This window comes from Rothia sp. ZJ932, from assembly GCF_016924835.1.
Classification (GTDB): Bacteria; Actinomycetota; Actinomycetes; order Actinomycetales; family Micrococcaceae; genus Rothia.
Map to the genome: position 1 here is coordinate 1,960,432 of NZ_CP070480.1, position 57,490 is coordinate 2,017,921.

Annotated in this window: 54 protein-coding genes, 2 tRNA genes, 1 other RNA gene and 4 pseudogenes (2 of these 61 running past the window's edge); 31 read left to right on the forward strand and 30 right to left on the reverse strand. The window is 54.6% G+C overall.

The features are described 5' to 3' along the window. On the forward strand, positions 1–722 hold the 3' portion of the coding sequence (locus JR346_RS08940) for a DNA polymerase III subunit delta' (RefSeq protein ID WP_204878220.1). Its footprint begins 427 nt before the window's first position; only the last 722 of its 1,149 coding nucleotides appear in the window; the start codon falls outside the window, past its left edge; its stop codon occupies positions 720–722. Between the two features lie 90 nt (positions 723–812). Here the strand turns inward: JR346_RS08940 and manA are convergent, their stop codons facing one another. Then, the gene (gene manA, locus JR346_RS08945; RefSeq protein ID WP_205482287.1) at positions 813–1,988 is read right to left on the reverse strand and encodes a mannose-6-phosphate isomerase, class I; all 1,176 of its coding nucleotides are present in this window, start codon (positions 1,986–1,988) and stop codon (positions 813–815) included. A gap of 123 nt (positions 1,989–2,111) precedes the next feature. Here manA and JR346_RS08950 point away from each other — a divergent pair, with 123 nt between their 5' ends. Next, complete coding sequence (locus JR346_RS08950; protein WP_205482288.1) at positions 2,112–3,518, forward strand: phosphomannomutase/phosphoglucomutase; 1,407 nt, start codon at positions 2,112–2,114, stop codon at positions 3,516–3,518. Between the two features lie 91 nt (positions 3,519–3,609). After that, on the forward strand, positions 3,610–3,837 hold the full coding sequence (locus JR346_RS08955) for a hypothetical protein (RefSeq protein ID WP_205483973.1): 228 nt from the start codon (positions 3,610–3,612) through the stop codon (positions 3,835–3,837). Positions 3,838–3,943: 106 nt separating this feature from the next. On the opposite strand, the gene JR346_RS08960 is transcribed toward JR346_RS08955, so the two are convergent. Then, positions 3,944–5,128 carry a globin domain-containing protein gene (locus JR346_RS08960; protein WP_204878217.1) on the reverse strand — a complete coding sequence of 395 codons (1,185 nt, stop codon included), beginning with the start codon at positions 5,126–5,128 and terminating at the stop codon, positions 3,944–3,946. 135 nt (positions 5,129–5,263) lie between these two features. Next, entirely contained in the window at positions 5,264–5,746 is a 483-nt protein-coding gene (locus tag JR346_RS08965; RefSeq protein WP_205482289.1) for an Rrf2 family transcriptional regulator, read from the reverse strand. Between the two features lie 310 nt (positions 5,747–6,056). On the opposite strand from JR346_RS08965, the gene JR346_RS08970 reads away from it, so the two are divergent. Continuing rightward, positions 6,057–6,425, forward strand: a complete 369-nt coding sequence (locus JR346_RS08970) for a hypothetical protein (protein WP_204878215.1) — start codon at positions 6,057–6,059, stop codon at positions 6,423–6,425. Between the two features lie 271 nt (positions 6,426–6,696). Here JR346_RS08970 and JR346_RS08975 read toward each other — a convergent pair whose 3' ends face one another. Further along, positions 6,697–8,172, reverse strand: coding sequence for a sugar ABC transporter ATP-binding protein (locus tag JR346_RS08975; protein ID WP_205482290.1), 1,476 nt, complete (start codon positions 8,170–8,172; stop codon positions 6,697–6,699). 302 nt (positions 8,173–8,474) lie between these two features. Continuing rightward, positions 8,475–10,334, reverse strand: coding sequence for a phosphoenolpyruvate carboxykinase (GTP) (locus tag JR346_RS08980; protein ID WP_205482291.1), 1,860 nt, complete (start codon positions 10,332–10,334; stop codon positions 8,475–8,477). 417 nt (positions 10,335–10,751) lie between these two features. Between JR346_RS08980 and JR346_RS08985 the strand changes: the two genes are divergently transcribed. The 4 genes from JR346_RS08985 to JR346_RS09005 all read left to right on the forward strand — a co-directional run bounded on the left by JR346_RS08985 (position 10,752) and on the right by JR346_RS09005 (position 18,005). Beyond that, a tRNA-Arg gene (locus JR346_RS08985) sits at positions 10,752–10,824 on the forward strand. A 260-nt stretch (positions 10,825–11,084) separates the two neighbouring features. Beyond that, entirely contained in the window at positions 11,085–11,408 is a 324-nt protein-coding gene (locus JR346_RS08990; RefSeq protein ID WP_205482292.1) for a 2Fe-2S iron-sulfur cluster-binding protein, read from the forward strand. Positions 11,409–11,411: 3 nt separating this feature from the next. Continuing rightward, positions 11,412–12,248 (forward strand): DUF4232 domain-containing protein, encoded by an 837-nt coding sequence (locus JR346_RS08995; protein WP_205482293.1) that lies wholly within the window; start codon positions 11,412–11,414, stop codon positions 12,246–12,248. 141 nt (positions 12,249–12,389) lie between these two features. Then, a complete protein-coding gene (locus JR346_RS09005; protein ID WP_240333934.1) occupies positions 12,390–18,005 on the forward strand; it encodes a DEAD/DEAH box helicase in 5,616 nt (1,871 codons plus the stop codon). A gap of 127 nt (positions 18,006–18,132) precedes the next feature. On the opposite strand, the gene JR346_RS09010 is transcribed toward JR346_RS09005, so the two are convergent. Continuing rightward, positions 18,133–18,276, reverse strand: a complete 144-nt coding sequence (locus JR346_RS09010) for a hypothetical protein (RefSeq protein ID WP_204878189.1) — start codon at positions 18,274–18,276, stop codon at positions 18,133–18,135. 194 nt (positions 18,277–18,470) lie between these two features. On the opposite strand from JR346_RS09010, the gene JR346_RS09015 reads away from it, so the two are divergent. Further along, the gene (locus JR346_RS09015; protein ID WP_205482294.1) at positions 18,471–19,364 is read left to right on the forward strand and encodes a DNA-formamidopyrimidine glycosylase family protein; all 894 of its coding nucleotides are present in this window, start codon (positions 18,471–18,473) and stop codon (positions 19,362–19,364) included. A gap of 170 nt (positions 19,365–19,534) precedes the next feature. Here the strand turns inward: JR346_RS09015 and JR346_RS09020 are convergent, their stop codons facing one another. Further along, positions 19,535–20,656 (reverse strand): ATP-binding protein, encoded by a 1,122-nt coding sequence (locus tag JR346_RS09020; RefSeq protein ID WP_204878187.1) that lies wholly within the window; start codon positions 20,654–20,656, stop codon positions 19,535–19,537. A 297-nt stretch (positions 20,657–20,953) separates the two neighbouring features. On the opposite strand from JR346_RS09020, the gene JR346_RS09025 reads away from it, so the two are divergent. The 4 genes from JR346_RS09025 to JR346_RS09040 all read left to right on the forward strand — a co-directional run bounded on the left by JR346_RS09025 (position 20,954) and on the right by JR346_RS09040 (position 25,664). Next, the gene (locus tag JR346_RS09025; RefSeq protein ID WP_205482295.1) at positions 20,954–22,054 is read left to right on the forward strand and encodes a pseudouridine synthase; all 1,101 of its coding nucleotides are present in this window, start codon (positions 20,954–20,956) and stop codon (positions 22,052–22,054) included. 37 nt (positions 22,055–22,091) lie between these two features. Next, complete coding sequence (locus JR346_RS09030; protein WP_205482296.1) at positions 22,092–23,312, forward strand: glycoside hydrolase family 76 protein; 1,221 nt, start codon at positions 22,092–22,094, stop codon at positions 23,310–23,312. 43 nt (positions 23,313–23,355) lie between these two features. After that, entirely contained in the window at positions 23,356–24,849 is a 1,494-nt protein-coding gene (locus tag JR346_RS09035) for a SulP family inorganic anion transporter (RefSeq protein ID WP_205482297.1), read from the forward strand. 377 nt (positions 24,850–25,226) lie between these two features. After that, the gene (locus JR346_RS09040; protein ID WP_205482298.1) at positions 25,227–25,664 is read left to right on the forward strand and encodes a hypothetical protein; all 438 of its coding nucleotides are present in this window, start codon (positions 25,227–25,229) and stop codon (positions 25,662–25,664) included. A 396-nt stretch (positions 25,665–26,060) separates the two neighbouring features. Here the strand turns inward: JR346_RS09040 and JR346_RS09045 are convergent, their stop codons facing one another. Both JR346_RS09045 and JR346_RS09050 read right to left on the reverse strand, forming a co-directional pair. Next, complete coding sequence (locus JR346_RS09045; protein ID WP_205482299.1) at positions 26,061–26,972, reverse strand: hypothetical protein; 912 nt, start codon at positions 26,970–26,972, stop codon at positions 26,061–26,063. Positions 26,973–27,151: 179 nt separating this feature from the next. Continuing rightward, on the reverse strand, positions 27,152–28,183 hold the full coding sequence (locus JR346_RS09050) for a Rho termination factor N-terminal domain-containing protein (protein WP_205482300.1): 1,032 nt from the start codon (positions 28,181–28,183) through the stop codon (positions 27,152–27,154). Positions 28,184–28,262: 79 nt separating this feature from the next. Here JR346_RS09050 and JR346_RS09055 point away from each other — a divergent pair, with 79 nt between their 5' ends. Continuing rightward, positions 28,263–28,751 (forward strand): N-acetyltransferase, encoded by a 489-nt coding sequence (locus JR346_RS09055; protein WP_204878180.1) that lies wholly within the window; start codon positions 28,263–28,265, stop codon positions 28,749–28,751. Between the two features lie 71 nt (positions 28,752–28,822). Here JR346_RS09055 and JR346_RS10420 read toward each other — a convergent pair. The 3 genes and pseudogenes from JR346_RS10420 to JR346_RS10655 all read right to left on the reverse strand — a co-directional run. Further along, a pseudogene (locus JR346_RS10420) lies at positions 28,823–28,990 on the reverse strand (organic hydroperoxide resistance protein); the annotation flags it as partial. A gap of 298 nt (positions 28,991–29,288) precedes the next feature. Beyond that, positions 29,289–29,576: pseudogene (locus JR346_RS10650) on the reverse strand (transposase family protein); the annotation flags it as partial. Between the two features lie 21 nt (positions 29,577–29,597). Continuing rightward, positions 29,598–29,990 (reverse strand): transposase family protein, encoded by a 393-nt coding sequence (locus tag JR346_RS10655; RefSeq protein ID WP_205482301.1) that lies wholly within the window; start codon positions 29,988–29,990, stop codon positions 29,598–29,600. 175 nt (positions 29,991–30,165) lie between these two features. Here JR346_RS10655 and tgt point away from each other — a divergent pair, with 175 nt between their 5' ends. After that, the gene (tgt, locus tag JR346_RS09070) at positions 30,166–31,656 is read left to right on the forward strand and encodes a tRNA guanosine(34) transglycosylase Tgt (RefSeq protein ID WP_370592579.1); all 1,491 of its coding nucleotides are present in this window, start codon (positions 30,166–30,168) and stop codon (positions 31,654–31,656) included. 29 nt (positions 31,657–31,685) lie between these two features. Then, positions 31,686–32,186 carry an SRPBCC domain-containing protein gene (locus JR346_RS09075; RefSeq protein ID WP_204878177.1) on the forward strand — a complete coding sequence of 167 codons (501 nt, stop codon included), beginning with the start codon at positions 31,686–31,688 and terminating at the stop codon, positions 32,184–32,186. Between the two features lie 12 nt (positions 32,187–32,198). Here the strand turns inward: JR346_RS09075 and JR346_RS09080 are convergent, their stop codons facing one another. The 3 genes from JR346_RS09080 to JR346_RS09090 all read right to left on the reverse strand — a co-directional run bounded on the left by JR346_RS09080 (position 32,199) and on the right by JR346_RS09090 (position 33,566). Next, complete coding sequence (locus tag JR346_RS09080) at positions 32,199–32,657, reverse strand: thioesterase family protein (RefSeq protein ID WP_205482302.1); 459 nt, start codon at positions 32,655–32,657, stop codon at positions 32,199–32,201. 95 nt (positions 32,658–32,752) lie between these two features. Further along, positions 32,753–32,875 carry a type B 50S ribosomal protein L36 gene (gene ykgO, locus JR346_RS09085; protein WP_204878175.1) on the reverse strand — a complete coding sequence of 41 codons (123 nt, stop codon included), beginning with the start codon at positions 32,873–32,875 and terminating at the stop codon, positions 32,753–32,755. Beyond that, entirely contained in the window at positions 32,865–33,566 is a 702-nt protein-coding gene (locus JR346_RS09090) for a GTP-binding protein (protein ID WP_205482303.1), read from the reverse strand. Before JR346_RS09090 ends, ykgO begins: the two co-directional genes overlap by 11 nt. A 253-nt stretch (positions 33,567–33,819) precedes the next feature. On the opposite strand from JR346_RS09090, the gene JR346_RS10520 reads away from it, so the two are divergent. From JR346_RS10520 to JR346_RS09100, 3 genes are read left to right on the forward strand one after another with little or no spacing between them, the layout of a single operon-like run. Beyond that, positions 33,820–33,942: a hypothetical protein gene (locus tag JR346_RS10520; protein ID WP_255521887.1), complete on the forward strand. Its 123-nt coding sequence runs from the start codon at positions 33,820–33,822 to the stop codon at positions 33,940–33,942. 14 nt (positions 33,943–33,956) lie between these two features. Further along, entirely contained in the window at positions 33,957–34,187 is a 231-nt protein-coding gene (locus JR346_RS09095) for a hypothetical protein (RefSeq protein ID WP_205482304.1), read from the forward strand. A gap of 15 nt (positions 34,188–34,202) precedes the next feature. Then, positions 34,203–34,835, forward strand: coding sequence for a hypothetical protein (locus JR346_RS09100; RefSeq protein WP_205482305.1), 633 nt, complete (start codon positions 34,203–34,205; stop codon positions 34,833–34,835). A 12-nt stretch (positions 34,836–34,847) separates the two neighbouring features. Here JR346_RS09100 and JR346_RS09105 read toward each other — a convergent pair whose 3' ends face one another. The 5 genes and pseudogenes from JR346_RS09105 to JR346_RS10425 all read right to left on the reverse strand — a co-directional run bounded on the left by JR346_RS09105 (position 34,848) and on the right by JR346_RS10425 (position 37,114). Beyond that, positions 34,848–35,339: an HNH endonuclease gene (locus JR346_RS09105; protein WP_205482306.1), complete on the reverse strand. Its 492-nt coding sequence runs from the start codon at positions 35,337–35,339 to the stop codon at positions 34,848–34,850. Then, entirely contained in the window at positions 35,336–35,620 is a 285-nt protein-coding gene (locus JR346_RS09110) for a hypothetical protein (RefSeq protein WP_205482307.1), read from the reverse strand. The genes JR346_RS09105 and JR346_RS09110 overlap by 4 nt, the downstream gene beginning before the upstream one ends. 5 nt (positions 35,621–35,625) lie before the next feature. Further along, complete coding sequence (locus JR346_RS09115; protein ID WP_205482308.1) at positions 35,626–35,850, reverse strand: hypothetical protein; 225 nt, start codon at positions 35,848–35,850, stop codon at positions 35,626–35,628. A gap of 79 nt (positions 35,851–35,929) precedes the next feature. After that, complete coding sequence (locus tag JR346_RS09120; protein ID WP_205482309.1) at positions 35,930–36,274, reverse strand: hypothetical protein; 345 nt, start codon at positions 36,272–36,274, stop codon at positions 35,930–35,932. 429 nt (positions 36,275–36,703) lie between these two features. Next, positions 36,704–37,114: pseudogene (locus tag JR346_RS10425) on the reverse strand (LexA family protein). Positions 37,115–37,167: 53 nt separating this feature from the next. On the opposite strand from JR346_RS10425, the gene JR346_RS09130 reads away from it, so the two are divergent. Beyond that, a complete protein-coding gene (locus JR346_RS09130) occupies positions 37,168–40,017 on the forward strand; it encodes an antirestriction protein ArdA (RefSeq protein ID WP_240333936.1) in 2,850 nt (949 codons plus the stop codon). A gap of 269 nt (positions 40,018–40,286) precedes the next feature. Here JR346_RS09130 and JR346_RS09135 read toward each other — a convergent pair. The 7 genes from JR346_RS09135 to JR346_RS09170 form a co-directional block, all read right to left on the reverse strand. After that, a protein-coding gene (locus tag JR346_RS09135) for an IS3 family transposase (RefSeq protein WP_370592580.1) occupies positions 40,287–41,521 on the reverse strand; the annotation gives its coding sequence in 2 pieces (ribosomal slippage) (positions 40,287–41,230 and positions 41,230–41,521; 1,236 coding nt in all). Positions 41,522–41,568: 47 nt separating this feature from the next. Continuing rightward, positions 41,569–41,754, reverse strand: coding sequence for a hypothetical protein (locus JR346_RS09145; RefSeq protein ID WP_205482313.1), 186 nt, complete (start codon positions 41,752–41,754; stop codon positions 41,569–41,571). Between the two features lie 41 nt (positions 41,755–41,795). Then, positions 41,796–42,197: a hypothetical protein gene (locus JR346_RS09150; protein ID WP_205482314.1), complete on the reverse strand. Its 402-nt coding sequence runs from the start codon at positions 42,195–42,197 to the stop codon at positions 41,796–41,798. Between the two features lie 4 nt (positions 42,198–42,201). After that, the gene (locus tag JR346_RS09155) at positions 42,202–42,561 is read right to left on the reverse strand and encodes a hypothetical protein (RefSeq protein ID WP_205482315.1); all 360 of its coding nucleotides are present in this window, start codon (positions 42,559–42,561) and stop codon (positions 42,202–42,204) included. Between the two features lie 449 nt (positions 42,562–43,010). Beyond that, a complete protein-coding gene (locus JR346_RS09160) occupies positions 43,011–44,441 on the reverse strand; it encodes an amino acid permease (RefSeq protein WP_240333937.1) in 1,431 nt (476 codons plus the stop codon). 70 nt (positions 44,442–44,511) lie between these two features. Further along, a complete protein-coding gene (locus JR346_RS09165; RefSeq protein ID WP_205482316.1) occupies positions 44,512–45,933 on the reverse strand; it encodes an amino acid permease in 1,422 nt (473 codons plus the stop codon). A 116-nt stretch (positions 45,934–46,049) separates the two neighbouring features. Continuing rightward, positions 46,050–46,733 carry a queuosine precursor transporter gene (locus tag JR346_RS09170; protein ID WP_205482317.1) on the reverse strand — a complete coding sequence of 228 codons (684 nt, stop codon included), beginning with the start codon at positions 46,731–46,733 and terminating at the stop codon, positions 46,050–46,052. Positions 46,734–46,945: 212 nt separating this feature from the next. Between JR346_RS09170 and JR346_RS09175 the strand changes: the two genes are divergently transcribed. Beyond that, positions 46,946–47,608 carry a TetR/AcrR family transcriptional regulator gene (locus tag JR346_RS09175; protein WP_205482318.1) on the forward strand — a complete coding sequence of 221 codons (663 nt, stop codon included), beginning with the start codon at positions 46,946–46,948 and terminating at the stop codon, positions 47,606–47,608. 39 nt (positions 47,609–47,647) lie between these two features. Here the strand turns inward: JR346_RS09175 and JR346_RS09180 are convergent, their stop codons facing one another. Then, positions 47,648–47,941 (reverse strand): AzlD domain-containing protein, encoded by a 294-nt coding sequence (locus JR346_RS09180; RefSeq protein ID WP_204878238.1) that lies wholly within the window; start codon positions 47,939–47,941, stop codon positions 47,648–47,650. 38 nt (positions 47,942–47,979) lie between these two features. Between JR346_RS09180 and JR346_RS09185 the strand changes: the two genes are divergently transcribed. The 4 genes and pseudogenes from JR346_RS09185 (at position 47,980) to pnuC (JR346_RS10530) (ending at position 48,745) form a co-directional block, all read left to right on the forward strand. Continuing rightward, positions 47,980–48,126: a hypothetical protein gene (locus JR346_RS09185; RefSeq protein ID WP_205482319.1), complete on the forward strand. Its 147-nt coding sequence runs from the start codon at positions 47,980–47,982 to the stop codon at positions 48,124–48,126. A gap of 14 nt (positions 48,127–48,140) precedes the next feature. Continuing rightward, the gene (gene pnuC / locus JR346_RS10660) at positions 48,141–48,329 is read left to right on the forward strand and encodes a nicotinamide riboside transporter PnuC (RefSeq protein ID WP_370592606.1); all 189 of its coding nucleotides are present in this window, start codon (positions 48,141–48,143) and stop codon (positions 48,327–48,329) included. After that, positions 48,328–48,513 (forward strand): annotated as a pseudogene (locus JR346_RS10525) (nicotinamide mononucleotide transporter); the annotation flags it as partial. The gene pnuC (JR346_RS10660) and the pseudogene JR346_RS10525, both read left to right, overlap by 2 nt. After that, complete coding sequence (gene pnuC / locus JR346_RS10530; protein ID WP_205482322.1) at positions 48,494–48,745, forward strand: nicotinamide riboside transporter PnuC; 252 nt, start codon at positions 48,494–48,496, stop codon at positions 48,743–48,745. The pseudogene JR346_RS10525 and the gene pnuC (JR346_RS10530), both read left to right, overlap by 20 nt. Before the next feature lie 146 nt (positions 48,746–48,891). Here pnuC (JR346_RS10530) and JR346_RS09205 read toward each other — a convergent pair. Next, a tRNA-Ser gene (locus JR346_RS09205) sits at positions 48,892–48,979 on the reverse strand. 188 nt (positions 48,980–49,167) lie between these two features. On the opposite strand from JR346_RS09205, the gene ffs reads away from it, so the two are divergent. From ffs to JR346_RS09225, 4 genes are all read left to right on the forward strand, one after another. Continuing rightward, an RNA gene (gene ffs, locus JR346_RS09210) (signal recognition particle sRNA small type) lies at positions 49,168–49,264 on the forward strand. Positions 49,265–49,444: 180 nt separating this feature from the next. Next, a complete protein-coding gene (locus tag JR346_RS09215; RefSeq protein WP_205482323.1) occupies positions 49,445–52,591 on the forward strand; it encodes a DNA polymerase III subunit gamma and tau in 3,147 nt (1,048 codons plus the stop codon). A gap of 81 nt (positions 52,592–52,672) precedes the next feature. Then, positions 52,673–53,752 (forward strand): recombination mediator RecR, encoded by a 1,080-nt coding sequence (recR, locus tag JR346_RS09220; RefSeq protein ID WP_204878166.1) that lies wholly within the window; start codon positions 52,673–52,675, stop codon positions 53,750–53,752. A gap of 57 nt (positions 53,753–53,809) precedes the next feature. Next, positions 53,810–53,968: a hypothetical protein gene (locus JR346_RS09225; RefSeq protein ID WP_205482324.1), complete on the forward strand. Its 159-nt coding sequence runs from the start codon at positions 53,810–53,812 to the stop codon at positions 53,966–53,968. A gap of 109 nt (positions 53,969–54,077) precedes the next feature. Here the strand turns inward: JR346_RS09225 and JR346_RS09230 are convergent, their stop codons facing one another. Then, on the reverse strand, positions 54,078–54,569 hold the full coding sequence (locus JR346_RS09230; protein ID WP_240333938.1) for a DUF2087 domain-containing protein: 492 nt from the start codon (positions 54,567–54,569) through the stop codon (positions 54,078–54,080). Between the two features lie 399 nt (positions 54,570–54,968). Between JR346_RS09230 and JR346_RS09235 the strand changes: the two genes are divergently transcribed. Together JR346_RS09235 and JR346_RS09240 are read left to right on the forward strand one after the other, a co-directional pair. After that, positions 54,969–56,267 (forward strand): aspartate kinase, encoded by a 1,299-nt coding sequence (locus JR346_RS09235; protein WP_204878163.1) that lies wholly within the window; start codon positions 54,969–54,971, stop codon positions 56,265–56,267. A 573-nt stretch (positions 56,268–56,840) separates the two neighbouring features. Beyond that, positions 56,841–57,490 carry the 5' portion of a 3-methyladenine DNA glycosylase gene (locus tag JR346_RS09240; RefSeq protein ID WP_205482326.1) on the forward strand. It continues 313 nt past the right edge of the window, so only the first 650 of its 963 coding nucleotides appear in the window; its start codon is at positions 56,841–56,843; its stop codon lies off the right edge, out of view.

The following is a 57,490-nucleotide window of genomic DNA, read 5'->3' on the forward strand; positions in this document are numbered from 1 at the left end:
TCACCGCCCCCAGTCCCTCCGATGTTCTGGTTACTATTCGCTCCCGCTGCCGCCCGGTGACCCTGCGTATTCCACCGGTAACAGCTATCGCAGATTTGCTCACGAATTCCTACGGCGTGAACAGCGCTGAAGCCGAGGACGTCGCCCGCATCTCCCAGGGAAACATTGATACCGCCCTGCGCCTCTCTGTTAGTCACGACGCTGCGGACGCACGTGCCCGCCGGGACTTCGTTGTGCAAATTCCTCTGCGCCTACGCACTATCTCAACGGCAATGGACGCCGCCGACAAGCTGATGGAGCACGCTACCAACGAAGCAGAGGCGGACGCATCCGCCCGCAATGACGCCGAACTTTCAGCCCTGCGACAGGCACTGGGTATCGCTGAAGGCGAGCGCGTCACCCCTGCGATGCGCTCGCAGGTGCGGCAGCTGGAAGAGGACCACAAACGTCGTGCCAAGCGTATTCAAACGGATACGCTCGATCGTTTTCTGGTGGATCTGCAGACCTTCTACCGCGATGTGCTGACCCTGCAACTGGCAACCGGTTCGCAACTCGTTAACGCCCGTTTTGTCCCGCAGTTACAGCAATACGCTCAGCAGGTAGCTCCTGAACGGACCATGGCGCACCTTGAACTCGTCAGCAAAACTAGGCGGCGCATCACCACCAATGCTAGTGCCAAGCTTATGCTCGAGGCGCTCATGACAGGTCTCATGAACGTCTAGGAGCGTCTGCACCAACGGCAGAAAACAAAAACCTGTTGTCCCTTAACTCTGATACGAGCAGGGGCAACAGGTTTTGTATGTTCTTAGGGTTTACCGATGGGCGGCAATGTAAAGGTCGCCGGTGCCGGTAATCGTGGCGGTAACGGGGGCGCCCACATGCATGACCGATTCAGTACCGGTAATCTCAAAGCTCTGCCCCGCACCGGTAATAGTCACCTGACCGCCGGTGCTAATGAGGGTTGAGGTCCCCTCAAAAGTAAACTCAATCGGCGCGTCCTCACGCACCTGCACACGAGTCACGCTCAACCGCTGATCCCACATAGCGTAGGTAGCAACCCCCGGCGTAATGCGCTCAGGAGTCTGAATCTCGGGGGAACCCTGCTCCACCGCGAGAATCTTAATAAGTTCATCGGTATCAATATGTTTGGGGGTCAGACCCGCGCGCATCACATTGTCTGAAGGGTTCATCAGTTCAATCGCGGTGCCATCAAGGTAGGCGTGTACCTGACCGTCAGGGGTGAACGCTGACTCACCGGGAGCAAGCTCAATATAGTTCATTACCAAAGCCACTAGCAGACCGCGATCACCGGGATACTTACCGGCAACCATCTCCACCAGCTCAGCGGCTTTAACCAGGACGCGCTCGTCACCGGAATAGGCAGCAGCGGCAGCTACCGTTTCATCAACAGCACGTACAGTCGCGTCCTCATCTAATTGAATAATGGTTGTCAGCAAATCCTTAGCAGTAGGTGCCGGTAACAGCGCCTGCAACCACTCCAGGTTAAAACCGCTCGCCAGCGCGTCAAGCTGGTGAGCATCACGCACGCCGGTAAGAATCTTCACCTCAGATACCGCAATAACAGTTTCAGGCTTCGAAAAACGATCCTTATAGTTACGGTGAGGGGCGTCTAAAGCAATACCGCGGGCATTTTCGTCGGCAAAACCTTCTTCTGCCTGCTCGTCAGTAGGATGCACCTGAATTGAAAGCGGCGCATCAATAGCAAGAATCTTGAAAAGATAGGGGAAAGCGTCATTAGAGCGTTCAGCAACCAAAAAACGCTGGGGGTCTTGTTCAACAAGCTGGTCTAGCCCCTGTTCCTGACCGTCGAGTAAAGCAATAGAGGGCGCTGACGGGTGCGCGCCCACCCATACTTCAGCCTCTGGATCCTGCGTAGGAACAGGAACACCGCGCATCTGCGCCAAGGTCGTGCGAGAACCCCACGCATAGTTTTGAATTTGATTCTTTAGTTTAAACAATTCACCCATAGGGATAATCCAACCATGACTACCTTTTTCTGTGATGTTTTCTTAGGCTCCATTTTGCGTGTTTATTGCCATAATTGCGTTTTGTCGGAATGAGCAGAGCGAAGGGAGCATTAGAATTACCCTATGACTACAGTAGATTTAAATGCTTCTTTTAAGGCATACGATGTGCGTGGTATCGTCGGCGATACCATCACCGCTGAAACCGTTCGCGCAACAGGCGCTGCCTTTGTTGATGTTCTCGGTCTTGCAGGCCAGAAGGTGCTGGTGGGTGCTGATATGCGACCCTCAGGTCCGGAATTCATGGACGCGTTCGCAGAAGGTGCAACCGCTCGCGGCGCTAACGTTGTGAAAATCGGTCTCATCTCGACCGACGAACTGTACTTCGCATGCGGCGTTGAGAACGCAGCCGGTGTCACTTTCACCGCTTCTCATAACCCTGCCGAGTACAACGGCATGAAGATGGCTAAGGCTGGCGCTGTGCCGATTTCATCAGAAACCGGTCTCTTTGACGTGCGCGACTTGGCGCAGAAGTACCTCAACGACGGCGAGATTACCGCTGTTGAAACTACCGGCACCGTTTCTGAAAAAGACTTCCTGAAGTCCTACGCAGAATACCTGCGCAAGCTGGTTGATCTCTCTGGCATTCGTCCGCTCAAGGTTGTAGTGGATGCGGGTAACGGCATGGGCGGCATGACCACCCCCGCTGTTTTGGGCGACACTATTCTGCCCGGTCTACCCCTTGAGATTGTGCCCCTCTACTTTGAGCTAGACGGCACCTTTCCCAACCACCCCGCCAACCCGCTTGAGCCTGCCAACCTGGTTGATTTGCAGAAGTCAGTTGTTAAGCACGGTGCTGATATTGGCTTGGCTTTTGACGGCGACGCTGACCGCTGCTTCGTTATTGACGAAAAGGGCGAGCCTGTCACCCCCTCAGCTATTACTGCTTTGGTTGCTGAGCGTGAGCTCAAGCGTGCCCAGGCTGAAGGCAATGATGAGCCCGTTATTATTTACAACCTGATTACCTCAAAGGCTGTACCCGAACTCGTTGAGAAGCTGGGCGGACACGCTATCAAGACCCGCGTGGGTCACTCCTTCATCAAGGCTGTTATGGCAGAAGAAAGCGGCGTTTTTGGTGGCGAGCACTCAGCGCACTACTACTTCAAGGACTTCTTCAACGCTGATACCGGCATGCTCGCTGCGATGCACGTGCTGGCAGCTCTCGGTGAGGCTGAGACCCCGCTGAGCAAGCTCGGTGCTCAGTATTCCCCCTACATTTCATCGGGCGAGATCAACTCAGAAATTGAAGATAAGAAGGGTGCGGTTGACCGCGTCCGCGCGCTCTACGCTGATAACACTGATGTGACCGTTGAAGATTCAGACGGCACCACCTTCTCTAACGCTGCTGAGGGCTGGTGGGCGAACCTGCGTCCGTCCAACACCGAGCCTTTCCTGCGTCTGAACCTGGAAGCTCCCGATACCGCGACCATGGAACGTGTACGCGACGAGATTCTAGCTGAGGTACGCAAGTAACACTGCGCTTTCACAGCCCAAGAGCCTGCCACTGTTTGACTGTGGCAGGCTCTTTTCGTATACCGAATGTGCCTGAAGCTAGATCAGCACATTGACCAGCGCAACCAAGCCAACCGCAATAATAACAACGCGCGGTAGGGTGGGCGGTAGGCGGCGTCCGACCTTGGAGCCGACCAATAATCTGGATACCTCAAGTATTGACTGGTTAGTGCAGGCTATCAATGCTTACCGGGGTGCCCTCGTTCTGGTGAGCCATGACGAAGATTTTTGCGAACGCATCGGTAGTACACGAACGCTGACGCTGGGAAGCCCCTCGTAAGAGGCAAGACTTAGCTGGCTACCTTCTCTGCGCGCAAAAGGACGCCGCCACTTCTGCATCTAGCGAAAGTAACGGCGTCCTTGGACACCTAACGCGAGGCTGCAAACTAGGCGGTACGAGCCTGGTCGTGCAGCATCCACTGGTCAGGGCCGAAGATTTCGTACTGGATCTGCTGACCCGGTACACCAGCTTCTACCAGTGCTGAGCGAGTTGCCTGCATGAAAGGCAGCGGACCGCACAGATAAACAGAAGCGTTGGAGGGAACATCGAGCTTTGAAACGTCTACGCGACCTTCAAAGTCGCCTGAGCCATCGCCCAAGAAGGAGACCAGCTTGCCGTTTTCTAGCTTCTCAACAGCGGCAGTGTACTCGTCTTTGAGGGGCCATGAGCTAGCGGTGCGATCAGCATGAACCGCCACTACCTCACGTGCAGAACCCTCAGCAGCAAGCTCAGAAACAAAAGCCAGCATGGGGGTGATACCAATACCTGCGCTGAAGAGGTAAAGCGGTGACTCGGGGTTGTCACCGAACGAACCGAGGGTAACATCGCCGTAGGGGTTAGAAATTTCTACAAGGTCACCGTTCTGCAGTTCGTGCAGAATAACGGTCATCTCGCCCTGTTCATCGAGCTTGATTGCAACGCGACGCTGATTCTTCTTAGCGGGCAGCAGGGTGAACTGGCGGGGCTGACGCAGACCGTCACGAGCCTTGGTGATGATTGAAACGTACTGACCGGCAACCGCCTCAGTCATGGGGGTTTCATCGGCAGGCTCGAAAGTCAGCACGAGAGTCTTCTCGCCGGTCTCTTCGCGGGCAACCACCTTGAAAGGGGCGAACATGACGTCGTTTGCCTGAGATGCATAGAGACCCTTTTCGAGCTTGATAAGGGCATCTGCCATCAGCCAGTACACCTCTGTCCATGCCTCAGCGACCTCGGGGGTAGCAGCATCACCCAAGTCAGCGGCAATAGCTTCAAAGAGGTACTTATAAACAGTGGGATATTCCTCTTCTTTGAGGCCCAGGGCTGCGTGCTTGTGAGCTACGCGGGAAAGAACTTCGTCGGGGTATGAGTCGGGGTTAGCGACAATCCAGGACGCGAAGACAGCGATTGACCCTGCCAGCGCCTTAGGCTGGGTACCCTCAAGCTGAGATGAGCGTGAGAACATACCGTCCATGAGATCAGGACGAGCTGCAAACATGCGCTTGTAGAACTCGGGGGTGATGTAGTTGATGCGCTCAGCGATCACGGGCAGGGTTGCCTCGATGACGGGGCGGGACTTTTCTGAAAGCACGGGGGCCTCCTTAGTGACAGTCTGTTGATAAACCACTCCCAATCTAGCATACAGAATGCGAATTTTAGGTAAATGAAAAACCCGCCACGCCCGAAAGCATAGCGGGTTCAAAAAGTTTTCAGTTTACCCAGCGAACTATAGTGGCGAAATCTCAGGCAGACGTTGGGCGAGCGACCCCAACCCCAGCTCTATAAAGACCGGACCCATCTGACGCTGATTGGGCAGCTCCGCAATAACAATATCGTCTACAGCAGCGAAGAAAGCCTCACGGGCGCGCCCTAACACCGTTCGCAACGCACAGTTATTACGCATGGGACAGGACGTGTGGTTACTGTGCGTTTCGCACTCCACCATTGCCACATCACCCTCAGAAGCCCGCAAAACAGCGCCAATCGTCACCACTCTGCCAGAGGCAGACAGCACCACACCACCGGTACGACCGCGGGTTGATTCAACCCAGCCCCTACTCGCCAAGAAGGCAACAGACTTGGCTACATGGTTATAGGGCGTGCCCACACCATCTGCGATAGTTTGAGTTGAAAGGCGTTCCCGCCCGTCAATACCGGCAAGAAGCAGAAGTATTCGCAATGACACGTCAGAAAAAGCAGTGAGCTTCATGCCGGATGGACCCTCCTTACAATTAAGCGTGCAGAAGCAAACCAAGCGCCGCTTCCCTACCAGTCTAAAAGACCTACCCCTAATAAGTTACTGGTCAGTCAATAAGATTACTAGCTAGAGTTGATAAAGATTACATCGACTATTAACGTTTTTACCTACGGCGCAAACGCTCAAACTATCGTCACATTCGGTCGAACGATGTAAGATCTTGAGTACACGCGCTGTAAAGATAATTTGCTGTTTCTATAACGCCAATTGTCTACTACAGGTCTTGGCGTTTTAACCCAACTAGAGACAAAGGAACATCTTTATGTCACAGCTCGACGAATCAATCAAGGAACTGCTTCAGATCGAAGGCGCAACCGGTGGCGCACTGGTTGACATCTCATCAGGTATGGCTCTTGCATCAGCAGGCAACCCCGGTTTCGACCTGACCGTTGCAGCTGCAGGTAACTCAAACGTAGTTCGTGCAAAGCTCAAGACCATGAGCGATCTCGGTCTCGATCAGAAGATCGAAGACGTGATGATTACCTTGGGTGCTCAGTACCACCTGATCAACGTTTTGAACACCACCGAGACCTCAGGTCTGTTCGTTTACCTGGTGCTCGACCGTAACACCGCTAACCTGGCGCTTGCACGTCACAAGCTGAACTCCATCGCTTCACGCATCTCACTGTAAGCGAAAAGTTCTAGCTTTTAGCTAATACTTACCTCAACAACGAGGTAGACGGGGCACTGTTCTTGAGTGAACAGTGCCCCGTCTTTTTTGTAAGCATTTTTACGATGTGCAACGCAACATTGGCAGTCTTACTCCTTTCCCGATGAAGGAGCTATGCACGCCAGATGCCGGCAAACCTCTCATAGGTTTTATCTGTAAGAGGCTTTACCTGTGCAGAGAGCACAAAACCCCTCGCCCGGCAGAACGAGGGGATTCAACATGCTTTATTTTTTTAGAAGTCGTCGCCGAGGACGTCTTCCATCAAGGTATCTTCGTCAGCTTCTTTATTGCGCTGAATAGAGACCAGTGAGCCGTCGCGCATCACAGCGATGCGGTTGCAAAGCTCAACCAGCTCGCCCATTTCTGAGCCAATGATAATAATCGAGGTGCCCTTAAGTGCGAGATCCTTGAGCATCTGGTAGATATCGCTACGTGCGCCCACGTCGATACCGCGGGTGGGGTGATTGAGAATCAGCAGGTCACAGTCAGTGGTCATCCAGCGGGCAAGAGCGACTTTCTGCTGGTCACCGCCGGAGAGGTTACCCACCTCTCCCTGAATGTTGGTGGTCTTAATGCGCAGCTTCTGTACCTGGTTAACAACGTCGCGCAAAGCCGATACTTCGTGCACAAAACCGGCTTCATCAACGTCGCCACCCATAAGGGTCTTAGCGATAGAACGCTCGTTAGCGATACCCAGCTCGTCATCATTGTCAGAGAGGTAACCGATGCCCTGCTTGACCGCATCCTCAGCACTATCGAGCTTAATCGCCTCGCCATCCATCTGCAGCTTGCTGTAGGTAACGTCAGATTTGACGCCCACCAGCGCACCCGCGACCTCGTTCATACCTGAACGGCGAATGCCGGTCAGACCAAAAATCTCACCGCGCCCCACAGAGAAAGAAACATCCTTCAGGGAGCCGTCCTCGCTGCTGAGGTTCTCAACCTCCAAACGGACATCTTCACCCTCATATTCTTCGGGGCGGGTTCCCATCACAATGTTACGTTCCAACATCTTGTAGACGATTTCCTCAGGACCCAAATCGCGAGGATCAAATTCAGTAGCCACCACGCCGTCACGCAAAATTGCAATGCGATCCGCCAGAGAGCGCAACTCATCAATGCGGTGGGTGATGTAGATAACCGAACGTCCCTCTTTAATGAGGCGCCGGGTAATTTCATGCAGCTGGAAAATCTCGTAATCATTGAAGGTCGCAGCAACCTCGTCCATGAGTACCAACTGAGTCTCCTCAGCCTGCATACGCACAACCTCAATCAACGCCTGCTCAGCGCGCACCAAATCGCCCATCTTAGCATCAGGGTCAATTTCAAGATTTACCCTGCCTAGCAGTTCAAGCGCGCGTTCACGCTGCTCGTCAGCGGGCTTGTTAGCGTGGAAGGACGCGCGAAAAATAGCCTGCGCTACGGTCAGCTCAGGATCAATGCTGAACTTCTGGCGAATAGAGCCAATACCAACCGCCATTGCCTCATCGGAGGTGCTCGCAACATAGCCCTCACCCGCAATAGACATGGTGCCGCCATCGGGAGTGTCATAGCCACCGAGGATTGAAATAAGTGTTGACTTGCCAGCACCATTTTCACCCAGCAGACCAACGACTTCGCCGCGGGCAATATCGAGGTCTACCCCACGCAGAGCACGAGTGTGACCATGTGACTTCGTCAGCCCTTTGATGCTGAGCAGGTTATCCACTACGAATTCTCCCCTTCAGGCTCTGAAAATAAGCCCTATCGAACTACTGGCAGTCCCCCTCTAGCGCCCCAATCCATGGGGGTGACATAAAGGTTCATAGAAATTATACATTTTCCTTCTTATACTACCGACACAGCCGTACAAAGTAATTCGGGTTGGTAATAAAAGATTGAAATTATTTTCACGCACAATAAAAACGGTGGGTTCAACAGCGCACAAACGCCGTTAAACCCACCGTTTCACACGTACTCTGCGAGGGCAAAAGCAAGTGCTTAGCCTATCCCCCGCTACCTATCAGAGGGCTAGAACGCCTGCTCTAAGGCATCCACCAGAGCATCACGTTGCGCACGCACCTGAGCGGGCAAAGTATCGCCAAATTTCTCTAACCACCCATCAATACCGGGAATTTCCTGCTTCCATTCTTCGACATTTACAGCCAAAGCCGCCTGAATTTCCTCTTCAGTAATATCGAGGTTAGTTAAATCAAGGTCAGCTGGGGTGGGTACAATACCAACGGCAGTTTCTTCGCCACCAGCGGTACCATCCAGGCGCTCGCAAATCCATTTAACGACGCGGGAGTTCTCACCGAAGCCGGGCCACGCGAATCCACCATCGGCGGTGCGACGGAACCAGTTGACGTAGTAAACCTTAGGCATATTTTCATGCCCGTGCTTCTCACCTAAATCAAGCCAGTGCTGGAAGTAGTCCCCGGCGTTGTAACCGATGAAGGGCAGCATTGCCATGGGGTCGCGGCGCACCACGCCCACAGCGCCCTTGGCAGCTGCGGTGGTTTCTGATGAGAGAGTAACGCCCTGAAAGACACCGTGTTCCCAGTTCTTTGATTCTGAAACTAGCGGAACGGTGGTCTTGCGGCGTCCGCCGAAGATAATCGCATCCAGCGGCACGCCCTCGGGTTCGTAGTACTCGGGAGCGAGCATGTCAGCCTGGTCAATGGGGGTGCAGAAACGTGAGTTGGGATGCGCAGCAGGACGCCCTGCATCGGGAGTCCAGTCATTACCACGCCAGTCAATCAGATGCTCGGGAACCTCATCGGTCTTGCCTTCCCACCACACGCTGCCATCATCAGTGAGAGCTACGTTGGTGAAAATAGTGTTGCCCTTGGCGATAGCGCGCATAGCATTGGGGTTAGTGGGCCAGCCGGTACCCGGTGCCACACCGAACAGACCAGCTTCGGGGTTCACTACGCGTGCTTGATCATTTTCATCAAAACGAATCCACGAAATGTCATCGCCCACCATCTCAGCCTTCCACCCGTCGATGGTCGGATCCATCATGGCGAAGTTGGTCTTACCGCACGCTGAGGGGAAAGCAGCAGCCACGTAGCGTACCCGCCCAGAAGGAGAGGTAACCTTGAGAATCAGCATGTGCTCAGCCATCCAGCCCTCATCATGCCCCAGAACGGACGCGATGCGCAGGGCGTAGCACTTCTTACCCAACAGAGCGTTACCGCCGTAGCCCGAACCGAAAGACCAAATCTCGCGGGTCTCCGGGAACTGCACAATGTACTTTTCGGGATTACAGGGCCAAGGAACATCCTGCTGCCCTTCTTCAAGCGGAGCGCCCACCGAGTGCAACGCTTTCACAAAGAAACCGTTAGTGGCAGTGAGCTTCTCAAGAACCTCAGTGCCAATAGTTGCCATAATGCGCATGGAACACACTACGTATGCCGAGTCAGAAATCTCAACACCAAACTTGGGATCGCTCGCATTCAAGCTACCCATCACGAAGGGAATCACGTACATGGTGCGTCCGCGCATGGAACCCCTGTACAGACCACGCATATCTTCCTTCATCTGAGCAGGGTCACGCCAGTTATTGGTGGGACCTGCCTTCTCCGGAGTTTCAGAGCAGATAAAAGTACGTTCCTCAACACGTGCAACATCGTCAGGGTCAGAGAACGCGGCGTAAGAATTGGGGAACTCGTGGTCGCTCAGGCGCACAAACGTGCCAGCTTCAACGAGCTCTCCTGCCAAGCGATCGTATTCTTCTCGGGAACCGTCCACCCAGTAAATGCGCGCAGGCTCAGTGAGCTCTGCAACCTCACGTACCCACTGCACCAACTCTGCATGGGTGGTAGGTGTATGATCAATTGCTTCCTGTGCAACCGCTGAAAGGCTGGTTACCTGTGAGTTATCAGCCATGTAGACCGTTTCCCCTTACATATATATTTCGGAACTACTCTGTACCGAAGTATCGTGTGCTCACCTCTGCCAAACGTCTGACAGAATAAAAGCAAAAACGCGCCAGCACCCCAAATTTCAGGGCAACAGCGCGTGATCTACTTCTAACAGCAAGCAGCTCACCTCTTTGTGATGTAATCAAGATACCCAGAAACCTGCGCCATTTGCACTCATTTCGAGCATTTCCCTTCAGTTTTTACAGATTCCACCCCTCCAAAGAAAAAGTTTTCACCCAAAATTCCGCGAAATGTAGCGGATTTTTCGTTCCAACACCCCCTATGAGATGACAGTCACGCCTTTTCGATTTGCGCGCACCCCAAAACCTGCGTAGAGTATTACTCGTTGCTGAGGCAGCCGAGAGGTTACCACAGAGAACATGCGCCTGTAGCTCAACGGATAGAGCATCTGACTACGGATCAGAAGGTTGGGGGTTCGAATCCCTTCGGGCGCACGATACAAATCCTCGCTTCCGGACGGAAGCGAGGATTTTTCCTTTAACTCTCAACCGCAGTACAGAAGCCTTCAATTTTGTCTGCGCATAGGTGGTCGCCCCACTAAAAGTTAGTGCATCACTGACCAAAACCTGATGAAACTGACCATACTTTCACCTCCAACTAAGGCAGCTTCAGTCTCTCAGCGGTCGATACCCCCTAAAATGGGTACTCGTAAGCAGTTTTGAGCGCCAGTACACCAGAAAGTTTGAGGCTTAACATGAGCGGCATTGATATCACCGTTGTTGGCGAAGACGGAACCAGCCGCCCCGTAGAGTGGGAAGATCATCAGAACCTTCTTGACGCCCTTCTTGCCAACGGGTTCCCCGTGCTAGCCACCTGCGGCGGCAACGCGTCCTGCGCAACCTGCCACGTCTTTATTGACCCCGAACACATCGACGCCAGCGGCGAGCGCACCGACGCTGAAGCTGACTTACTTTCTATGATTGACGATGTTGCCACCGAGCACTCCCGGTTGGCGTGCCAGACCGAGTTCGTCACCGAGATGGCTGGGGCAACTGTAACCCTCAAAGCAGGAATGTAATTAATGGCAGGTTTTTCATTGGGCACTTTCCGGATGCTTCGCACCGCAGGAAAAGTTTCATGTTCCGCTATAGTACTCATGACGCTCTCGGCGTGTACCGGTGGGTCTGATGCGGCGCTTGATCCGCCGCGTCCTACGAATGCTCCTAGCTCTGCGGTGAGTGCATCCGGTGGGCAGCCAGCTGTTAGCTCTGCCCCAACCGCCGCAGCGAGTGAAACTGCGACGGCAAGCCCTGGTCTAGTGGCATCTGCAACGCCACGGGCTACCGCTCCGACTCCCACCGTTATAGAGCAGACGCCGGGTGCTCTACCCCCGTCAGCAACAGAGGATCCTCAGCAGTCTGCCCCTACAGGCACTGTAGTTACTGTTCCGGCACAGACCCCTGCACCGTCTGCTCAGACTGCCCTTAACAACACCCCTGCCTGCGAATTGGGCAGTGCAGCAGTAATTTCTGCGCAGGTCAGCGGCACCGCTGCTGCCGGCTCGCAGTACATTACCCTGACTTTCACCAACACAGGGGCAACGCCCTGTTCGATTGTGGGTTACCCTGCTGTCAGCTATGTGGACGCCGGTGGTCACACCATTGGTGCTCCCGCTGCGCGAGCAGCGGAGTGGACCAGCACCGGGGTTCTGCTGACTCCAGGCGAAAGTGCCCAGGCGACCCTGCGCGAAACTCGTGCCAGCCTATTTGCTGACTCATGCCAGGCTCTTTCATCGAGCGGCTACCGAGTGCAGTTGCCGCAGACTAGCGGTACGCTCACGGTGCCCTACCCTGCTGAGGCTTGCAGTAACACCGCGGTACAGCAAATGAGCGTGGGTCAGGTAGGGGCAACTCCCTAAGCCGGTCACTGGGAGCCACATATTTTCTGTATCTGTGCGATGTTGGAGGCGTCGTAGCTATTGAGATAGCGCAGCGCATTCTATATCTGACCGCAGACGATGAAGGCCTGGACGGGCTCCTGCACTGCCATAATAGAGGGTATGGTCAGTGCCCTTGATAATTTTTCGCCCAGTACTCGCACCTGGTTTACGGGTGCTTTTTCTGCTCCCACTGCTGCCCAGGAGGGCGCATGGAATGCTATTTCGGCAGGTAAGCATGCCCTCATTGTGGCACCCACCGGTTCGGGTAAAACGCTGGCTGCTTTTTTGTGGGCACTGGATAGGTTGTACCACGGGGGCGAGGATGCACGCGTTGAGGAGACCGAGGACGCGCGCGCCCCCGTCCATACGGGCACCAAGGTTCTCTACATTTCGCCTCTGAAGGCTCTGGGTGTCGATGTGGAACGCAATCTGCGAGCGCCGTTGATTGGTATCGCGCAGACCGCTAAGCAGTACGGGCAGGTGCCGCCGCAGGTGAGTGTGGGGGTGCGTAGCGGTGATACTCCGGCGAAGGAACGCCGGGCGTTGGTTGCGCATCCGCCGGATATTTTGATTACTACCCCCGAGTCTCTTTATTTGATGCTGACCTCTAAGGCGAGGGCGACCCTCACCGGGGTTTATACGGTCATTATTGATGAGGTTCACGCGGTTGCTGGTACTAAGCGCGGGGCGCATTTGGCGGTGACCTTGGAGCGGTTGGATCAGATTCTTGAGACTCCCGCTCAGCGTATTGGGCTCTCTGCAACGGTTGAGCCGGTTGAGACAGTAGCGCGTTTTCTGGGCGGTACGGCGCCGGTTGATGTGGTGCGTCCGCCGGGTGAGAAAGAGTGGGATTTAACGGTGAGTGTGCCGGTGCCGGATATGACGGTGCTGGGCGGACCGAATGCGTACGGTGAGGGCGATAATGCTTTCACCCCAGCTCCAGTGAGTAGTAAGTTGGAGGTTCCGCGTGCGGCGCGCAATGAGGTGGAGCGCGCTATCGCCCGCGATATGGCGTTCGAGGCGTCGCCTTCTTTTACCTTCGATGACGGGGTGGTGGGTGAGGATTCTTTGGCTGATGCGGTCGAGGGTTCTCACGGGGTGGCAACCGCTCCCGGGATCACCTTGGCTGAGTCGCTGGGTATTGTTCCACCGTCAGGACGTGAAGATTCAGCCTCGGCTGCTGGCACTGCTTCGGCTAAGAAAATATCCATGCCCGCCGATGTCGCCGATGCGGTGGGTATTAGTACCCCCGCAGCTCCTTTGGCTGAACGTAAGGACGCCTTTACCCCGGTCAGTTTCGTTATTGAAAATATGGAGGAGGGCGAGGACGCTGCCGATGGCGCCCTCACCGGTGGCACGCTTCCCGAGTCGTCGTCTGCCCTCGGTAGCGCCCCCGATACCGGTGGGTACCAGGCATCCATCTGGCCCCACGTTGAAGAACGCATTGTTGATGTGGTGGAAGCCCATCAATCAACGATTGTGTTCACCAATTCGCGCGGTTTAGCTGAAAAGCTCACCGCCCGCCTGAACGAGATTTACGCGGCGAGGGTACGCGATCGTAGCAGCATGAACGAGGAGGCGCCCTCGCGCGGGGGCGAGCCGCAGTCGGTGACAGAGATTCTAGCGCAGGCGCTGGCGAAGGACTCAGTGCGGTTAGAAAACCCCGACCACGACGCTAAACTCACCCAGAAAACCGAGAATCGGGCGCGCGCGTCCGCCCCAGCAGAAAATACCGCTGCCCCGGTGCTGGCGCGTGCCCACCATGGTTCGGTGGCTAAAGACCAGCGCGAAATCATTGAAGACGCCCTGAAATCTGGCGAGCTCAAGTGCGTGGTCGCGACCAGCTCCCTAGAGCTGGGTATTGATATGGGTGCCGTTGAGGTTGTGGTGCAGGTTGAAGCGCCCTTTTCGGTGGCATCGGGTTTGCAGAGGGTAGGACGCGCCGGGCACCAGGTCGGCGAAGTGTCGAGGGGCTTTCTCTACCCCAAGCATCGCGGCGATTTGCTGAACGCTACCGTGACGGTTCGCCGCATGCTTGATGGGGCGATTGAGCCGCTGACCATTCCGGCAAATCCGCTGGATATTCTCGCCCAGCAAACGGTAGCGGCGTGTGCTTTGGGGCCCATTGATGTTGAGGCTTGGTTTGAGGCGCTGCGGAATACTGCACCTTTTGCGACCTTGCCGCGTTCGGCTTTTGAGGCGACCCTCGATTTGCTGGCCGGCAAGTACCCCTCCGATGAGTTCGCTGAGCTGCGTCCGCGCATCATCTGGGATCGTGATGGCGGAACCATCGAAGGCCGCAAGGGCGCTCAGCGACTGGCGGTTACCTCAGGCGGCACCATTCCAGACCGCGGTCTGTTCCCCGTGTACATTGTCGGTTCTGAAGACTCTAAAGCACCCAAGCGAGTGGGTGAGCTTGATGAAGAAATGGTCTACGAATCGCGTGCCGGTGACGTGATTGCTCTCGGTGCCTCGTCCTGGCGTATTGAAGATATCAGCCACGACCGCGTCAGCGTCACCCCCGCCCCAGGTGTACCCGGCAAGCTGCCGTTTTGGCGCGGTGAGGGTGGCGGACGTCCGGTTGATCTGGGGCGAGCACTCGGCAAATTCACCCGCGAGCTCGCCACCGATCTCACTAGCAAGCCCCAGGACGCGCGCGCGAAACTGACCGCAACCGGGCTTGATACTTGGGCTGCCGACAACCTCGAAGCCTACGTACGCGCCCAGATAGAGGCTGTGGGGTCAGTGCCGAGCGATATTCAGTTCACGGTAGAGCGTTTTCGCGATGAAATCGGTGACTGGCGGTTGATTCTCCACTCGCCCTTGGGCATGCCTGTACACGCTCCCTGGGCGCTGGCTGTGGGTCAGCGAGTAGAAGCCCAATACGGGGTAAATGCCTCGGCGATGGCTGCTGATGACGGCATCGTGCTACGCATACCGGCGATGGAAGCAGAACCTCCCGGTGCCGATATTTTTCTTTTTGACGCCGATGAGCTTGAGGATATCGTCATGCAAGGGGTGGGCTCTTCTGCCCTCTTTGCCTCCCGATTTAGGGAGTGTGCCGCCCGCGCTCTACTGCTACCGCGTAAAGACCCTGGTCGGCGCACACCCTTGTGGCAGCAACGTCAGCGATCAGCCCAGCTGCTCGATGTAGCACGCAAGTACCCGAGCTTTCCCATTATTTTGGAAACCGTGCGCGAATGTATGCAAGATGTGTACGACTTGCCCGCGCTCATCCAGCTACACAAAGACATTGATGCGCGCACCGTGCGTTTGGTGGAGGTCGAGACAGAATCCCCCTCCCCCTTCGCCCGTACTCTGCTCTTTGGTTACGTTGCCCAGTTCCTCTACGAGGGCGACTCCCCACTAGCAGAACGCCGTGCCGCTGCCCTCTCCCTTGACCCGGCGCTGTTGACTGAACTGCTCGGACGCGATGAACTGCGCGAGCTACTCGATGCCAACGTTATTCGCTCCACCGAAGCCCGCCTGCAGCACACCGCCACAGGTTACCGTTACCGCGGGGTGGAAGGCACCGCCGACTTGCTACGCCTGTTAGGGCCGCTCACCGCAACCTCGCTGGCAGCAAGACTCAAAGATGAGGACGCGCCCGCCCTTGAGCTCCCAGAAACGGTAGGGAGCGGTGAAGAGGCAGAAGCAGATCAGCCGCTGGAAACAACAGAAAAAACAGTGTCGGTCGATACCACCCAAGCTTTCCTCGATGAACTGGTCGGTAGCAATCGCGCCCTGCGCTTTAACCTGCACGGGGTTACCCACTACGCAGCCATCGAGGACGCCTCCAGACTGCGCGACGGACTGGGTGTGCCCCTGCCCATGGGCGTACCGCTCGCCTTCCTCGAACCGGTCAAAGAACCCCTGCTTGACCTGGTCGCCCGTTACGCACGTACCCACGCACCCTTCACCGCAGCCCAAGCCGGCGCGTCCTTAGGGCTGGGCGTTGCCATTGTCGATACCGCCCTGCGTACCCTGGCGGCAGACAGGCGCGTGCTCTCGGGGGATTTTCTACCCGATGAACTCCATGAAGAGCTCACCGCAACCCGCGCCGCCGACTCGCCAGCACCCCCAGCTCCCATCAGTAGCGCCGCCACCCAGTGGGTCGATGCCCAGGTACTACGCACCCTCCGCTCACGCTCGCTTGCTATTCTGCGCCAAGACGTAGAACCCGTCGCCCCGCATATCTACGGACGCTTCTTACCCCCCTGGCAGCACGTTGAAACCTGGAAGCTCACCGAAGCCCAACAGCCCCCCGGCACCTTTGGTACACCCGTCAGTGGCATCAAATCGTCGGTAACACAGGATCAAAGCAGCATGCTCAGCGGCTACGACGGTCTTCTCACCGTGATCGACCAGCTCGCCGGCGTCCGTCTGCCCGCCTCGGCACTCGAACCATTGGTGCTGCGCTCGCGCGTGAAAGATTACAGCCCGGCTCTACTTGATCAAGCCATGAGTTCGGGGGATGTTCTGTGGATTGGTGATGGCGAGCTTGCCGGTAGTGACGGCTGGGTATCGTTGCATCTGAGCGAAGCATCTTCTCTTACTCTGCCCGATGAACAGGCACGCATCACGGCATTCAACACCCTCGCCCCGCTAGATAAAGCGGTCTATGAGGTGTTGGGCTCAGGCGGTCTTTTTATTCACCAGATACAAGCCGCCCTGCAGGGCAGGCTGGGTGATAGCGCAACGGTGACACTCAAAGACATTTCAGGCTCGCTCTGGAACCTCATTTGGGCAGGTCTCATTACAAACGACACCTTCGCCCCCGTACGCGCTCTATTGAGCGGCGGCTCGACCGCTCACAAGGTTGCTACCCCAGCCCCCCGTGCCCGCTCGGTGAGTATGCGCCGTGGCGCTGCCCGTCTCTCGGGTTCACGCTTTGGGGGTGCCTCCCGCTTCGGTTCTCTGGGTGAGACTCCCGTTGCCGCGCCCATTGATGCAGGACGCTGGTCACGGGTCTACGCCGAAGAACTCGATAGCACCATCGCAGCCCATGCCCGCAGTGAGCTACTCATGGACCGTTACGGTGTTCTCACCCGCGGCGCGGTAGCCCTCGAAGACGTCCCAGGTGGTTTTACCAGCATCTACCGGGTGCTCTCAGCCGCCGAAGAAAAGGGTCTTGCCCGCCGCGGTTACTTTATTGAAGGCTTGGGTGCGGCGCAGTTCTCCACCGCCAACACAGTGGATCGTCTGCGCGATTACGACAAGGATTCTGGCGACGATAGGCACACTCGCACCGTTACCTTCCTCGCCGCCACCGACCCCGCCAACCCCTACGGGGCAGCCCTGCCCTGGCCACAGGCACCGGCGCTGGACGGCGCGTCCACGCCCATTGCCGGGGCAGAAAGCCTAGAGGAAACCAGCACCGCAACCCGTCACAAACCCGGACGCAAAGCTGGCGCTGCCGTGGTGCTCGTAGACGGGGAACTCACTCTTTACGTAGAACGCGGCGGCAAAACCATGCTGATTTTCACCGAAGATACTGACCGCGTCAAAGTCGCAGCCCCGTTGATCGGTGAACTGGTGCGTCGCGGTGCCGCAGAGAAAATCATGATTGAAAAAGTCAACGGGTTCAGTGTTCTCGATACCCCCGACCCCCTGCCCGCACGCGAACAAGGGCAAGAAGCCCCCACCGAACACCCGGTCACTACCCTGCGTGCCGGGCTTCTCGCCTCGGGATTCTACCCCACCCCCAAAGGTCTACGCATGCGTAAAGACTACTAAAGCAAGGCACTCACTAGATTTTAAAAGAATCAGCGCGACCTTAGATAGGGAAGCAAGGTCGCGCTGATGAGGGGATATATTTAATTATTTACCTACGTGTACCCAGGTACTTGAAGGCTATTGGGGATTAGCCAAGTACCGGCGCATCGGTCTCAGACTCAGTTATTGCTTGACGGAACTCACGCACCGCTCGCAACACTTGCTGAAACGAGGCAATTACAGTCATTACCGCAAAAGCCGCAATGATGTAGTACACAATAGATGTAACCATGATGGTTACCTCCTGGTATCGAATCTGGGGAAAGATTCATACAACAACAAGGGACTCTCAACATACCAGAGTGTCCCCAGGAAAGTCCACAAGACGTTTACGGATAAGACACAAACTTATATAAGTGACTTCACCTGATGCGGTTTATACAGGGCTGGTTAAGTTAAACGCTGTAATTTATGAAGAAGGAACACATGCCCGAAGGAGATACCGTCTGGCGGCAAGCCCGCAGCCTACACAAGGCACTGGCAGGACGCATCGCCCACAGCACCAGTTTTCGCTACCCGAATGTTGCCGAATATGACTTTTCCGGGCAGCGCATTCACGGTGCTTTAGCGGTCGGCAAGCACCTACTCCTGCGCATCGGCGAGCATAGCGTCCATTCCCACCTCAAGATGGACGGCATCTGGCATGTTTATGGCGTCGATGATAACGGTAACCCCGCCCGCTGGAAACGCCCCGCGCATCTGGCACGCGCCGTTGTGAACGCTAACGCCCGGCAGGACGCCAGCGGGCAGCTCGTGCAGGGCAGCACGCCCGTCTCGGCAGTGGGCTTTACCCTGGGACTCTTAGAAATCTTTCCCACTACAGAAGAAAACGACAGGCTGGGGTACTTGGGTCCGGACTTGCTGGGCGCCGACTGGAACCCTGCCCTCGCTCTAGAAAACCTCCTGGCGCAACCGGAGCGCCCCATTGGCCCAGCGCTGCTGGATCAGAAAAACCTGCAAGGCATCGGCACCATCTTTCGCGCCGAAACCCTCTTTCTAGCGGGGCTTCACCCTATGAGTCCGGTGGGTAGCGTGCCCGATCTGCCGCGCGTCATCGAAATTGCTCACCTGCTGTTAGTAGCCAACCGCATGCGCCCCAAACGTGTCACCCGCACCGACCGTGAGCCCCTGTGGTGCTACGGACGCGGCGGGCGAGCCTGCTACCGCTGCGGTAGGCCCATTATCAGTGAAGAAATCTCAAATCTGGGCACCGGGGCTGAAAGGTTCGGGGTGGACCGCTACGTCCAAACCGAAGACACCACCTCGCGTATCAGCTACCGCTGCCCCCAGTGCCAAGTGATGTACGGGGAGCAGGTTTAGGTGGGGCGTCCGTTTCTTCCCCTGCCCCCCTTACATTTGCCCTCTTACGGTGTGACCACGCTAGATTCACCAGTGACCGGGTTCTGCTCTAGTCACCACGTTTATTGCGGTCACTAGAGCAGAGCGTGGTCACACGGTGGGCGGACGCACGCAGACGCGGTGCTGACAGGCTAAGAGAGAAAATGTTCACTGGCTGCGTGTTCGCGCAGATACTCACGCAAATAGGGAATCGTAAAATCGAGGTAGCCGTGCCGAGGTGAGTAAATGATTTCAAACTCCATGAGACGGCGGCGGTAGGTATTAGCGTACTGGTTACTGATCTGCAATCTTTCAATGATGTCGCTGACTCTGCTGGATTCGGAGTCAACAGCCATCGCCGCCAAGAAACTCTTATCAACGTTAGAGAGCGTTGCTAGGGCAGGCTCGTGTACCAGGTGTCCCACCCGTCGAGTAGCAGCTTTCACGCCATCTACTGCCTGCTGCTTGCCAATCGATTCAGCCCCACGAGAAGCCCTCCAGCACTCGAACCCCACGCTCTGAATCAGAAACGGATACCCGCGGGTACCTTCCACTGCCGTAGCCAAGGCGTCGGGCGCAAAATCGCGTCCGTTAGCTGAGGCTGGAATAGAAAGCGCCTGCTCTATATCTTCGCTGCTGACAGTTCCTAGCTCAACACGCTCAGCTCTGCGTAGGAAGGTCAGTACCTCATCATTGAGAAGGTCACTCACAGCCTCAGGTAGACCGGCAGCGCAAAAACCAATATTCTTACCGCGTCTAAAAGCGTGTTGTATTTCTTGGGTGAGCGGCCGCAAATCATCGACCGCGCTTCGGTGGGCTTCATCGACGGTAATGAGAACCCCAGCGCCCTGTTCTGTAAAAATATCGGTTAGTTCAAAGAGACTGGTGCGCAACCCGCTTGCTGCTTGTGGCGAGTCGTTGAGGGTAACTCCCGCCCCTACCCCTAGAACAGTGGCGCTCACCTGTTTGATAGATCGCTGAGCGGACGCGCGGTAGCGGGCAAGAGCCGAAGGGAGAATATCTTGAGTCAGCTCGTCCAACAGACCTTTACGGGCGGTCAATGAAATAACCAGCCAACCGTGATGACGCGCCACATCTTCTAGGGCGTTGAGAAGGACCGTCTTACCTGAGCCCCTCGTACCGGTAATGAGCATAGCGCGCGATGGCGAGCCCACCCCATCAGCTAACCCCTCCTCGAAGTCAGCGATGATATTGTCTCTGCCCACCAACAAAGGCGGAGTTACTCCGAAGGAAGGCGTAAAAGGATTAGACATGTAAAGGTTCTTTCTTATTCTTTTTTATTTCTTCTTATTCTTTCTTATTTTTCTTATTTTGGCGAGCGCTGCTGCTCCAGAACCAGCAAGTATCGAGGACGCAACCTGCGCACCTAGCGTCCGGTTCTTTTCCCCACCCCCTGCCCTGCTCTGTTCCCTTACGGTGTGACCACGCTAGATTCACCAGTGACCGGGTTCTGCTCTAGTCACCACGTTTATTGCGGTCACTAGAGCAGAGCGTGGTCACACGGTGGGCGGACGCGCGCAGTCTCAGCGCTTGCGGCTAAACTGGTGAGCGTGTCAGCTCGACGAATAACCCGCCACGATAAAAACCCGCCCCTACCCCAGCGCGCCGGGATAGACCCGGTGGCTTTGTTGCTGCCTCATGCCGGTGAGAGCCCAGAGCAGGCAGCTGCCGCTCAACCGCCAAGGCCCACCGACACCTTTGGGGCGTCCTGCGTCTTTGACTATCTGGTTAACCGTTTTTACCCGCACGATGCCGCTATTATTCGTGCCCGTTTTAATGCCCGCGAAGTCAGGGATTCCACCGGGGCTGACATTGCGCCCGAGGCTCCGCTGGTGGGGCAGAAAATCTGGTACTACCGGGAGCTACCCACCGAGCGGGCGGTTCCTTTTGATATGCCGGTACTGTATGAAGATGAGTGGGTGCTTGCTGTTGATAAACCGCATTTTCTACCGACCACACCTAACGGTTCTTTCGTAGCGCATACGGCTCTCACCCAGTTGAGGGTGCGTGAAGAAAACCCGCTGCTCATACCCATTCACCGGCTAGATAGACCCACCGCCGGGGTGGTGCTTTTCGCGAAGACGGTGGAGGCTCGTGCGCCGTTTCAGCTGATGTTTCAAAACCGGCTGGTTAGTAAAACCTACGAGGCAGTTGCCGCGGGTCAGCCACTAGCGCCCGGAGAAAGCATCGAGCTACGCACCCGTATTGAAAAAGAGCACGGCAAGTTGCAGGTGAGTCAGACCAGCGCCCAAGAGACTGCCGCCGCGGGTCAGGTGGCTAACGCTCACTCCCGTATCGCGTGCTTGGCTACCTACGAGCTGCCCACAGGCGTCCTGCCTGCAACCTCTGCGGCGAACCCAGCGCTCCCCCTGCCCACTGGCGTCCTTAGCCACTACCTCTTGGAACCGATCACCGGCAAGACCCACCAGTTGCGAGCGCATCTGTGGGCGCTGGGCACCCCCATTGCTGGGGATGTGCTCTACCCGCAGGTGCTGCCCGTTGCCGATGATGAACCTGAGCTGCCCCTTCAGTTGCTAGCACGCACGGTCAGTTTTACCCACCCCATCACTGGTGAGGATACACTCATTACCAGCAAGAGGCAGCTTTTGCTTGCTCCTGAGAATCTTGCGACCCGTACAATACATTCTTGAGATTTTTTACCCCCCCCTTTACGTTTGAAAGAAGCCCATGACCACTGATTTTTCTCAGTACTCTGATCTTGCTGCCCGCTCTGTGATGCACCATTTTGGCACCCGTGTCTTGGGTGTTCCTGGTACCTTGCTGGGTAAGGTGGTAGCCCCTGATCGTCGCTCGCGGGGTGATAAGTTTAAGCACTGGCATTACTGGTGGCAGGCGCATTTTTTGGATAACGCGGTGGACGCCGGTTTCAGGTGTTTGCGTGCTCATCAGCGTGAGGACGCGCATCAGTGGCTTCAGCGGGCGCAGGCGTTGCAGCGGGGTATTACTGCCCGCAATTTCGGCACCGTGATCAATGATTATTATGACGATATGGCGTGGCTGACCCTAGCTCTAGAGCGTATGAATCGTCTGCATCTTGCCCTGCACGGCACCGGTGATGTGAGGGCGCAGGACGCGGCGGTAACCCTGTATACTCAGCTGACGGAGGCTTGCAATGATGAGTTGGGCGGTGGCGCTTTTTGGTCTAAGGCGAGGGATTTTAAAAACACTCCGGCGACTGCGCCTATTGCCCTAGCTTTTGCCCGCGCTCACCGTTTAGAAGACGCTGCCGAACTCTTGGGGTGGTTGCGTACCCGTCTTTGGGACGCTGATGAGGGCATTTACCGTGATGGTTTGCGCATGATCGGCGGTTCGGTGGAGTCTACCCGTTTAGAGTCAGCTGCCTATTCCTATAACTCCGGGCCTGTATTGGCTGCTACTCTTGCCCTTGCCGCTCAGGTGAGTGAGCGCGTCCGCCCGGTAGAAGCCGGTGATATTGGTTCGTTGCAGGACGCGCGTGAGCACGCCCGCGCAATTGTTGAGGGTGTGGCGCGGCAATTCACACAGCCCTTTGATACCGGGGCTGAGACTGTGCAGGTACTCAAAACCTTCGGCGACGGTGACGGTGGGCTCTTTACCGGTATTCTCACCCGCTACCTGGCAGAGGCTGCTCGCTCGCCCCTGGTCAATGAGCAAACCCGCACTCTGGCACGTACCCTGGTCTGTGATACCGCCCGGGTGCTGTGGATGGGCAGACGCGAATTCGACCCCAACCTCCAGGTCAATCTGGCGGGGGTGGATGTTACCGAAATACGAGGGGAATCAGTGGCGCTCTTCTCACCCAACCCCGTTGAACACGCCTCAGACGCCCTCGTGCCCGGCGCGCGCGTTGAACTCTCACCCCAGCTACAAGCCTGGATGATTTTCGAAGCAGCAGCGACCCTGAGCTAACCTACCAACCTTCACCACGCAGTACACACTACCGAAAGTTTTTATGACGTCCTCTGCCCTCTCGCCCCTTGAACGCCAGTCCGTACCCCGTACCCTGCGCAACCCACGCCTACTCTTTATCGAGATACTGGCGGGTCTAGTCACCTCGCTAGCGCTCATTCCAGAAGCGTTAGCGTTCGCCGTCGTTGCCGGGGTTGACCCACAAGTAGGGCTCTTCACCTCCGTTATTCTGGCAATCGTCATTGCGGTGACCGGTGGTCGCCCCGCCATGATCTCAGGCGCCGCCGGATCAACCGCCCTCGTCATCGCACCCCTCGTTGCCAGCCACGGCACCGACTACCTGGTAGCAACCGTGCTGCTCGCCGGCGTCCTGCAAATCATCTTCGCAGCTGTGGGCGTCGCCAAACTTATGCGCTTTATCCCCCGGCAGGTCATGGTCGGTTTTGTGAACGCACTCGCCATTCTCATTTTCTCCTCCCAGCTGCCGCAGCTTATCGGTGTTCCCTGGCTGGTCTACCCCATGGTGGCAGTGGGCGTCCTGCTTGTTTTCGGTCTGCCCAAGCTCTCCCAGGCAATCCCCGCTCCGCTCATTGTCATTGTGGTGCTCACCGTCTTCGCTGTACTCGCTGGTGCTCGGGTGCCCACCGTCGGTGACTACGGTCAGCTGCCCGAATCGCTGCCCGCCCTCTTCTTCCCCAATGTTCCCCTCGACGGTGAGACCCTGCACGTTATCGCACCCTACGCCCTGGGCATCACCTTCGTCGGTCTCGTAGAATCGCTCATGACCGCCAAACTCGTGGACGACATCACCGACACCCACTCCAACAAAACCCGTGAATCATGGGGGCTGGGCGTTGCCAACCTCGCCACCGGCTTCTTCGGCGGCATGGGTGGCTGCGCCATGATCGGTCAAACCATGATTAACGTCAACGGTGCCCGCGCCCGCACCCGCATCTCAACCTTCTTCTCGGGCTTCTTCATTCTGGTTCTCTCGCTCACCTTAGGCGATATTGTGGCAATGATCCCCATGGCAGCGCTGGTAGCAATCATGATTTTCGTATCGCTGACTACCTTCGACTGGCACTCCGTTCGCCCGGCAACGCTCAAGGTCATGCCGCGCAGTGAAACCCTGATTATGGTAATCACCGTGGTACTCACCCTGCTCACCCACAACCTCGCGCTCGGCGTGGGCGCGGGCATCCTCACTGCCATGGCTTTCTTTGCCCGCAGAGTAGCCCACTTTGTCTCCCTCGACAGGGTTCTTGCCCCCAACCAGGAGAGCGTCACCTACCACGTCAACGGTGAGCTCTTCTTTGCCTCGTCCAACGACCTCTACACCCTCTTTGAATACTCAGCCGACCCTGATCGGGTCATCATTGATATGGGCGGCTCACACGTATGGGATGCCTCCACCGTCTCAACCTTGGACGCCGTTACCGCCAAATACGCCAAACTCGGCAAACAGGTAGACGTCAAGGGTCTGAATGCCCGCTCAGAAGAACTCCACGGACGCCTGACCGGCAAGGTAGGGCTGTAAGGCAAGAAAGCCGGGGACGGACGCGCCTTAGAAGAGGCGTGCGCCCTGCCTCTGGTGTACCTTATCGATAGACACAATACGCTTGATGACGCACTCAGTTGGGTTGCCCTGCAGTAATGTAGAAAGACCTAATTTTCAATAAAAACTTTGAGTTCCTTAAAAAATTATTAGGATGTGGTCACAGAAGTAATCCTTCTTCAAGTCAAGTTGGGTTCAACCCATGCTCTAGAACATTTCTAGATCCCAAATAGGAGGTTATCTACCATGAGGTTTTTCTCAAACCTTTATTATAACTTTTGTTCTCCCTTTGCCTAGCAATTCCATTACTGAGCAGCCCTGCCCACGCCCAGCTCATTGGCAGTTCTTCAGCTGTCTTGGTGCCAGTAACAGATAAAACGTTAGAGCAAGATTTAACCCAAAAAACGCTACAATCTTTAAGTAACGGAGATATTAAAACAAAAACCCAAGAGGAAAGTATTAAAACTGACGAGACCACAGTTCTTCAAGTCGGTACAGAGAAGAAATTTTACAGCGTGACCGTCCCCATCACAGGTGAGTCATCGAGTAAGCTGAGTGGTCTTACCGTTATATATGATTCAGATTTCAAGGTTCAAGACTCAATAGAGACCCTTGTTTACGAAAATACAGATTCAACCATAGCTGTTTCCTCATATAGAGATGGAATTTTACATTCAAGCGCTGCAACAGATGTAAAATTTACCGACCTTGAAAATGATTTGAAAAAGTTCATCTTAACTTGCCAGGAAAACCCCAAATCAGCCCTCAAGGTTGGGGAGAGAGAGTTGGTTGTGTAGTGGCAACTCTCGGCGTGAGCGCAGCTGTTGCAAAGGTCATTGTAGCTATTGCTCACCACTTCACCCTGGAGAACCATGTTTAACAATACAGAAGCATCTCGGTGGGCACTAGCAGCTTTGTCGTCCTTTCTGCTTTTTATTATTTCTTTTGTGGCAGCAGTTGCAGTAATTATTTTTTCAGATTTCCAAGGAATGGCTCTGTTAGCAAATTTAATAGTTCCTGCAATATCCACCTACTTACTGGTGGATGCAGTAAGAAGCTATAGAAAATTCCTTAGCGCAAACACTTAAAAAATAAGCTATCTAACCCGTGATTAGATAGCTTATTTTTTATTAATCAATGACGCAGCAGGGGCATTTTTCACAAGCTCCCTTTCCTCGTGTTTCTAAGGCAGACTAAAAAAGGGGCTCTCCCTTGCTCGGGTACACCTTATCAATGGAGACAATGCGTTTAACCACGCGCTCGGTTGGATTGCCGTGCTTATCGGGCTTAGGCTCAAACTCAACGGTGATGTCTACGGTGTTTTGCACATCCAACGAGATGCGGGCAGCTTCGGCAAAGATAACGTCTGTAGCCGCCACGGTAGACCAGCTTTGCGCAGCATTTTTGGGTCGAAAATAGATGGTGTTATTGGAGTTCTTGTGCCCGTCGATGGTGCCGCGTAGCTGTGCCCGGTATTTACCGATCAGGTCAGCTTTCAGAGCATCTTCTAGGCGCGCCAGACCGCGAGCGTTCAGCTTCACATCTTCGCGGACGCGGTTCTTCTGCTCGATACTGCCGCGCACCTGCCAGCCCTGGTGATGCAGTACTGCGACGGCGCGTCGTACTGCTTCGCGCACGGTAGGGGTTTCAAGGGGTTCAAGTAACTCTTCGGTATCGATGGCATCGCTGGCGGATGCGCGGCTAAAGGTGGCGAACACGGTGCGCAGTGCCTCAGATTCGATAGTGTTTTCAGCTAATTCTTCAAGGGGCAGATGCTCCTCAACACCGCCTGTGAGCTGTTGCTGCGGCAGGGGCTGCGGAGCACGAAAAACCAGGCTCAGTTGCTTGCCGGCTTCGATACCTTCCAAGAGAATCGGCTGGGTCTTGACCTTGCGTTTAGTGGCGCGTCCGTGGGCATCACGGGAATCCTCGTAGCGGTCTTCAGACATAGCATGCGAGAGCGCGCGGGCTGCCTCAGCGATGTGGGTGATGAACTTGCCCAGTGCCTCGGCTTCTGCGCTATTTGCGGTGATAGTAGCGCCGCTGAGGGTGATGCGGGCAAGGGCAGTGCCCGATTCTTCGTGCGTCTGCTGTGAGTTCGTCATTTCCTTGCCCCTTTGCTGTGAACCGGTATCTATACGCTCATTCTAGTATCACAGCTCACAAGCACCAAGAAGGGGTGGTCTTTTACCCTTCCCACCTACGAACTTGTCGGAATTTATGGCATTTTGGGGCTACATACGCCATAAAATCCGACAATTTCGGTGGGTTTCAAGGGCGGAGGTTATACCTGACCGCGAGCAGTTGCAACGGCAATCAGCAATTGCTCCTTATTCATGGCTGAACGGCCCGTCAACTTGAGTTGCTGGGCAATCTTGTACAGCTCAACACGGGTCATGGTTTGCAAAGGACGCACGGTCTCAGCGGTAGCGGGTTCAGCCGGGGCGGGATCTGCCAGACTAGATTCCGCCGGAGTGTTCTTGGTGGCAAGCTGAGGCTCCTCGGGTGCAACTGCGTCTCCCTCGACGACCTCAGACTCAGCATCAATGGCTTCAATGGGATCTGACTCAAATTTATCGGCGCCCTCAAGCTCAGCCGGTTCGAGCTTCTCCACGTCAAGAACCTCAAGCTGTTCGCCAGCCTCGAGAGCGGTCTCTACTACAGCGTCTGGTTCAGTCTCTGCGGTGAGAGTCTCAAGAGGATCAGAGACAAAATCCGCAATCTTGGTCTTGCGCGTGGGCTTAGCCGGCTTCGCAGCAGACTTCTTCTTGTCTTTCGTGGATTCTTTCTTCGAAGACTTGGCAGGCTTTTCAGATGCCTTGTTCTTTGGCTTCTTCGTCTTAGTCTTAGCGGTAGCGCTCTTCTTATCTGACTTGTTATCAGCCTTCTTATCACTCTTCGAGGACGCAGCAGACTTTTTCTCTGTCTTCTTTACCGGGGACTTCTTCTCAGCCTTTTTGTCAGATGCCTTTTTGAGTTCAGTCTTCTTCGACTTGCTCTTTAGAGTAGCTGTTTTATTGTCTTCTGATTTTTTCTTCTCGACCTTTTTGGTATCAGCTGCAGAAGTCTTGCTCTTACCCTTCGTGCTGGGTGCTGAACTCTTGACGGGCGCGTCCTCTTTGATGCGTCGCCATTTGCCGCCGCGCAGCTCGTACTTCTTCGCCAGCTTCTTCTCTGCTTTCTCGTAGGCGCGTTCTACGCTCTTATGCTTGGCAAGAGACTTTTCAAATGCTTTGGTGAAACGCTTCTGCGCCTTGCAACCAGATCGCTTCAGTTCCTTCGAGAAGGTGGGCTTGAGGGGTTTGTCTTTCGACACGGTGCATCACTCCTTAAGTCTTGGGTTTTGCCTCTCACTTTAGCGTGTTGAGGCTAACAGACTTGGTAAAGTGGTTCACATGTCTGACTTTACTCTGCGTGCCATGTCCGAAGCCGATGCCACTTACCTCTCACGCCTCAATTTTCTCACCGATGTTTTTGGTGATGAGAGTGCTGAGCCCTCATCGCATTTCGAAGAGGAATATAAGTTTTATGTGGGTCAGTGGACGCCTGAATCTGGCGGGTTTATTGCCTGGGACGGCATCATTCCCGCAGGTGGTGCCTGGCTCAACTGGGGCACAGATGCCCACCACGGGGCTGGTTTTGTGAAAGAGGGAATCCCCGAGGTCGCTATCGCCGTTGAGTCACGCTACCAGGGGCAGGGACTCGCGTCCTTACTCTTTGACGCCCTCATCGACCTCGCCCGCGAGCAGGGCGCACCGGGTATTTGCCTAGCAGTTGATACTCGCAATGAGTCAGCACGCGCTATCTACGAGCACAAGGGCTTTGAATTTGCCGCAGAGGTGCCCGATTCTCACTACATTTCGATGGTCAAACACTTTTCTTAAAAGTTGAGAGTGCAATTTAGGGCAGATTTTCAACGAAAATCTGCCCTAAATTGCACTCTCGCCGCTAAGAATTAGTCATTGACGACGACAATGTCTACCTGAATGTTGCCGCGGGTCGCGTTGGAGTAGGGGCACACCTAGTGAGCGGCGTTAGCAAGTGCCTGAGCTTCGCTCTGTTCCATCTCGGGGTTTACGACCTCAAGAACTACTGCTAGCGCGTAGCCCTCGCCCTCTTTGCCGAATTAAGATAGCCCCGCACGATGGAGATCAAAACCCCGATGTTCACTCCGGCGGGCACCAAGACAATAGCAAAGGCTGTACCGCCCGAGGCTGTGAAGAAACTCGATCCCAAGCGCCGCTCTCACCAATACCTGACATCTCTATCTACAGCCCGACGCTGAGGGGCTATCCACAGAGGCTTATTCAAAAGTCCTACCACCGGCATAAAACACCAACCCCCGGCACCACCACAAACACACGCCCATACACCCCAAGCGGTCGCCTAAAACCACTATGCAAAACCCGCCACATCTTGATCTAAGCAATAACCCTCTCTACTACCAACCGCAACCGATTAAACACCCGATTATTCCGTTTCTGTTCCCTACTTAACTTCTGACCAGGCTTACACCTGGTTAGAGTAGCTAGCCCCAGACCCACATAACCCTTATCAGCCAGAGTTGAAGAATCCAGAAACTCATCAAGTCTGTGAGCCCTGAAAGCATGAGCATCATGCCTGGCTCCAGGAAGAGGATCAGCGATGGTCAAGAGTCTACCGTCAAAAGTACAGATGACTTGGTGGTTGAAGCCGGCTCGTTTATGCTTGCCCGAGAAGTTCGTCTTACCTCATGAGCGCCAATTCCAGGTAGGAATAAGTGTTCCGTCGATGACCAAGGAGCCAGGGGTTTGCGGACTCTCTTTTAGAGGTTGAATCAGCGCGGTGAGGACCTGCTCTAGGGCTTTCTCGATAGTATTGATAGCCCGTGAGATAGTTGGTTGTGAGACGGTAAAAAGTTCTGCGAGTAGTTCTTCGGTGAGGTTGTGGCGGTGTAGAGCAGGGTGACTTTGAGGGCTTTGGTGAGGGCTGGTGGTCTTCCACCTGGTTTTGTCCAGGTGAGGTGGTGGGTGAGGGTTGTGTATAGCGTGGCGAATTACGTGGCAGTCAGCCCGGTTGGACGCTGGTGTGGCAACGGTCTTTCCGGTATGGCTTGAGGTTATTTGTAGTAATTTAACGCTCATATTTTTGCCGTGTGGTGGAGCCGTTGTCTGGTTGGTGGGTGTGGGGTGTGCTCTTACTTTTGAATAAGCCTCAGTATTGTCGGTTGAGGCTTTTATTGAGCGCTCCTAAAAGGTAGCAGGAGCAGAGAAGGTTTCTTCATAGACATATGAACACGCCCAAACTGCACCGGGTAGAATGAAACTCGTGGCTAATACCGAATTTTCAGATCCCAGTTTTTCTTTTGAACTCACTAACCACCTCGCTGATACCTGTTCCCCGGACGCGGCACGGGTAGAAGCTAATGGCGGGCAGTTTCGTGGGCGCACCGGCGTTATCAAGACCCCGCACGGTGACATTAAAACCCCCGCTTTTACCCCGGTGGGCACCAAAGCAACCGTTAAAGCGGTGCTACCCGAGGCGATGAAAGAACTCGGCGCGCAGGCGTTGCTCTCCAATGCCTACCACCTCTATCTGCAGCCCGGACCCGGTGTGTTGGATGCCGCCGGTGGACTGGGTGCTTTTATGAACTGGGACGGCCCGACCTTCACCGATTCGGGTGGTTTTCAGGTGATGAGCCTGGGTTCTGGGTTCAAAAAGGTCATCGACATGGGCACGGTCGCTGAAGCAACCGGTGCTGACGGTCGCCCTCTGGGCGATGACGATGTAGCCGCGGGCAAGGAGCGCATGGCGCACGTTGATGACGACGGAGTGAATTTTAAATCCCACATCAACGGCGATATTCACCGCTTCACCCCCGAGGTTTCCATGCAGGTACAGCACCAGATCGGTGCGGATGTCATGTTCGCTTTTGACGAGCTGACAACCCTCTACAACTCCCGCGCCTACCAGAAGGAAGCCCTAGAACGCACCCGCCTGTGGGCTTTGCGCTGCATTGCTGAGCACCAGCGTCTGACCACCGAGCGCGTCGGCAAGCCCTACCAGGCACTCTTTGGTGTGATTCAGGGTGCCCAGTACGAAGATTTACGCCGCAAGGCATGCCAGGACTTGGGCGATATGCCCTTTGACGGTTTCGGCATCGGTGGTGCCCTTGAGAAAGAAAACTTGGGAACGATTGTGCGCTGGTGCGCCGAAGAACTGCCCGAGAACAAGCCACGCCATCTGCTGGGCATTTCAGAACCCGACGACATTTTTGTGGGCATTGAAAACGGTGTCGATACCTTCGACTGTGTTTCGCCCACCCGTGTGGCACGTAACGCTGCGGTCTACACCCCTGACGGACGCTTCAACATCAACAACGCCCGCTACAAAACAGACTTCACCCCCATTTTTGAGGGCTGCGACTGCTACACCTGCAAGCACTACACCAAGGCTTACATTCACCACCTCTTCAAGGCAGACGAGCGTCTTTCAGCGACCTTGGCATCCATTCACAACGAACGTTTCATTGTGAAGATGGTGGACGACGCGCGCATCGCCATTGATAACGGCACCTACTTTGAGTACCGCGATGAGTTCTTGGGCCGCTACTACGCTAAAAAGCAGGCACAGCTCAAAGCTCAGGAAGAAGCCGCCGCCGCAAAAGCAGCCAAAGAAGCAGAACGCATTGCCGCTGCCCAGGCTCGCTGGGAAGCAAACATGAAAGCAAAAGCTGAGGCAGAAGCCCGCCGCGCGGCAGCTCGTGCAGCTGAGGAAACTTCAGCCGCCGAAGAACCTGAGCAGCAGTAGCTCACCCACCACTTTTCTCAAGGAGAAACATGAACGACATCAGCTTCGAAAACCTCAACCCCGCTGAAACTCTCACCCTGCGCCACGAGTTCGCGGGCGCGTCCGCCGCTGACCTTTATGCAGCGTTCACAGACCCCGCTACCTTCATCAAATGGTTCGGCCCCAAAGACTGGAAAATTGTACCCAGCACCCTCACCCTTGAACCGGTGACAGGCGGACGCAAGCAGTTCATCATGAAGCATAGCGTTAATCCTAAGTATCAGGCACCTATGTACATGCGCTTTGTGGCGATGAAAGAACCTTCCCTGCTCGAATACCGCGAAGCGCTGCCTACCCCCACCGGCCAGCCTAGCGAAACCCTGGTTGCCCTGCGCATCGAGTTTGAAGAGGGCACCGCCATCACCGCGGACGGCGTAGGGTCAGGCACCAGCGTCAAACTCACCACAGGGCCACTACCGGCGGCAGTCCACGAGCAGACCGCAGAATCCTGGAAGGAATCCTTCAACAAGCTGGAGAAGCTCCTCGGCTAGAGCAGGCTTCAGTTACGGAGCAGCCACATACTCACTGAGCATGCTGCGCTGCTCCTTACTCAAGCGCACCAAAGTCTGGGTAGGGGCATGAAAAAACGCGAGAGTAGTTGAGCCACTCACACAGTGCTCACCGGTCACCGCGTCAAACAGCTCATACGATACCGTAATTGTCGCCGGGCTCACCCTCACTACGCGCACCTCAACCCGCGCGTCCTCACCCCGATACGCTAACTGCGCCCGGTACTTCACCCAATTCTCAACCACCAAAGCTTGAGTACCGGGGTGCAAAGCCTCAAAAAGCGGTATCAAAGGGGACGCACCCACCGGCTCACCAGCCGACGGCGGCAACCCAAACACCGCAATACGCGCCTCCTCTAAAATGCGCATCATCGTCACATTATTCACGTGCCCATACGCATCCATGTCACCCCACCGCAGCGGAACATTCACAGTAAAAACAGTCTCAGCCATGCCCTCATCATATAACCGCCGAGATCCTGTTTTAAAACAGGATCTCAGCAATAAATCAGGATCTCGATGGAGTCGCTAACTCGGAATTTTTGAGTCTATCCTTGTCGCGCCTTGAACCGCGGGTTCTTCTTATTAATCACAAACGTCTTGCCTCGACGGCGCACAATCTGCGCACCCGGAATCTTCTTCAACGACCTCAACGAATTTCTAACCTTCACTGTTCATCCTCTCCTTCTCATAACTTTCATCCAGCAAATGCTGAACAATACGCTCACCCGTCACCAGGCAAGAATCCAAAAGCTCCTGCACCTCACGCGCGTCCACGCCCTCACCCGTCACCGCAATACGCGTGGCTGGAGCGTCCGCCCATACCCCGTGCGTCTGCAACCATACCGTAGGGCCAATACCCTCAACGGCCACCCGTTCATCCAGATGCGAATCAAGCCACACGTACCCGCGGACGCGCACTGCCCCCTCAACCATGCGGGGCAGCACCTGCGCCAAAAGTTGCGCGTCAACCACAGCCGATGCCTCTGCCACAGCAGTGGCAATACCGGTGTAATCGCGGTCATGCAACGACTCATTCGCGGGCACCTCTAGATACCCAGGAACAGCGCGTTTTTGTACCTCACTCAGATAATCACAGCCGCACTCACCCCCACCGTTTTGCAGATCAACAACAGCCAAGTGCGGGGCAATATGTTTCACCATCTCAAGCGTCCGCTGATTATCCTGGTGGCAACCCATCGGGTGGCTTGTGAGAACAAGGGTGTCAGCGTAGGTCATCTCAGCAACCGTGAACTCACCGGGGGTACGTTCGTCAGCGCAGTCGCCACTCATGCCACGGGCATGCAGGGTTTCAGAAGACCACAAATCATCTTCAAGCTCATCAGCAACAAGAGCTGTCATAGCGCTTTCTAAAGTGACGTCTTCTCTTTCTGAAGCAACCTTTATTACGGCAGAAACAGACACCCCGGCGGGCAACATTAAAAGCGCCTGAGACACGTCCGCAGGAATGTGATTCAAAATCTCAGGCAAAGACGCGAGAGTCGAGCACGAAAGGCAGGTACCTTCCATAACCACTCGGCTCTGAGTTACAGCCCCACTAGCGTCAGTTACTGAGATGTAGTATCTCTCATTTTGCTGACGTTAAGGAGTATTTATGATGAGTGAGCGTAAGTCGGTTAAGGCTGTTAATGCGCGTAAAAAGGCTTTGGAGGCTGCGCGTGAGTTCCAGGCCCGTGAGCAGCGTTTGTTGGTTTTGGCTGAGGATTTTTCAAGCTAGAAGAGTCTAGTGGTGTGGCTGGGATTGATAAGAAGATTGAGGATCTTCTAGCTAAGATTGAGCAGTTAAAGGTGGAGCGTGTGGCTGCGGAGAAGGCTTCTGAGATTGATCAGGCTGCTGTGATTGGGCGTTTTAGGTCTGAGGGCGTGAATAATTCGGAGATTGCTTCTCGTTTGGCGCTTTCGGCTTCTGATGTTCGACGCCTAGCGAAACTTGTTAATGGTTCAGATTCAGCACAAGACTAGGTGAGTTTTCTTTTGATGATGAGTTCTCTTGTGGTTCCTGAGTGGTTAGTAAATTTTGGTTCTTTCTTTAGAACTGAGTCATCTACTATCACTGCGGTGACCGCTATCTTAGGTACGGTGTTTGCTCTGTGGAATCTGCGTGCTATCTCGCGTGATTCCCGTGCACGTGCGAGGCCTTATGTCACCTTTGAGCCAGTACCTGGCATACAAAATTTTGGGTCGATTGATTTGTTAATTACTAACCGTGGAGCTTCACCGGCAAAACATCTTTCCTTTGATGTAGCTGATCGTTGGGTGGAAAAAGAAGATGACCATATCACTAAAACTTTCTATGGCCTGTTACGTAGAGAGTTCTTCTTGGCACCCGGTGCACAGATTCGGTTAATGTGGCGCGGGACAGGAGAGTTTGAGGCAGGTGCAGATGATAAGCACCGCATCACGGTTACTTACCAAGATACTTCTGTCAGAAAGCTGTGGTGGAAGAAAAAATACAAAGATGAATTCATCATTGATACATCCTTTGCGGTTGGAGCTCCTGCACCCCAAAAAGGAACTATCAACAGTAATAGCGATAAAGAACTTCGGGCCTTAGAGAATATCAATCATGCCCTACGTACCATCAATACTCACATTGGCATGATGAGATAATCTTTTTACTCTTTAGAACAAAGTTCCCTGATCAGGTAGAACGTTCTTCATCAACTCATCAACCTTCACCTGCTCATACCCGTGTGCTTTCGTATAATCACGTAGCGCCTGCGCAGCCTTCACCCGTTTACCTCGTGCTTCTGGATCAGGCTTACCCAGCAGCTGAAAATTAGAGCGGCCACGCGCTGAACGATCCATCATGTTCTGGCTCTTCGTCCCCCAATACAAGTGTGAATCTTCCCCACTAGTAGCCCGCACGCATAACGGGTTATCGCAGCGGTGCAGCGCATGAAACTGTTGCGGTCGCTCTACAGGTTGCGCGTGTTCTAAAGCCCAGCGGTGGGCACGATAAACACGTTGCTTGTCTCCGGGTTCTTTGACCCAAAACCGGCCGTAACCATCATCGCCAATAGCACCAACCCAGAGCCAGCAGCTCGTTAGTTCAGGGCCTTTGACGACATAAGAAAAGAAGCGCTGCACGGTGGCATCAGCTGAACTGGTCATGATCTCATCAAAGCAGCCTCAACAGCTGCTAGATGGTTTGCTACCTCTGCTGCTTTGACCAGCTCTAATTCGTGTTCAGGACTGCCGAAAGATGCTGCGGTTTCCAAGGTATTCTTCATTGCATCATCAAAGGTTGCTGAGAGATAACGCTGGTGGATTTCTAAATCTTTGACGCTCAGCACGTGGCGCAGGTTTTCACCCCAGACAGTGAGGTTATCCTCGGCAGGTTGAGCGTTGCGGATGATTTGGGCCGTTGCTTCATGGCGTGGAAAAGCTGACATCGTAGTTACTCCTTTGTTTTACGTGTGCTACCTGGAACCGGGCCCGGTTTTTTCTTCACGGAGGCATCCCAGGTGGTAATGGTGTGCTCCTTCCAGCCTGGCACATCCCCAATATAGGCATCTGCTGGCGGTGGGGTGCGCTTGTAAAAGGCCATGCGGCTAATACCTAAAAGCTCTGCTGCTTCCTTGCCCGAAAGGTAGCGTAAGGATTTTTTGCTAGACTTGTTCACAACACTCCTTTGTTGGTGTGTTGGCCCCGGCACTTTCCTTTTATCTGCCGGGGCCATTTTTATAGGGTTACCGTGACCGCTAGGGTTGGGTAAATTTTAGGGCGATTTCCCTCAAGAGGTCTTGGCTGGTTTCCAGCAGCTCATCGTGTGCATCTTCTCCAACCTGCTCTTCGTGTCGGTCAACCAGAAGGGACTCAATTTCTGTTTTCTCCCAGTTACTGGCTTCATCTCCGAGGTAGCGTGTGGCCAGCTCTACGTTGCTGAAGTTCTGGGCTGTGGCCGCCAATTCCTGAGAACAGATTTTTAGCAGGTGAGTAGCTGCCACCGCCTGGGCAATCACCACATTTTGGTTGCTGGGTGCTACTTTGAGGATCTGGATTGATTTCTCCCCTTTAGTATCACCAATGAGGGTTTTCTGAGCCATTTTGAACTGATGGTTTAAGGGGGTTCCAGCTTGGATTCCTTTACGCTGTGCATCCTTGAGTTCTACTCGTAGCTAGTCAATCTGTTCCCTGGTCATGTTTTCCAACATGGTTATTGCTCCTTGTGTTTGTTGGTGGTGTAAGCGGTGGGGCTTTCCTATCCTTTTTGCTTACATAATCAGTTTACACCAAGTAAACCAAATAAGCCACCCCAAACCAGGCAAAATATCAATAAAATCCGGCAACCACCGCCTAGTTACTGTACTGCCTTTGCGCTTCTTCCGCGTCGCTTTGATAGCTGGAAGCCGAAGCCTCAGCGCTTCCTACCGTCAGGGGTAGCGCAGCCGTACATTTACCCTTGACGGTAGGTAGAGCGAGGCTAGACTGAACAGCTCAAAAGCGACAAGGAAAAACCCCCTCCCCTTCGGCAATCACACCAGATGATGCAAACATCGGGTCACCACACCAATCACCCTAAAATCAGACTCAGGACTAACACGAATCGCCTCATACTCAGGATTCTGAGGCAGCAACCACCCCACCCCCTGCCGGTCAATAACAAACCGCTTAATAGTTCATTCACCATCAATCGAGGTAATAACCACCTGACCAGACTGCGCTCTGATGCTGCTATCACACAGCACCTCATCTCCATCACAGATCCCGGCATCACGCATAGAATCATCGGACACTGTAAAAATCAATGTGGCTGCCTTATCTTTGACCAGTACATCATTCAAGTCAATGCGCGTACCCCTGTAATCCTGGGCAGGTGAAGGAAACTGAGAAACCATAGGAATAGTTCTACCCCTGACGGCTGACAAAATAAGCACATATTTCATCTACACTAAGAAGAGATTTCCCAAAAACTATCCCCCAGCCTAGAGGGCATAACATGCGAACTAACGAGCACCTTGACCGTGCAACCAGTATCAAAAAACTGCGCGACTTCTCCCATCACTGGAACACCCTCATCAGCCAATGGCGCGAGCAGGGCCTGTCCAACGTTGAACGGCAGTACGCTCAAATCTTCTGGTCCGAGTTCCTAGCCTGCTACAGCATCAACGCCGGACGCGTAGCCCTCTTTGAACGCCGCGCTCAACGTGCCAACACTCGCAGAGCAGGGTTCATTGACTTCTTCATGCCTGCCATGGTTATCGGTGAAGCAAAATCATTGGGCAAAGACCTCACCAAAGCCCAAGAACAAATCGATGACTACCTAGCAGGCGGCTCAGTCTCTGAAGCTGAGTTCCCCAAATACTCCATCGTCACCGACTTTGAACATTTCAAGCTCAAGCGCCTCGATACTAACGCTGAAGAGTCTGAAATCACCATTCATATCTCACAAATAGCCGACTATTACGACTCCTTCCTTTTTCTCATTGGCAAAGAAAACATCACCAAAAAGGAAGAAGAAGAAGCTTCCATTCATGCAGCAGAACTGATGGCCGGGCTCTACATCTCCATCATGGGCGATGAAACAGATTTACCAGTAGGCCAAGAAGCCACTGAAGACGCTAGTGATGAGGATGAGCGCAGCCAGCAAACCTCAATTTTAATGACGCGTCTGCTCTTTCTACTCTACGGCGACGACGCTAACCTCTGGGAAGCAGATCTTTTCTACCGCTGGGTAGACGAAGAAACCACGCCCTCCACCTTAGGTGCTCAGCTCAATCAGCTCTTTGATGTGCTCAACACTTCTAAAAACCACCGTTCTAAAAACATTCCGGGACTGATGGCACAGTTCCCGCATGTAAACGGCTCACTCTTTGCCGATGCCCTCAACGCTGAGTTCTTCACCCCTGAAACACATGAAGCGCTGCTTCAGGCCTGTGCCTTCCGTTGGAACCGCATTAGCGTCTCAGTATTCGGCGCTATGTTCCAGCTGGTCAAGTCCAAAGAAGCACGTCGCACTGCCGGTGAACACTACACCTCCGAGAAGAACATCCTCAAAACCATAGGCCCTCTGTTCTTAGATGAATATCGATCACGTGCTGATCGCCTGATTGCCAATAAGTCCACTCGTGCAGCTCAGTTCGATGCTTTTCTAGATGAGATGGCCTCCAACATTTATTGTGACCCTGCCTGCGGCGGCGGTAACTTCCTCAATATTGCTTACGCTAAGTTACGTGAGATTGAAACTGATGTGTTGGCAGAGAAGCAGCGTCGCGGTGGTGAATTTACCGCTTCATTGGATATTTCTTTTGACCAGAAAATCTCAATTGACCAGTTCTGGGGTTTTGAGATTAACTGGTGGCCGGCAAAGATTGCTGAAACTGCAATGTTCTTGGTGGATCATCAGGCCAACCTCAAGCTAGCTGCGGCGCTAGGTGATGCTCCGGAGCGCTTGCCTATCAAGATTACTGCCCATATCGTTCATGCTAATGCGCTCCGTTTAGACTGGGCGAAGACTCTGCCGGAGCCTAAGGACGGCAGGACCTTCATCTTCGGTAACCCACCGTTTATTGGCCAAAAGGAAAAGGCTCAGGACCCCCAAAAGGTCAAGGATATGAAACAGGTTTGGGGCGAAAAATACGATGGATATCTAGACTTTGTTACTGCTTGGTTTGCGAAGTCCGTGCATCTTCTAACCAATAGGGAAGGTGAATTTGCGTTCGTATCTACTAACTCGATCACTCAGGGACAGCCTGTCAATAGTTTATTTGGATATCTCTATGACAAAAACTGGGATATAAAGTTTGCACATAGAACATTTGCCTGGGATTCCGAAGCACCCGGTCAAGCGAATGTTCATTGTGTGATTATTGGATTCACCAGAGACAAAAACATCAAACCGCGTCTTTGGGATTATAAGTCTTACAAGTCTGATCCACATGAAGTGGTTATCAAGACTGGAATAAATGCATATCTACTTGATGCTCCTCGTGTGTTAATAACAAAACGCTCAAGCTCTAAGATGCTCAATCCTCAGCTACCAGCTATCAAATCAGGGTCAAAAGCTGTTGACTGGAAGAACTTCGAAGTGACAGAAGATGACTTGGAAGAAGTAAATAACGACCCCGTAGCAAGAAAGTATCTAAGGCTACACCTCGGCGGAGAAGAGGTTATCAACGGAACTAAAAAATGGTGCCTATGGCTTCGGGACGTCTCTCACCAGGACATCCAAAATTCAAAAATTATTCGGGAACGTATCGAGGCAGTCCGCGCGAGAAGGATTGAATCAGGGACCAACGAGAATCTTAAATTCGCCCAAACGCCTAACCGTTTCGGGGCAGATAGACAGCCAGATTTCCCATATCTAGCGATACCTCAAACTTTTTCAGAAAACAGAGACTACGCAACAGCTAAGAGGCTAGATAAAGATGTGATTGCTTCGATCAAGCTTTTCACCGCTCGTGATGAGGATGGTTTCCTTTTCGGGTTAATAAGTTCGAGTATGTTCATGGTGTGGCTTAAAGCTGTGGGAGGTAAGCAGAAGTCTGACCCAAGTTTTTCTAACACCATTGTTTGGAACAGCTTCCCCTTGCCTGAAATTAGCGATGAGATGAGAGAGAAAATTATAAAAGCTGGTGCTGAAGTATTTAAGGTAAGAGACTTGTATCCTGAACTTTCACTAGCTGAACTCTACAACCCTTTATCAATGAAAAGTGACCTCAGGGCAGCCCATAATAACCTTGATAAAGTTGTAGACACAGCTTTTGGCGCTTCACGCCGATTGACAACTGATACGCAACGGCTTGAACTTCTTATAAAGAACTACCTGAAACTTACTCAGGGTAAATAATACTAAGGGGCACACTGATTGACGGTGTGCCCCTTTTTACCCGTTTAGCTCCATACTTTCACTGTTGGTCGAACAACAAGCTTTGTACCATCCGGCCCCTTGATATACGGGCAAATATACTGCGGCTTCCGCAAACCAGCATCACGCGGCCCATACGGCTGATTCTTCCACTGACCATCACCTGATGATCCAACTGCCATTTACCCTTACCCTCACGCGGTGGACGGTACTCATGCTGCGGCCTATGTGAAGTGCCCCGGGTTTTGTTCCTAGGCATTTGCCTTGATTTCTATTCTCTCGTGATTTGGATTACCAGTCCAAAACCCTGCTTCTACCTCTGTCGGCGTACGGTAACCGAGACTTTGGTGAAGCCGTGATTCATTCCACCACAAGACCCACTCAAACGTCGCAATCTCAACATCAACCACGTCAGTCCACGACCGCCTATGAATAAGCTCATTTTTGTAAGAACCGTTGACGTTCTCAGCCAAAGCATTGTCGTAGGAGTCACCGACTGTCCCAGTAGAGGCAGTGATTCCATGCTCAGCAAGGCGCTCATTATAGACAATGCTCACATACTGCGAGCCGTGGTCTGAATGGTGAATCAGTCCCGTTGTTTCCTTTGCGCATACAATCGCCTGGTTGAGTGCTTGTAGTGGCAACGCTTCCGTGCGCATCGTATCTGATAATGCCCATCCGACAAATTTGCGGGAGTACACATCGGTGACAAAAGCGGTGTAGACGAACCCATTACCGGTACGGACGTAGGTAATGTCAGCCACCCATAACCGATTCGGCCCAGGGGCACGAAAATCACGGCCTACCAAGTCAGGGCGATTATCCGAGTCCTTGGACCTGCGAGTTGTCACAGGCAACCGGCCTTTACCTTTCCCACTGACTCCAGCAAGGCGCATCAGGCGAGCGGTTTGCTCACGGCCGATGTCGATTCCTTCACGGCGTAGAGCATGCCACATCTTGCGGATACCATAGACTGCGTAGTTTTCTTCATGAACCTCGGCAATACGCCTTGTCAATGCGGCCTCGCGAAGGCTGCGGGCACTTAATCCCCGGGCTTTTGACTGACGGTATCCGCGTGAGGAAATGAAGCCACCTTGCCGATTGCTCTTCAACCTCTGACAGATGAACTCGACTGTGAAACGATCCCGGTGTTCATCGATGAACTGGATCATTTCCGACGTTTGGGGTCGAGTTCTGAGGCGAAAAAAGCTGACGCGGCCTTCAACAACTCGTTAGTGTCGCGAAGCTCCTGATTCTCACGACGCAGCTTGGCCACCTCTGCAACGAGATCTTCAGGTAAAGGATCAATTGCCCTGCCTTCGCGACGGGCCGCCTGAGCCCACTGCCGGGCAGTATGCCACGAGACACCCAGTTTCGGGGCCACGATCTTGCACGCTTCCTGCATGGAGATCCCCTCCGCCAGGATGCGGTCCTCAACAAGGCGGAGCACCCGATCCTTGGCATCCTGATCAAATTTCTTCGGCATGTTCCAGATTTTCCCATCTACTCAAACGGAACAAAACCTGGGACACTTCAATGCACAGAGACCACTCTGACCGCGTTATCCCGCTGAGACGCGCTCTTGGCTGTACGTTTGCCGCCGCCTTTAGCCACTTTTTCAACCCGTTCAGTAGCTAACCCTTCTTGAGAACTCAACAACCACATAGCGCGCATCAACTGACGCACCTTCACATAGTCTTCACCAAATACATCAACCATCAAGGCTTTCTTACTTTCGTCAGTTCTAGGGATACTCGGCTCTAACGAGATACCGATAAATAGCGGGTCTTGGCTATCTTCAACCTGCACCCACAACACCCCATCAATCTCACTCTCGGTGGCTGTGCCTGCCCGAAGCTGTTCACGCTCCAGAACTGCCGCTCCAGATAATCCATCGTGACCTTGATACCGGTGCCGCCATTGAACATAACGATGCCACACTCATCAGCGTAAAAATTCCCCGCGTCAGCAGGTAGAGAATCCTTAGCGGTAGTGGCCAAGATACTCATTTCCTCAGAAACCCACATCATTGTTGCACCCTGCACCTGCTGCTGCATCACCTGAGCGGTCTCTGGTAGGTCGATACCCTGGGATCTACGGCCAAAGAACTCAGCAAAATACCGCTTGATACCCGGTAAGTCTTTAGGCTTACAAAAACTCATGAGTCTACCCCCGCATGAGATTTTCAATCCAAGGGCGTGAAACCCCCAAAGCCTCAGCAGTCGGGGCTTTCTTAAAACCAGCAAAATTCACCAGCAACCGCGCCAACAGCTCATACCCCGCTCGACGCTCCAACTCCTGAACATCAGCAACCCCGGACTTCATCGGACCAACAGCCTCCGCATAACGACTAGCAATCGTTTTCCCGAAGACCTCCCACAGCACTCGGTTCAGCTGACGGTAAATATCAGAACCTAAATACCGATAATCAGCGCGAATAGAACGCAACAAATGCCCGGTAGTCGTTACCTCAACACTGGGGTTATAAACGAATTTCAGAGCTGATAGGGTCTCCCGTGCGTCCATTGCAACACCCCCCTGTACCTTTTGAGGCGGTGGACTGGAGCTTTTCGATTTTGCGAAAGAGAGCCCGCTCCCAACGCTGAAAATAACCTACCGGAAAAATCTTCCGGTAGAAAAGAAATACCTAGTCAGGCACAACCGGAAAAATTTTCCGGTAGAACGACCAACCGGAAAACTGACGTTGACCAACCGGAAAAATCAGGTGTTTCAACCGGAAAAAATTCGACAAACTGCCTTTAATAGGAACGCGCGCGCGATTAACCCATTTAAAAACCCAGTTAATCCATCCATCAGTCCTTCTTCGAACTCAACAGAAGCCAAAGATTCCTTGGTAGCGGGTTTTCTCAAACACACAGACATATGAACGCATTGAGATACCATGCAATTCGCACTTTCAGTATAAATGCAAACGATTCTCAATAGCAAATTAAGGGGCGTGTCGCCCCTACGAGTTACCCTTCTGTATGACCTGCTGCTTGGCGGGCTTCGGAGAAAGCCTCCTCATCAACGGTGAGCTGATGCTTGATAATCGCGAAGTACAAAATCGTCAGCAGCACAAAGTAAACCACGCCGACGGTTGCAGGCAGCACGTTGTTGTTAAGCCTAAAGAGCGCCACCCAAATTGCAAAGAGAGCAAGGATGGCGGCACCTGCGGTCAGGCGTCCGCCCCACAGGCGGAAAGCCGACGAGTTACCCTCGACGCGCTTGAACGCGATGTAGGCAAGCAGAATCAACACCCACACAGTCAGGGCGCAGACCATTACCAGGGTAATCATGACGCCAAAGGCGGCAGTGGGCAGTACTACGGCAAGAATGACTGCTAGGACGATGCCCGAGAGTGAAACCATCATGGCGCGTACTGGAATACCGGTTGAGCTGACCTGCGCTAGTGCGTGAGGTGCCATGCGATCACCCGCCATGGAGTGCATGAGGCGGGAGCTAGCGTATAGGTTAGCGTTAGCCGCTGAGAGGGCAGCTACTAGCACCACGAAGTTAGTGATTGAAGCGGCAGCGGGCACGCCCACTTCAGCAAAGACCATCACGAAAGGGCTGGTAGCGATGGTGCCATCAAGAGCAGCTGCGGTCTGCCAGGGCACCAGGGAGGCAACGATAAACATGGAGAGCACGTAGAAGGTCGCCAGACGCCACATCATTGCCTTTGCGCTGGTGCGTACTGAGCGGGCGGGGTCTTGCGCTTCTGCCGCTGAAATGGAGATCATTTCAATGCCGCCAAAGGAGAACATGACGATTGCCAGTGAGAGCCACACTGAGTCAAAACCGTTGGGCATGAACCCGCCATCGTTGACGAGGTTGGCAGTGCCGGTAGCTTCGTGACCGGGTACGCCGAAGAAAATGAGGCACAGACCCACCAGAATGAAAGCGACGAGGGCAAAGACCTTGACTGAAGACAGCAAGAATTCGGTGGCACCAAAGTGCTTTACCGATCGGATGTTCAGCGCAAGAATCAGCAGACCAAAGACGACGATGCCTACCCACAGTGGTAGTTGGGGCCACCAGTAGGTGAGGTAGCTGCTCACCGCTACCAGTTCTAGACCGGTGATAATGCAGGTGGCAGTCCAGTATGCCCAGCGGGTGAGAAAGCCTGCGTAGGGGCTGAGATAGCGGGTGGCGATGGAACCAAAGCCGCCGCGCACCGGGTAGCGTACAGCCATTTCGCCGGCAGCACCGCCAATAACGGCGGCAATCATAGAGCCAATAGCGTAGCTCAAAATAATGGCAGGGCCGGTCAGGGTAATCGCCGAGCCCGACCCCAAAAAGAGACCGGTGCCGAGGGCTGAACCCAGCACGATCATGGTCATCTGACCGTGCGAGAGTGAACGTTTAAGGTGCGAATCAGCTGGCTGCGCTACTGTGGACGCCATGTGTTTTTCTTTCTGATGCGTGTGAAGTGAAAAAACGGGGCCGGCGCGTGCCAACCCCGCCTATTAAACCCTAGTGGGTGTCGTTAGCGTAAGTGCTTGCTTCTTCGAAGGCGCTCTCGTCGAGGTGATGGCGAGAGCGTACTGCGGCGAAGTAGACCACGGTGATGAGGGCAAAGAATCCAATACCGACTACGGCGGGAATTGCCATGTTGCGGGTGAAGAACATCGCAACAACGGTTGCCAGTACGCCGATGAGGGCAACGGCTGCGGACGCGCGTCCTCCCAGAACACGGAAGGGTGAGCTGTTGCCTTCTACAGCTTTGAAGCGCATGTAGGAAAGCAGGATCATGCTCCAGACCACCAGCACGCAGATGGTGACCAGTGACATCATCATGACGAAGATGTTGGCGACGTCGGTGATTGCCATGATGACGGCAACTACTGAACCCAGCATAGAAAGCGCCAGCGCAAGCACGGGAATACCGTTAGCGCTAGTTTTGGCAATGGCGCGAGGTGCCATACCGTCACCAGCAAGCGCATGCATCTGGCGGGTTGCCGCGTAGAGGGCTGCGTTGGCGCCTGAAAGTGCCGCAGTGAGAATCACGAAGTTGGTGATGCCTGCGATGTAGGGAACGTTCAGGGCTGAGAAGACGGTGACGAAGGGTGAGGTTTCGATCTCGCCTTGCAGGTTGGCTGCGTCGCGCCAGGGCATCATGGCAACAATGATGAAGATTGCCAGCACGTAGAAGGTTGCTAGGCGGTACATCATTGCTTTGAGTGATGAGCTGACGGAGCGTACCGGGTCTTTTGCTTCTGCTGCTGAGATAGAAATCAGCTCTACGCCGCCGAAAGAGAACATGACGATTGCCAGGGACATCCAGATGGAGGAAAGCCCGTTGGGTATGAAGCCGCCGTCGTTGGTGAGGTTATCTAGACCGGTTGCCGGGGTGTTGGGCAGACCAAAAAAGAGCAGAATCAAACCGAAGATAATAAAGACGATAACGGCGGTGACTTTGATGGAGGAGAGGAAGAACTCCATGGTGCCAAAGGACTTCACAGAGGTCAGGTTCAAGCCAACAATGATCGCGCCGGAAACAACAACCCAGAGCCAGAGGGGAATTTCGGGATACCAGTAACCCATGTACTTTCCAACAGCAACCAGTTCAGCACCGGTGAGCGGCACCATGGTGGTCCAGTACGCCCAGCGGGTCAGAAAGCCCGCGTAGGGGCCGAGGTAGCGTCCAGCAACCGTGCCGAAGCCTCCCTTGACGGGATAACGTACAGCCATTTCACCAGCGCAACCGGCAATGATGGCGGCAAGCACAGAACCTACTGCGTAGCTGATGATAACGGCAGGCCCCGCGATGGCAATGGCGCCACCCGAGCCCAAGAACAGACCCGTTCCAACTGCTAGACCCAGGGCGATCATCGTCATTTGCCCGTGTGAAAGCGACCGGGAGAGCCCGTTGGCCGCTACCTTCTGAGAAGACATAGATAAACCTTTATTTCTTCAGGTAAAAAGTGTGGGGTGTTTGCTAACAACGGCTAAGCATTGCCAGCAGTACAGGCAATTATGCGCCTTTAGCACCCAAAAATCACTTTGTCATCTTAGTAAGTGGTATAGGCGGCAGTTTCTTTTTTCTTGAACCACTGGATCAGCGGGTAGGTGATGGGCACGAGAACTACTTCAACCAGGCACTTGTAGGCGTACCCGACCAGCAGGTAGTTGAAGAACTGCGGCAGGGTTTCAATGCCCAAGATGGGGGCTGCAATAGAGCAGAAAATGAGAGTATCAGCTAGCTGACCGACCAGGGTTGAACCCACGAGGCGGGCGACCAAGAAGCGTCCGGCGGTGCGCTTTTTCAGTGCCACCATGACCCAGGAGTTGAGCAGCTGCCCCACCAGGTAGCCAAGCAAAGAACCGGCAACAATCAACGGCACGGGGCCGAGCACGGTTTCTAGAGCGGTCTGGTTTTCGTAAAAGTCAGCGCTGGGCAGTTTGATGGTGATCCAGAAGGTGAGCGCCGCAAAAGCTGCTGCGGAGAAAGACGCGAAGATGACGCGCCGAGCCTTGGCAAATCCATAGACCTCAGCGATGATATCGCCAACAATGTAGGCGAGCGGGTAGAGAAAGAAACCGCCGTCGGTGAGGATCGGACCAAACGCTACGCCTTTGGTGGCGGCGATATTTGAGATGACCAAAATCACCGCTGATGCGGCGAGCAAGAGGTCGAAATAGGTGCGGGGTGGACGCGCGGTGCCGGGCAGGGTGGTGTCAGGTGAGCCAGTCATAGAGGTTTTCCTTGAAAGATGCTTGGGCACTCCCTGCGTTTAGGGAGCACCTACTACAGAGAGTGTGTACGTTGTTGCCCGTCTGCCACCCGAGCAGGTTTTATTGTAGCGGGTAAGCGCGGGTAAGACTGAAAGCTGACTGTTCGCTGTGAAACTTTGACCGCGCGCTCTGAGCGGAAAAATTTACTGACAAGTTACGGTAAAGTGTCGTCATGCCCAAAATTTCAGCAGCTTCAAACGCAGCCCAGCGCGAGAATACCCAGCGCGCCATTCTTGACTCTTTCGGTCAGCTTCTTTATTCGCACGGTCTACCCGGTCTGACGATGACGGACGTTGCTAAAAATGCGGGCATCGGCAGAACTGCTGTCTACAATTACTTTGCTGATATGGGTGAGCTACTGGTTGCCTACGCTCTCAATGAGACCGAACGTTTTCTCATTGAACTGCGCGAAAACCTTGAGGGCATTGATAACCCCATTGACAAGCTGGCGGTTTATATTCGCCTTTCGATTGAAGATATGGGTCGCCGCCATATGCCTCCAGGCCCCGCGATGCGCTCGGTGCTCTCCCCCGAATCTTTTGCCAAGCTCGGCAAGCATGTACGTGAGCTACAAATGGTACTGGCGAACATTCTCAGCGAGGCTATTGATCAGCACTATATTCCCGCCAATGACATTCAAGAGATGGCGCTTTTAGTACACGGTTCACTGGGGTCTAGCGCTGACCGCGCCGAAGACGCAGAAGACGTTGCCGAGCGTGAGCGCCACATTGCCTCGTCCATTCGTTTTATTCAGATGGGATTGGGGGCCCGTTTTGATGCCGAGGGGCATCCTGTGGCTTTACCCTTAGAAAAGGATGCCTTGGTTGCGGCGTAGGGGCGTAACTGACTGCACAACGGGGAACGGCAGATGGCGTTAGCCGAAGGTGAGCGCTCCGTAGAGCAGAACCCCGGTTACCAAGGCGATGAGTACGTTTTTGCGCCACAGGTATAAGCCGATAGTTGCTACCAGGGCAGCCGCCAGAGCCAGTGTGTTGCGGGTTTCGGTGAAGTTGCCGTGCTGAATGGAGTAGGCAACGAGAATCACCATGATTCCGCCGGGTAGCATTTTGCCGATGGCGAGCACGTAGGGGTTGGCGGCAACTGCGCGCATGCCCATCATGGGTACGAACCGCAGTCCGAAGGTGACGACAGCCGCTACCGCAATCAGAAAGCCCTGCCATAGCGAAAAGGGAAAGTGCTCTCTCTTTGGGGCAGCGCGCCTACGCTGACCTGTTCACCGCTTATGCCTCTTTTGAGAAAGTCTTTTACCCTGCGCTGATTGGTTTGCAGGTGGCGATGAGTGTGCTCGCCCCCCAAGGGTGGATGGGCGCGATTATCGCTTCAGCGGCGTGATTTGTGTGGCGCTGGTGGGTAAGGGGTCTATCTCTAACTATTTCTTCAGTCTTGTTCAGAACGTTTTCTATTTTTATTTGGCATTGCAGGCGGTCTTCTTTGGTGAAGTGATGTTTGAGTTCTTCTACGTGATTACTCAGTTCTGGGGTTTATATACCTGGCGTAAGAATATGACTAAAGAACCAGAGGGGGGACGAAGCTAAGGAGGTTCGCGCCCGCCGCGTCTTTGTGGCTGACTGGGCAGGTATTTTAGCGGTTTTGGTGGCTGGTAGCTGGGGTTACGGCATCCTGCTGACGAACATTGGTTCTAACCAGCCCTACATTGACTCTTTCACCACCGTGATTGCGGTGATTGCCCCAGTTGCTCATGGTCTACCGCTTCCGTGAGCGGTGGCTGTTGTGGATCGTGCTGAACATCGCGCAGATTATTCTGTGGCTAACCAGTGACACTGACGGAGCTATGAACATTGTGGTCATATACTGCGCCTTTATTTTGAACTCCCTCTGCGGCTGGCACAACTGGACCAGACTCTCCAAGGTATCCGAAGTCCGTAGGGCAGGGCTGGCGGATGCGTCCATCGCAGACAGCGCGGACGCGGCTGCGAGTCGCAGGGCGTAAGTTTTGCGCACCCCTGTTGCAGATACCCACTGCGCGTTTGCACCAGGGTTTTTCGCGTGTTGCAAGAATTGTTGTAAGAGCGCTCTTTGAGGGCAAAACAAAACCCCGTTCATCTCAGTCTGACTGAGATGAACGGGGTTCATTGTTGGCGGAGGATAGGGGATTTGAACCCCTGAGGGCGTGAACCCAACACGCGTTCCAGGCGTGCGCCATAGGCCGCTAGGCGAATCCTCCAAGTGCTTACTCTCACCGACCAAAGCCAGCAAAAAGTGAACAGGTACGAGCTTACCCTAAAACACCACCCCGTGGCAACGTGAGACCCCGCCCCAGTTTGCACCGCCTCAATCTCGCGTCCGCACACAACGTAGCAGGCACCATGAGAGCGCATTTGCCTCCACCTTGAGCTGTGGGGTAGACTCTTACCTAGCCTCTCATGTGGCGTCATCTTGGAAAACTCCCCCAGGGCCGGAAGGCAGCAAGGGTATCTGGGCTCTGACGGGTGCGTGAGAGGTCTTTTATTTTTAAGCACCCCTCATCACCGCTGTACACGCAAATGGGTGTAGGCGCAGCACTTTCGGCGTACCAGAACGCGGTCAGAGGCGGATGAGTCCCTAAAATGTCAGTCAACATCGTTAGACTTGTAGAAGCCACCCCTTTCGCCGGGTGTACAATCTCGTTAGAAACTTTGAGGGGTTAGTTGTGAGCACCGCTTTGTACCGTCGGTATCGACCCGAAACTTTTGCCGATGTCATCGGTCAAGAGCACGTCACTACCCCACTCATTACTGCCCTTGAGAAGAACCGCGTTAACCACGCCTACCTCTTCTCAGGCCCGCGCGGTTGCGGTAAAACCACCAGCGCCCGTATTCTCGCGCGCTGCCTTAACTGCGCCGAAGGCCCCACACCCGCCCCCTGCGGTGTATGTGATTCCTGCCGCGAACTCTCCCGCGACGGCGGCGGCTCTCTTGATGTGATTGAGATGGACGCCGCCTCCCACGGCGGTGTTGACCACGCCCGCGATCTGCGCGAGCGTGCGTCCTTCGCTCCGGTGCGTGACCGCTACAAAATCTTCATTATTGACGAGGCGCACATGGTCACCCGTGAGGGCTTCAACGCACTGCTGAAAATCGTTGAAGAGCCCCCGGCGCACATTAAGTTTATTTTTGCGACCACCGAGCCGAACAAGGTGCTGGGCACTATTCGTTCACGTACCCATCACTACCCCTTCCGTCTTGTACCACCCGAGACTCTGACTGCTTACCTGGGTCAGCTTGCCCAAGAAGAGGGCGTGCAGATTCCCGAGGGCGTACTACCGCTGGTGGTACGTGCCGGTGGTGGTTCGGTGCGCGATTCGCTCTCAATTCTTGACCAGTTGATTGCCGGCGCAACCGATGAAGGCGTCACCTACGATCTAGCGGTCGCACTGCTGGGCTTCACCCACGGTGAGCTGCTCGATACCGTTGTGGGTGCTTTCGCGGCGCAGAACGCTGGCGATGTTTTCGCCTCGGTTGACCGCGTCATTCAAACCGGGCAAGATCCGCGTCGTTTCATTGAAGACCTCTTGGAGCGTCTGCGCGACCTAATTATTGTCAAAGCTGTTCCGGACGCCGCCCAGCAGGTTCTGCACGGTATGTCAGCAGATCAGATTGAGCGACTCAAAGACCAGGCGCAGCAGCTGACCGGCGCTGAACTGTCGCGAGCTGCTGACCTGACGAACGAATCACTCAACGCCATGAGCGGTGCCACCAACCCCCAGCTTCACCTTGAACTGTTGTGCGCGCGCATCATGCTCTCCCCCGCCCAGACCGGTGGGGCACCTGCTGCTCCCGCAGCGGCTGGTGCTAGCGGCGGTAGGGCTAACGTTGGTGACCCTGTGGGTTCCGGGCGCGCCGCTGTACAAGCAGCCCTCAATGCCTCACGTCAGAAATCAGCTGCACCCGAACAGGGTAGGCAGCCGTCCCATGACCGGCCCCAGCAACCCGCATCGAAAGGTCAGGGTGTTCATCAGAGCCCAGCACCCATCCATGCTCCTTCACCCCAGCAGCCTCAGTCATCAAACGGCGCAGGACCGCTCGCAGGTTTCCAGAGCAGCCAGCAACAGGCACAGAGCCAGGCTCGGCACCCTCAGCAAGTCCAGCCTCCGCGTCCTGCGTCCCAGAACCCTGCCCAACAAGATGGTGCTCAGGCATACGCCCAGCAGGGTCAGAATGTTCATGCCGGTGACAACGTAGTCAATATGGTCGCGCATTCCTGGAACGAGATTATTAAGCTGGTTCCCAGCCCCGTCGCGCAGAACTTCTTTGCCCAGTGTGTACCCTCAAAATTTGAGAACAATCAGCTTTTCATTCGTGCCACCATGCCGGTGCTCCGCCGGGTCAAAGACCACATTGGGGAACTCGAACAAGCTATCTATCGAGTCGTGCAGTTGCAGACCAAGGTGCGCGGTGAGGTTGATAGGGGCGAGCAGACGCAGGGCTCTAGTACACCTGCAGAGACTCCTCGCAGCGTCCCGTCGCATGCCGGGCAGAACGCACCGCAGCAGGGTCAAAAGCGCCCGCCGTTAGCTACCGCCCAGCAAGCACCTCAGGGCAACCAGCAGAACACCGCACAGCGTCCTGAAATTCCCGTAGCAGAGGGGCCCCGCGGTGGTGAACAGGCGTGGGCGGCGCACGGTCAGCCTCGCTCGCAAGCAGAACCTCAGTGGAGCCAGGACGACTGGAACAACCCCGTTACCAGCTGGGACGTCGTAGCTGTACCCCAGGGAGATGAGAATCCCGCCATAGCACCCAGCGCACCCCTTGAAGCTGCATCAGAGACAGCGCCTAAATCACCGGCTACCGATTCTGACCAAGGCACCGCACCAGACGCTACCCCGATGCACGAGAGCTCTACCGAAGAGTCCTCGTCAGCCAGCGCTCCCAACGGGCAAAAGTACGCCCCCCAGCCCACGGTGGCGTCCCCTGCCGTACCCGAACAGTCAGAAGAAGCAGCCGAACAAACCGCCGAACAGCTCGGTGAGAGCGAAGACGAGGTCATGGAGGATTCCCACCCCGCCGCCGCTGAACCCGTAGAACCCGAGGGTAAGCCGGTAGCCGATGGCACCACAGCCACCGATACCCCTGCGCAACCCAATGAGAACGCCCACAATGAAGTGCAGGAGCAGCCTGCCGCTGGTGGTTTCCCAAAAGTCCCTGAGCAGCAGGCAGCCCACCCCGCAGCGGAGCAGCCTACCGCCGAACAGCCCTCTACTGAGCGCCCACCCCAGCAGGCGCGACCCATCGCTGAGGAATACAGCGACTACGAGGGGGGTTACTTCGATGCCCCCGTTGACGAGCCCGAATACATTGCTGGCGCTGGTTACGTCAACAATACTCAGCCCACCCCAGTAGCCACCAGGCAGACCCCCGTAGCCGAGCACTCACGTCCTGAAACTGCGGACGCGGACGCGCCCGCCGGGCCGCTTGCTGGTGGGGCAGATTCGCTTGCTGCTGGACCGTTAGGTGGTAGGTCGCAGGGGGCGGATCCGTTAGCGTCCGGACAGGCTGCTCCCCAAAACTCAGATGCGTCCGCACCGGGCACCGGTGTACCCAGTACCCCAGATGGTTCCCCCTCCCCGAGTGCCCCCGCCAAGAAGCTCTCCTTTCGAGAACGCCACGCAGCGCAATTTGAGGCGGGCAAGCAGGCAGTAGCGCAAAGCAACGAACCGCAGCCACAGGTTGAGGATCCAGCTGAGTTTGTTCCTTCAGATGAAGATACCGCTCTTGAAGAGACGGTACTGATGGGTCAGAAAGCTATCGAGCAGATTCTTGGCGGCAGGGTGGTTGAAGAAACCAGTAACTTCTCTTAGAAACACAGCCCGCCTGGCAGCTAACAGGTACTGACCCGGCACGTTTTGCGTGCCTACTTATAGATGTGTGAAAAGGTGAGCATGTACGAAGGTGCAGTCCAGAATCTTATTGACGAGCTTGGGCGGTTGCCCGGTGTTGGCCCGAAGTCAGCGCAGCGTATCGCATTTTATATTTTGAATGCTGACCCGGCTGAGATGGCGAAGCTTTCTGGTGCGATTACGCAGGTGAAGCAGACGGTGAGTTTCTGCGAGATTTGCGGCAACGTGTCTGAGACGAAGCAGTGCGCTATTTGCCGTGATGACCGGCGCGATCCGGCGGCTTTGTGCGTGGTCGAAGAGTCGAAGGATGTTCTTGCGGTGGAGCGCACCCGCTCATTCACGGGACGCTACCATGTGCTGGGTGGGGCGATTAACCCGCTGGCTGGTGTGGGCCCTGAGCAGTTGCGTATTCGTGAGCTGGTGGCGCGTCTTTCTGATGAGCGTATTCAAGAGATTATCTTGGCGATGGACCCCAACCTTGAGGGCGAGGCGACCGCGACCTACCTCTCACGGATGCTTTCACCCATCGGTATTCGCGTTTCACGGCTGGCGTCCGGTCTGCCCGTAGGTGGCGATTTGGAGTACGCCGACGAGATTACTTTGGGGCGAGCTTTGGAGGGGCGCCGCATTATTTCTGAGGGTACCCGCTTTGAAACCAAGAACGCTGCCGAGGAGTTTGAGCAAGCAGTTGAGCAAGAAAATGCCGAGGTTGAAGCCCGCCAAGAGGCAGAACCTGTTCTTGAGCGCCCCCGCTGGAGCGGCTCGATGTTTGACGATATTGAGGACGCACCTGCCTCAGACCGCGCCGCAGTGGAGTCTGAGCAGGGCAATCTCAATGAGGTTCTGCTAGAGAACCATGTGCAGGCAGCTACCGAGGGCAGCCAGGCAGAAGATGAGCAGGAGCGTCCTGAAGTTCCCGGTGACTTGGAAGAAACGCAGCAGGCAGAACGACGCGCCGCAGCCGCTTTCGACGCCGAGCAAGCGCAGGCTAACGCCGAGCGAACCCAGCGTCAGGCGGAGTACGAGCGTCAGCTCACCGAGCTAAAAAAGACGCCCCTGCGCACTGCGGCACCGCAAATTCCGCCGATTCCCGGCAAAAAGTACGTGAACCCCTGGGAGTAAGTTTCTCCCACCAAGCAACCAACAGTAGACTGATAATCACCCACTCAAAGGAGAATCATGAAGAAGAAACTGATCATACTGGCATTCCGTATTATCCCCGCGTCCCTAGCATTCCAGATAGCTCTCTTTATCATCAAGAACAAGACTGCGCGCAATCTCGTCAAGAAGCTGTTCGGCCGTAAGATTACCCGTTTCATCCCCTTTATCGGTCGCTAAATCATCGCTTAAGAGCGGGCAAGGCCTTCGGGCAGTGGGCTTTCAGCACCACGCCCGAAGGTTTTTGTTTTTAGTCAACTAGCGACACCGTGCTTGCCGGTCGTTTAGCCTACCCCGCGTCTAGGTTGAAGTGCCCCGCATCCCCCTTAAGGTAGGCAGGTAGCCAGATCGCCTCCCACTCGGGGGCTTCAGCATGAAGCACCGTCTCCCATCGGTCGGGGGCGATGTCGGCTAGCCAGTATGTTCCGGTCTTGTCGCGTTTGAGGTAGCCATAGTCCACCAGCTCGCGGCGCAGATAGGCAAAGTCCGACCAAAAAGCGGAGAGAATCTCGTTGACCTGTTTTTCGGTGTAGGTGCGCCCCGGTTCAAAATAGTTGACCAGGTACAACAAAACGTGCGCCCGCGCCTTACGTTTAGCGGGAAAAGCCGTCAGCGCCGCGTCCTTGAAAAAACGGGAAACCACGGTACGGTGCTCGGCCTCGGCAACCTGAACCTGCCGGGTGCGCTCTTTAAGAAGCTGCGCGCGGGCAGCGGTGTAGTTAAGCCCGCTTTCAGCCATATGCTGGCGAACAAGAGTCTTGAAGCTGCGTGAAGAAGTCACGGATAACCTACCTTTGCGCATCCCAGCTCTGCGTTTTTAGGCACGGTTAACGCGCGTCCATCAGTGAAAAAGAAGTATCGCCGAAAGATTCTCTCTCCTTCGCGTGTACCCCACCGCGCTGGGTAGGTGAGGACGCTGGGCACCGGCTGTGTGCCTGCAAGTCAGTGTATCAGTATAGCGAACGTTGTCTTTACACCCGAGCGTTGCGGTTTTTGCCTACGATGTGGGCGGCAGACCAACGCCCACCATGTGAAACAGCACCGTCCCGCCGCGCACAGCCGTCATACCGCGTCATAAAGTAGTATTTGTTATCAAATGTGGCGGGCTAACCGTAACCGCATACGATGTAAACAGCCGGAAAACTAGCCGGTGCCACAACCTTTTTTACTGGAGATATCGATGAGCCTGATCGTCCAAAAGTTCGGTGGGTCTTCTGTTGCTGATGCTGATGGCATCAAGCGCGTAGCCCGTCGCATTGTGGACACCCAGCAGGCAGGCAATGATGTTGTAGTGGTTGTCTCCGCCATGGGCGATACCACTGACGAGCTGCTTGATCTTGCTGCGGAAGCCACCAATTCTGTGCCCGGCCCTTCCCGCGAACTAGATATGCTGCTGACGGCCGGTGAGCGTATTTCTATGGCGGTGCTTTCTATGACTGTGAACTCCCTGGGCGCTAAAGCTCAGTCATTCACCGGTTCGCAGGCTGGCATGATTACGGACGGCGTACACGGCTCCGCGCGTTTGGTTGAGGTAAACCCCGAGCGTATTCAGCGTTCTGTTGAAGAGGGCAACATCGCTATCGTCGCCGGGTTTCAGGGCATGAACCGTCAGACCGGTGATATCACCACTTTGGGGCGCGGCGGTTCAGATACCACCGCTGTAGCGCTGGCTGCTGCGATGAACGCTGACGTGTGCGAAATTTACTCCGATGTTGACGGTGTCTTCAGCGCTGACCCGCGCATTGTGCCTTCAGCCCGTAAACTAGATACTGTTACCAGTGAAGAGATGCTTGAGATGGCTGCCAACGGTGCGAAAATTTTGCATCTGCGCAGCGTTGAGTACGCGCGTCGATTCAATTTGAAGTTGCATGTGCGTTCGTCGTTCTCGCAGCTTGAGGGAACCATTGTGCTCCCCGATAACCCCGAAGAATTTGAGTTCGAGAACTTAAAGGAGATCCCCTTGGAGCAGCCCTTGATTTCTGGTGTTGCGCACGATCGCACCCAAGCGAAGGTCACCGTTATTGGTGTGCCCGATGTGCCCGGTTCTGCCGCGAAGGTGTTTGGTCTACTGAGCGAGGCAGATGTAAACCTCGACATGATTGTGCAGAACGTTTCAACTGATCGTCCCGATGTCACCGATATTTCTTTCACTCTCGACCAGGCGCAAGGTGGTAAGGCTGTTGAGGTGCTGACCAACCGCAAGGCTGAGCTGGGTTTTGAGGAGATTCAGTACAACGATTCCATTGGCAAGCTGTCTCTGGTGGGTGCCGGCATGAAGGCAAACCCCGGTGTTTCCTTCAAATTCTTTGATGCGCTGCGCGAGGCAGGTGTGAACGTTGAGATGATTTCTACCTCTGAGATTCGCATTTCAGTGATTACTGATATTGACAAGCTGGACGAGGCTGTTCGCGCTGTTCACTCTGCTTTCAATTTGGACGCCGAGGGTCAGGCTACTGTTTACGGTGGTACCGGCCGCTAAAGCCTAGTTTTTGTAGAGGTGCCCGCGCTCTTTCACGACTGTGAGAGAGCACGGGCGCTTTGTGTTTGTGGGGTGTATAAGGTTCTCCCCATTGTTAGTTGCCTTTCCTGCAAATAAACTGTTGAGATAACCATGCAATCAGTATGAGTTGCCTCAACGCATCCGATGTCTATTTTTGGGCTGTGCGAACTTTCGACAGGAGTCGCTACAGGGGAGCTGGTGATTCGTCATGATTAAATTCCTTGCATCACGGAGGAGGCTAAGGTTTCTCCTTTTTCTGTGCGTCCTTTGCTATCTAGCAACGGGGATCAGCGCCTTGATTACCCACACTTACGCAGATGCCTATATGGGGGCGGGCTTCCTTACGCTGCAATTCTTTGTGCTAAGCCTTGCCTTCACTATTTGCCTCATCTCGTGGCTTTTATTATTTGTCGAAGCAACCGATCGAAACGTTGAGGGATGTTCAGAAGTTTGGCAGCGGGCTGAGGTTCTTGAGGGAAAACACACCCCTTTCATGTCGTGGGCGTCTTATCGCAGAGCAGTGAACTCACGAGCCAGACTAAACTTGTACCCATGACTTCTTCTACTTTCACCGTTTTACCCCGCAAGGATTGGGAAAAGCTGGCTGCCGCTCACGAGAAGCGCGCCAGCCGCTACGCTAATCCTTACGTTGAGCGGCGTAATCGTGGGTTGAAGCATCCGGTAGAGGACTTTCTTTTCACTTATTACACGCTCAAACCTGCCCAGCTCAAGCGCTGGCATCCGGGTGCGGGTGTAGTTCTTTTGGACGCGCCAGAGTACGCGAGCCAGAAGTTTTACCGGACACTTTCGGCACCTGAGTTAGAACAGTTAGGTCTTGATACCGACAGGGCGCATAGACTCGCTAGCCACAACAGCGCGGTCACCGTTGATATTCACGCTTTCTTAGAAAAGCGCGGCACTGCTGTTGATTTCACGCGCGAGATTCTGGGCAATACCGCGGCTAAGCCCGGCTATTTTGGTTGCTTTGGTATGCACGAGTGGGCAATGGCGTATAAGTCTGTTGAGAACAATATTCGCCACGACTACCTTGATTTGCGTCTGGGAGCAGAGGGCACAGATGCTGTGGTTGAAAGCCACAAGATTCGCTGTTCTCATTTTGATGCTTTCCGGTTTTTTATGCCGCAAGCGACCCCTATGAACGAGTTGCAACCTACCCGCGAGACCCAGCGCGTCCTTGAGCA

Bases quoted from the DNA above. Each gene is read 5' to 3' on its own strand.
- JR346_RS09235 (WP_204878163.1), top strand. From the start codon at position 54,969: ATGAGCCTGATCGTCCAAAAGTTCGGTGGGTCTTCTGTTGCTGATGCT.
- tgt (WP_370592579.1), top strand. From the start codon at position 30,166: ATGAAACTCGTGGCTAATACCGAATTTTCAGATCCCAGTTTTTCTTTT.
- JR346_RS08950 (WP_205482288.1), top strand. From the start codon at position 2,112: ATGACTACAGTAGATTTAAATGCTTCTTTTAAGGCATACGATGTGCGT.
- JR346_RS09155 (WP_205482315.1), bottom strand. From the start codon at position 42,561: ATGGACGCACGGGAGACCCTATCAGCTCTGAAATTCGTTTATAACCCC.
- JR346_RS09120 (WP_205482309.1), bottom strand. From the start codon at position 36,274: ATGGCTCAGAAAACCCTCATTGGTGATACTAAAGGGGAGAAATCAATC.
- JR346_RS09080 (WP_205482302.1), bottom strand. From the start codon at position 32,657: ATGGCTGAGACTGTTTTTACTGTGAATGTTCCGCTGCGGTGGGGTGAC.
- JR346_RS09110 (WP_205482307.1), bottom strand. From the start codon at position 35,620: ATGTCAGCTTTTCCACGCCATGAAGCAACGGCCCAAATCATCCGCAAC.
- JR346_RS09130 (WP_240333936.1), top strand. From the start codon at position 37,168: ATGCGAACTAACGAGCACCTTGACCGTGCAACCAGTATCAAAAAACTG.
- manA (WP_205482287.1), bottom strand. From the start codon at position 1,988: ATGGGTGAATTGTTTAAACTAAAGAATCAAATTCAAAACTATGCGTGG.
- JR346_RS08995 (WP_205482293.1), top strand. From the start codon at position 11,412: ATGGCAGGTTTTTCATTGGGCACTTTCCGGATGCTTCGCACCGCAGGA.
- recR (WP_204878166.1), top strand. From the start codon at position 52,673: ATGTACGAAGGTGCAGTCCAGAATCTTATTGACGAGCTTGGGCGGTTG.
- JR346_RS09020 (WP_204878187.1), bottom strand. From the start codon at position 20,656: ATGTCTAATCCTTTTACGCCTTCCTTCGGAGTAACTCCGCCTTTGTTG.
- JR346_RS08980 (WP_205482291.1), bottom strand. From the start codon at position 10,334: ATGGCTGATAACTCACAGGTAACCAGCCTTTCAGCGGTTGCACAGGAA.
- JR346_RS09105 (WP_205482306.1), bottom strand. From the start codon at position 35,339: ATGACCAGTTCAGCTGATGCCACCGTGCAGCGCTTCTTTTCTTATGTC.
- JR346_RS09165 (WP_205482316.1), bottom strand. From the start codon at position 45,933: ATGTCTTCTCAGAAGGTAGCGGCCAACGGGCTCTCCCGGTCGCTTTCA.
- JR346_RS09160 (WP_240333937.1), bottom strand. From the start codon at position 44,441: ATGGCGTCCACAGTAGCGCAGCCAGCTGATTCGCACCTTAAACGTTCA.
- JR346_RS09100 (WP_205482305.1), top strand. From the start codon at position 34,203: ATGATGAGTTCTCTTGTGGTTCCTGAGTGGTTAGTAAATTTTGGTTCT.
- JR346_RS08970 (WP_204878215.1), top strand. From the start codon at position 6,057: ATGTCACAGCTCGACGAATCAATCAAGGAACTGCTTCAGATCGAAGGC.
- JR346_RS09075 (WP_204878177.1), top strand. From the start codon at position 31,686: ATGAACGACATCAGCTTCGAAAACCTCAACCCCGCTGAAACTCTCACC.
- JR346_RS08990 (WP_205482292.1), top strand. From the start codon at position 11,085: ATGAGCGGCATTGATATCACCGTTGTTGGCGAAGACGGAACCAGCCGC.
- JR346_RS08965 (WP_205482289.1), bottom strand. From the start codon at position 5,746: ATGAAGCTCACTGCTTTTTCTGACGTGTCATTGCGAATACTTCTGCTT.
- JR346_RS09090 (WP_205482303.1), bottom strand. From the start codon at position 33,566: ATGACAGCTCTTGTTGCTGATGAGCTTGAAGATGATTTGTGGTCTTCT.
- JR346_RS09150 (WP_205482314.1), bottom strand. From the start codon at position 42,197: ATGAGTTTTTGTAAGCCTAAAGACTTACCGGGTATCAAGCGGTATTTT.
- JR346_RS09005 (WP_240333934.1), top strand. From the start codon at position 12,390: ATGGTCAGTGCCCTTGATAATTTTTCGCCCAGTACTCGCACCTGGTTT.
- JR346_RS09045 (WP_205482299.1), bottom strand. From the start codon at position 26,972: ATGACGAACTCACAGCAGACGCACGAAGAATCGGGCACTGCCCTTGCC.
- JR346_RS09145 (WP_205482313.1), bottom strand. From the start codon at position 41,754: ATGGTTGATGTATTTGGTGAAGACTATGTGAAGGTGCGTCAGTTGATG.
- JR346_RS10655 (WP_205482301.1), bottom strand. From the start codon at position 29,990: ATGAGCGTTAAATTACTACAAATAACCTCAAGCCATACCGGAAAGACC.
- JR346_RS09170 (WP_205482317.1), bottom strand. From the start codon at position 46,733: ATGACTGGCTCACCTGACACCACCCTGCCCGGCACCGCGCGTCCACCC.
- JR346_RS09010 (WP_204878189.1), bottom strand. From the start codon at position 18,276: ATGGTTACATCTATTGTGTACTACATCATTGCGGCTTTTGCGGTAATG.
- JR346_RS09175 (WP_205482318.1), top strand. From the start codon at position 46,946: ATGCCCAAAATTTCAGCAGCTTCAAACGCAGCCCAGCGCGAGAATACC.
- JR346_RS09035 (WP_205482297.1), top strand. From the start codon at position 23,356: ATGACGTCCTCTGCCCTCTCGCCCCTTGAACGCCAGTCCGTACCCCGT.
- JR346_RS09030 (WP_205482296.1), top strand. From the start codon at position 22,092: ATGACCACTGATTTTTCTCAGTACTCTGATCTTGCTGCCCGCTCTGTG.
- JR346_RS10520 (WP_255521887.1), top strand. From the start codon at position 33,820: ATGATGAGTGAGCGTAAGTCGGTTAAGGCTGTTAATGCGCGTAAAAAG.
- JR346_RS09225 (WP_205482324.1), top strand. From the start codon at position 53,810: ATGAAGAAGAAACTGATCATACTGGCATTCCGTATTATCCCCGCGTCC.
- pnuC (WP_205482322.1), top strand. From the start codon at position 48,494: ATGGTCTACCGCTTCCGTGAGCGGTGGCTGTTGTGGATCGTGCTGAAC.
- JR346_RS09055 (WP_204878180.1), top strand. From the start codon at position 28,263: ATGTCTGACTTTACTCTGCGTGCCATGTCCGAAGCCGATGCCACTTAC.
- JR346_RS09015 (WP_205482294.1), top strand. From the start codon at position 18,471: ATGCCCGAAGGAGATACCGTCTGGCGGCAAGCCCGCAGCCTACACAAG.